Here is a 57671-nt window from a genome sequence, read left to right as displayed (position 1 = left end):
GGCGCCTTTGCGGCGGCAGGCCTGGTGGATGAATGGCTGGTCTACATCGCCCCGCTGTTCCTGGGCAGTGATGCACGGCCGTTGCTGGCGCTGGATGGCTTGACCGATCTGGGCCAGGCACAACCCTTGTCGATCATCGAGCAGTGTCTGGTGGGGGCGGACATCCGGGTGCGATTGCGCCCGGTCGCCGCCCCGGCGTGATTATTTGCGGCAGGTCAAACCGATCTGCAGGCTGTTGCGCTCGAACAGCTGCCAGTACCCCGCACCCATGGAGGTGCGGCTGTGTTCACTGATCAGCGGGGCGACCCAGGTGAGCTGGTTGAAACCGGCTACCCGTGCGGCTTCTTCGTACACGCCTTGCTCCCAGCGATAGTAGGTAAAGGGTGCGGGGGGCGATGACATGAACTGCGCGTTGCAGCGGAACCCGCCGGCGACCGGGGTTTCATCGAACACCTCAATCCCATAGCGAGTGAAATTGCCTTTTCGCAGTTCGAACGACGGGTTGGCGGTGTAGGCCACCAATTGACCGCCGGGCTTCAGGTTGTCGGCCGCCGACTGAAACATCTTGCTCAGTTCGTCGACACTGCTGGCATAGTTGAACAGCCAGGCCGCCGTCACCATGTCGTAGGCGCCGATACGGCCCATCTTCGCCACGTCCCGTACTTCGTAGGCGATACCGTCGTTGGCTTGCCGTGCCTGGTAGATCATGTTTTCGGAAATATCCACGCCATGCACCTTGGCCGCCCCCCAGTCCTTCAACTGGCGACTGAAGAAGCCATGCCCACAGGCCAGGTCCAGGATATGCAGGCCCTCGACATTGCCGACCATGCTACGGAAGGTGTCGACCTCGACCTTGCGTTGAGAGGCCCTGGCGGTGAAATCCTCGAACTGTTCACTGATGCGTTCGTACACTTCTTTGGATTCTTTCATCTGCATGCCACTCCTTCGAATATGCGGGCTGGGTGATGAGCAAGCCTTGGTAATTTTTTTATGCAAGATGTTGCTTGCGATATTAGGCGCAACGCCTCGATTTAACAAACGGCTTAGTGGGCGGTGCTGCTCGATCGGGTCAGTCTGCTGATGGGAGAGCGTGGGGTTGATTATGCGCTTAGGGAATGTCCGGCATTGTTTTGATCATTATTTTTAATGATTAGCATAGATCCACAAAGCATTTCACAAGCCTGTCGATGGGCCTTATGGTCCTCCTCCACAGGTCAGCGTCGCTGCCATCCACGGAGGAATATCGTGATGTCCCACTTACCCCGGCAACTCAGGCTCGGTGCCATCCTCACCGGCGTCGGCACCGCGCAGAACGAATGGCTGCACCCGCAAATCCCCGGCGACGCCAGTGTGGACATCAATTGGTACCGCACCCAGGCGCAACAGGCGGAAGCAGCGAAGTTTGATCTGGTGTTCATCGTCGACAGCCCCTACATCACCCCGGATTCGGCGCCGCATTTTCTCAACCGCCTGGAGCCGCTGACCCTGCTCTCGGCCGTGGCCGGTGCCACTTCGAAGATCGGCCTGGTGGCCACCCTGACCACGTCCTATACCGAACCCTTCAACGTCGCCCGCCAGTTTGCCTCCCTGGACCTGATCAGCGGCGGCCGCGCCGGCTGGAACGTGGTCACCACCGGCCTCGAAGGCGCGGCCGGCAACTTCGGCCGTGAGCAGCATATCGACCACACCGAGCGCTATCGCCGCGCCGCCGAGCACCTGGAGGTGGTGCAAGGGCTATGGGATTCCTACGAAGACGACGCCTTCGTGCGCGACAAGGCCAGCGGCGTGTTCCTCGACCCGCAACGCCAGCATCGCCTGGACCACCATGGCGAGTTCTTCTCGGTGACCGGGCCGTTGAATATCGCACGCTCAGCCCAAGGCCAGCCGGTGATTTTCCAGGCGGGTATTTCCGAATCCGGACGCAGCCTGGCGGCCAACTATGCCGAGGGCATTTTTGCCGGCGTGGGCAATTTCGAGGACGCCCAGGCCTGCTACCGCGACATCAAACAACGCACCGCCGCCGCCGGACGCAACCCCGATCACGTGACCATCCTGCCGGGCATTTCGCCGATCATTGCCGACACCGACGAACAGGCCCAGGCCATCGACCGCGAACGCAATGGCGAGCTGGATTTGAACAAGGCCCTGGTGCAGTTGGGGCGACCGTTCAACTACCACGACTTCAGCCAGTACCCGCTGGACGAGCCCTTCCCGGACCTGGGCGACCTGGGCAGCAACGGCTATCGCGGGCATGCCGAAAACATCAAGCAAGTCGCCCGCGACCAGCGCCTGACCCTGCGCGAGGCGGCGTTGCGTTTTGCCAAGCCGTTTTCCAGCTTTGTCGGCTCGCCCAAGACCGTGGCCGACGAGATCGAACGCTGGTTTGTGGAAGGTGCGGTGGATGGGTTCAATATCCACGTGGGTGCGCCGGATGACTTTGCGCGGTTTACGAACGAGGTGCTGCCGTTGTTGCGTGAGCGTGGATTGTTTCGCAGTGAGTACAGCCACAGCACGTTGCGTGGGCATCTGGGCTTGCCGGTGCCGGTGAATCGGCATACGGCGGCAAGGAGCGAGGCGGCCTGAGAGTCACCACCATTTCCAGCGGCCCTGTTGTTTCAGGGTCGCGATAACGCTGTTGCGTTTATGCCTGATTTCCAACATCTCTCGGCGCATTTGTCGTTGGCGTTTGCTGTTCAGGCAGAGAAGTCCGATCAGCGGGCTTAGTAAGGCAAGGGTAAATAGGAGGTGATCGGGGCTGTAAAGGATTGTCGGTAATACGAGCAGTAAGTAGATGATGAACACCCCAACCTGAAGCCACACCCATCGTGGGTAACCGTGAAGGACCAAGCTCTGCGCGACGCCGAATACCGCACACGCAATCCCGCCTGCGATGAAGAACGCATTACTGGTCAGTTCATCGGATGCGTGGGCGAAGTAGGTGAGATTCATCAGGGTGCCGGTGGTGGCAATCGAAAGGCACAAGGCTATAAGGCCGCCAAACAACGCCAGTCTGTGACGCGCCCAAAGAGGGCGAGGATCTATAAGGTAAAGGGGCTCCTGGCGGTTTTTCATTCGCTGAACTCTTCGTAGATACCGATGGCCAGCGTCTTGGTGTTTCCGGACATACCGCTGCTGACGAGGCCCAGTGCTGCTGCAATAGCATCATTGCGATGGGTCGCGATGATGGGTTTTATCTTTGTTGCTGGAATGCGTTTTGGTGCGTTACGTGCGGCTTGCTTGAGCTTGAGGAGCTTGGGTGTCAGGCGCGGGTCTTGGACTCCGCTACCCATTCCGACTCCCGAGGCTCATGCTCCAACATCCGCTTGAACTCCACCGGCCCCACATACCTCGGCGCTTCCCGCAGCACCACCTTGATCGGCCGCACACTGCAAATCGCCTGGAACTCACGCAGTACCACCACGTTGAAATCCCCATCGATATACACCACCCCCGCGCCGATCAACGTCGGGTCGGCGTCTATGGCGAAAAACAACCGCCGCAGGTCGAGGCTGCTTTCAATGCGTTGGCGTGTAGTGCGGTGGGTTGATGGGAAGCCATCCTTGAACAGGGCGACGGTCATTCCTGAACTCCTTTTTTGGGAGTTGAGAGAGTAAAGACGCCGCGACTGGGATGAGTGTCGGAAGCTTCGCCATTTGCAGTCGGGCACTTCCTGACGCGACGTTGACGTCTTGTAGGCCCGCTCCCGATTGAGGAAAAGGGCTGATGGCGCCAAGGATGGTGGGCCGGTGAAGTTTGGCTGGAATATCCGGCAGAACGTCAAGGTGTGATGCGCTGAGAGGGCATAGGTATCCACACAACCTTTCAAACCCTGACACATCTCCCTGTGGTGAGCGGGTCTGTTGTGGTGAGCGGGCTTGCCCCGCGCTGGGCTGCGGAGCAGCCCCAGTCAAGAGGAACGCGGTGTATCAGACACTCTGGAGAGGCTGGTTTTGGGGCTGCTTCGCAGCCCAGCGTGGGACAAGCCCGCTCACCACAAGAATGCGGTCGCCTGAAATTGTTTATGCAAGACTCAAGATTTTAGAGTGAAAATTTAACCCTTTAAAATCAATAGGTTATTTTGAGCTTGATAAAGGCCCATCACTCATTCGCCAAACCCGACAATCGCCTTGGTTTCCAGATACTCCTCAAACCCCTGCACCCCATACTCCCGCCCATTCCCCGAGCGCTTGTAGCCCCCAAACGGCGCCATCGGATTCCACGCCGGATGGTTCAGGTGCACCTGGCCGGCGCGTATACGCGAAGCCACCGCCCGCGCAAGATCAAGGTCCTGCCCCTGAACGTGGGCGCCCAGCCCATAGACCGTATCGTTGGCGATGGCGACGGCTTCATCCACCGTCTCATAGGCAATGATGCACAGCACCGGCCCGAATATTTCCTCCTGGGCAATGCGCATGGCGTTGTCCACGTCGGAGAAAACCGTCGGCCGTGTATAGAAGCCCTTGTCAAAACCCGCCGCCCGTCCCGGCCCACCGCACACCAGTTTGGCGCCCTCGTCGAGGCCGGCCTGGATCATGGTCTGGACGCGATGGAACTGGGCTTCGTTGGCAATCGGACCCAACTGCGTCTGTTCCGATTGCGGGTCGCCGACGATCAGTGCATTCGCGGTAGCCGCCGCCAGGGCTTCGACTTCGGCCAGGCGGCTTCTTGGCACGATCATGCGGGTCGGCGCGCTGCACGACTGGCCGACGTTGCGAAACGCCGACATCACCCCCAGCGGCACAGCCTTGGCGAAGTCGGCGTCGGGCAGCAGCACATTCGGCGACTTGCCCCCCAGTTCCTGGGTGACCCGCTTGACCGTCGGCGCGGCCGCCTGGGCGACCAACGCGCCTGCGCGGTTGGAGCCGGTGATGGAAATCATGTCGATATCCCCATGGGCGGCCATGGCCGCGCCGACTTCGGCACCGCTGCCGTTCACCAGGTTGAATACCCCAGGCGGCAGGCCGGCGTCATGCACCAGTTGCGCAAACAGTAGGGCGCTCAATGGCGACAGTTCGCTGGGTTTCAACACCACGGTGCAGCCGGCGGCGATGGCCGGGGCGACTTTTGCGGTGATTTGATACAGCGGCCAGTTCCACGGCGTGATCAGGCCGCACACGCCGATAGGCTCGCGCTCGATTGCGGTGCCGCCTTCCACGGTCTGGAAGCGATAGCTGGACAGCAGGTCACGGGCGACCCGCACGTGTTCGGCCGCCAGCGGCACTTGCATGCCCCGCGCAAAACCGATGGCCGCGCCCATTTCCAGGGACAGCGCCTGTGCCAGCTGCTCTTTGCGTTCAAGGATCAGTGCGTGGATTTTCCCCAGCACCTGGGCTCTCGCAGCCGCCGGGGTTGCAGACCAACCTGCGAACGCCCCGCGTGCCGCCGCAACGGCCCGATCGACATCCTCGGCAGACCCGCGTGCCACCTCGGCAACCACGGCTTCAGTGGCCGGGTTGACCACCGGCAGCGTCGCCGGGATCGCGGGGGACGTCCAACGCCCGTTGATGTAAAACTGGTGAGCCGTTTGCGCATCAACGCTGTAGCTGTTTGAAGATTGAGTTGTCATCCAACTGGCTCCCTGGAGCGGTAATAGGCGCTGCAAACAGCACGGCCCGGTGTCCGGATAAGCTAGCAAAAGGCTCCCGCGCAAAGATGCCGTTATTCAATGCTGCAAGGGATAATCTGCTGAATCCGGCAGGCGGGTGAGGCTCATATGAGTTTTCCTGTGGTGGGGGCGTTTGCCGGCACCGTCGAAGGTTGGGTAAAGCGCCGGATATCGAACGGGCTGATCAAGGTGCTGGTACTGCCGGTGCTGATCAGTTCGGCCATCACATCCCCCACGCCCGGGCCGAGCTGGAAGCCGTGGCCGCAGAAGCCGAAGGCATAAAACAGCCCGTCCACGCTGCCGCTGGGGCCCATCACCGGCAGGGAGTCGGGTGTATAGCTTTCGATGCCGCTCCACACGCGGATGATGTTCAGTTTCTCGGCGCCCGGTAACAGCCGTTTCATCTGGTGCATCTGGTTGAGCAGGCTCTCGGGCTTGAAAAACGCGCGGCGGTTGAGCATGTCCGGCGTGCAGCGGGCGCCGCCACCGACGATGATGTTGCCGCGCGGGATCTGGCGGAAGTAGATCACCTCTTCCTTGAGCTTGGTGAACACACCGATCACGGTTTTCAGCGCATAGGGCACCGGTTCCGTCACCGACATCTGCGGGCCGTTGGGCTCCAGCGGCACCGGCTCGCCGAAGCGCTCGGACAGGCGCGCGGCCCAGGCGCCGGCGGTAATCAACAATTGCTCGGCAACAAACAACTGACCGTCGGTGGTGGTGACGTGGAACAGGCCGTTGACCTTTTCCACGTCGGCGACTTCGGTTTTTTCCTCGATGCGTGCACCGAGGCGCCGTGCGGCGCGGGCAAACGCCGGCGCGGCCAGGCGTGGGTTGGCGTGGCCGTCGTGGGGCGCGTAGGAGCCGCCTTTCACCTCGGGGCCGAGGAAACCGAAACGCTGGTGCAACTCGGCGCCGCGATAGATTTTCAGGTCCAGTTGCGCGGCTTCCGGCGCGGCGGCGTAGGCCTCCAGTTCGGCGATTTCATCTTCGCGATAGCACACGCGCATGTGGCCGCTGGGGATGAATTCCAGGTCGTCGTCGATCAGCTCCGGCAGGCGCTTCCACAGTGCCCACGAACGATTGGCCAGCTCCAGTTGCCCCAGGTAGCGGCCCTGGCGGCGCACATTGCCGAAGTTCACACCGCTGGCGTACTGACCGATCTGGTCGCGTTCCAGCAGCGTGACCGAGCAGCCGCGGCGGCGCAGGAAAAACGCCGACGAGGCGCCCATGATGCCGCCACCGATGATCAGCACAGCGCTTTTTTGCGGGTTCATGCAGGCTGCTCCTGTGTAGCACGGGCCACCGCTTCGATTTCGATCAGGTAGCCATGGTGCAACACCGACACGGGCACCACGGCGCGGGCCGGTTTATGTTCACCCAGGTAGCACGCGTAGATCCGGTCGAAGGCGGGCCAGTGTTCGATGCCGACCACGTAGACCGTCACTTTGAGCAGGTCACCGAGGCTCAGGCCCGCTTCACCGAGGATCGCCACCAGGTTATCCAGGGCAAGCGAGGCTTGCACCGCGAACGGTTGCCCGGCGCTGTGCTCGCCATTGGCGCGTACCGGCAGTTGCCCCGACACATACAGCACGCCGCCGTGTGCCACCGCCTGGGAATAGTGCCCGCCCGGCGGTGCCGCGTGGGGGCTATGAATCGAGTGGATGCGATTACCAGCCATGCAGGCGACTCCAGGTGTGCACGCTGCCATCGGCCTCCACCGCGTGATAATCCGGGAACTGCGCGCCGGTGGCACAGGCATGGTTGGGCAGGATGCGCAGCCGACTGCCGATGGGAAAGCGCGTGACAAGCGCGTCACTGTGGGCAGCGCCCAGGCTGACGATGCCGTGTTCCTGGTTGGCAGCGGTGACCCGCGCGCCGTCGATCCAGTCGCCCGCTTCGCTGCACACTTGGCCGTAACCGAAGTCCTGGTGCTGGCGCTGGGTGCCACGGTCACGACTCATGGCCATCCAACCGGCGTCGGTGATAATCCAGCCTTTGTCCGGCTGATGGCCGATCACGGTGGTCAGTACGCTCAACGCCAACTCATCGGCCTGGCACACGCCGATGTTGCGCATGACCAGATCGAAGAACACATACACCCCCGCGCGCACTTCGGTGACGCCGTCCAGGTTCAGCGCCGAGAGGGCCGTGGGGGTGGAGCCGATACTGACCTCGGGGCACGCCAGCCCGGCTGCGCGGAGAGTGTCTGCGGCGTGTACGCAAAGTGCGCGTTCCTGTTCGGCCAGCGCTTGCAGGGGTTCAAGGCTGTCCAGCTCGTAACTCGAGCCGGCGTGGGTCATCACGCCACGCAGGTGCAGGCCGCCCTCGCTGAGGGTGCGGGCGACGTCGATCAGTACCGGGTCCTGCGCGGCCAGGCCGGAGCGATGGCCGTCGCAATCGATTTCGATCCACACGTCGAAGCGTGCGTCATGCTGCTGTGCGAAAGCGACGATGGCCTCGGCGCCCGGGACGCTGTCGGTGAGCAGGCTGAGGTTGCAGCCTTTGCGCCACAGGGCCAGGGCCTGGGGCAGTTTGCCCGGGGCGATGGCCACGGCGTAGAACACATCGCGGATGCCGGCGGCGAAACAATGCTCGGCTTCCTTGAGGGTGGACACTGTGACACCGCTGGCCCCGGCGGCGATCTGGGCGTGGATCACCGGCAGGCACTTGCTGGTCTTGATATGCGGGCGCAAACGCACGCCCAGGCTGTTCATGCGCTCTTGCATGCGCTGGATATTGCGCTGCATCTGCGGGATGTCGACGAGCGCGGCGGGCGTGTCGAGGGAAGCAATCGGCGTGGACATGGCGGACCTCGTGTGGCGGGGGACAGGCTGCACTCTACTCAGCTGTTGTTAACCTGTGGTTCAATCGGTACTCATCAATCATTAAGTAAAATTGAATGATTTCCATCGAAGACCTGCGCCTTGCCGTGACCCTGGCCCGCTCGGAGTCGCTGAGCGCCGCCGCCCGCACCCTGAATGTGTCGCCGCCGGCGTTGTCCATGCGCCTGCGCAAGTTGGAGACGCTGCTCGGGCTGAGCCTGGCCAATCGCGATGCGCGGCGCCTCAGCCTGACGGCGGATGGCGAGCGTTTTTCGCGGGAGAGCGCGCTGTTGCTGGAACAGCTTGAGGCGCTGCCGGAGTCGTTCCGGCACAAGGATGAAACCCTGGTGGGCACCTTGAGGGTGGCGGCGCCGTTTGGCTATGGCCGCCAGCGCATCGCACCGCTGTTGGCGCGGTTTGCCAAACTGCACCCGCAGCTGTGTTTGCATCTGGATTTGCGCGAGACGCCCTGGCCCGATCGCCATGACAGCGATGCGGTGGTTCATATCGGCCATCTCAATGACAGCCTGTGGACCGCGCGGCCACTGACACCAAACGAGCGCTGGTTGTGCGCCAGCCCGGCCTACCTGCACGCCCACGGCGTGCCGTCTGCGCCGGACGAGCTGGCGTCCCATCGCTGCATCTGCATTCGGGAAAATGATGAGGACGTGACCCTGTGGCACCTGCGCAAAGGCCAGGGCCGCAAGACCCTGCGCGTGGAACCTGCGTTGTTGAGCAACGATGGCAGCGTTGCCCGGCGTTGGGCCGAGCAAGGCTTGGGGCTGGTGCTGCGTTCGCAGTGGGACGTGAGTGACGCCGTGGCCAGCGGCAGCCTGGTACGTGTGTTGGCGGACTGGAGCTTTGACAGCGCACCGGTGCTGCTGCTGGTGCCGTCGCGCAAACTGCGCAGCCCGCGCGTACAGACGTTGGTGACGTTTCTGGAAGAGGCGTTGAAGGCCTGAGTCACTTCACCGCGTAGACCTTGCGCACGTACACCGTGCTGGTCCAGGCGCAGGGCGCGCCCTTGGCCACGAACACGGTGTCGCCGGTATGCACCGTGACTTCGCCACCTTCGTTGCCCTGCAGGGTGACGCGGCCTTCGAGCAGGTGCATCAGTTCGTGCAGTTTGTGCGGGCGGCCGTGGCGGGCGTAGGGCGTCGAGTCCCAGATGCCGACGCGCAGCTCGGTCACGGCATCGTCGAACAGGTTGAGGGCGCGGCACTGCGGGGTAGGGCCGATCAGTATCTGGGGTTCCGGCGCGGCGGAGGAGTTGAGCAGGGTGTGCGGCGCGAGCAGGGTCAGGCCGGGGCACACCGGGGCATCGGCCTGCTCGACCGCGCAGAACGCCCATTCGCTGCCTGCACTGGCCTGCACCGTGAGGCGTGTGCCGAAGCCGATGACGGCGCTGGCGCCGACGTCCAATTCCAAGGTCTGTTCCGCGTCACTGAGCACGACATGGCCTGCATGTACCACCAGCGTTTCGCTGTGGGGGAACTCTTCGATCACCGCTTCGCCGCTGAAGGACACCACGCCGGCTGACACGCCATCGTCGCCCATCCAGGCGAGTTGGCGGCTGTCGCCGAACGGGTCCAGCGCGCTCAAGGCGGCTTTGTTGAAAGACGTGGCAACGCGGCTGCCGTCGGCGCGTGCCAACAGCAGGATACGGGGAGATGACATGGGGAGTGCTCCGGGAGAAAAGTCAGCCGATCGCCTGGGTGATCAGGGCAAAGGGGTGGACGCCTTGGCTGGCCTGGGGTGGCGTACCCAGGGCCATTTGCGCGACGGTGTCGATGTTCTTCAGGCCGGCCTGTTCGAGCCAGTCGCTGAGGCCGCAGGCAACGGGAATGTCGATGCGCACAAAGGTGTCCGGCACCTGGGCCAGCAAGGTGGCGATCAGGTACTTGGCCTGCTCGATATTTTCCGCCACCACCGGGCCGATGCAACGCCCACGCCCAAACGGCCGCAGCAGGGCGAAGCCGCGTAGCCGGCCGTCGCGTTCGATACCCACGGCGTGCTCCACCTGCAGGTCACGCAGCACTTCACGGCGGTCCATACCGCTGGCGGCCTTGGCCAGCGCGAGCAGGCTGGCGTGATCATCGGCGTTAAGCGCCCGGCAGGTTTCGCCGTCGGCCAGCGTCGGCAGCGCGGGCACCACCGCCTGGCCCTGATGCTGCTGCACCCGGCCGAACTCGACGAACCCCTGGCTGGCATACAACGGCGCGCCGGCGAGGGTGGCGTTGAGGACCGGCGTGCGCGTATCGCAAGCGGCAATGGCCTTCTCCATCAAGCGCCGGCCGATGCCCTGGCCCTGGTAGTCATTGCTGACGATCACCAGGCCGATGGTGGCGTAGTCGCCCTGGGGGCAGGTGAACGCGCTGCCGATCAGCCGCTCGCCATCCATTGCCACGAAGCCGTCGCTGACCCGTTGCAACATTGCCCAGTCTTCCAGGCGGTGAGGCCATTTGAGTTGCACCGACAAATCGTGGGCGGCCGGCAGATCGGCTGCGGTCATTGGGCGGTAGAGATAAGTGGGGTGTGGCAGGGCGGACATGGCGAGCCTCCGTGGAGCGTTGTTTTGGCGGTGTCAGGTTGCTTGTATCCCACCTGGGTTGGAGGCTGGCAAGGGGGCCGGGAATATTCGGTAGATTCCTCGCGGTGTGCAGGGCGAGACCACAGTTACTACTTAATTGGGGTTGGGGGGCAGCAGCAAATGCCATGGGGTTGGCGTTGGAGCCAACTGGAGTAGGAAGGGTGTACACGGTACAAATGTGGGAGGGGGCTTGCTCCCGATGAGGCCGTGTCAGTGGATACATCTGTAGCTGACCCACTGCCATCGGGGCATAAGTATCTACACATTTTTTTCAGCGGTCTGTGGCGAGGGCACTTGCTTCCGTGGCGGCCTTCGGGCCGACCGCTTTTTTTTGGGGTGAGTACATATCCGTTCCTGCGGTAACGGCTGCCTATGGTTCCGCTCTTACAGCGGGTCACTTTTGGAAAGACCCAAAAGTAAGCAAAAGGTCTTCGCCCCAACACTCGGCACCTCGCCTAGGCTCGGCATGCCCTCACTCCGGCTTTGGAGCGTGGGCCGCCGCGATGGGCCATCCCTGGCCCAGCGCGGCTAACCCGGCGTCCTGCCGGGTTACCCACGCTCCAAAGCCTGCGTTCGGCCAGCGTGTTTGACGGGGCGATGCCAAATCAAAAACAAAAGCGAGGCGGCCTTAAAGCCGACCTGATTATTGAAGCGTGCGCGGTGTGGCTTCTACTTCCTTAATCGCTGACGAAGTCAGCAATCTTTTGATCTGGCTCTGGCTCTGGCTTTTGATCTTGATCTCAGGCGCCCCGTTAACCACGCTGGCCGAACGCAGGCTTGAATCCGTGGGTAACCCGGCAGGACGCCGGGTTAGCCGTCCTGGGCCAGGGATGGCCCATGACGGCGGCCCACGGATTCAAGCCGGAGTGAGGGCATACCGAGCCTAGGCGAGGTACCGAGTGGTGGGGCGAGGACCTTTTGCTTACTTTTGGGTCCTTCCAAAAGTGAGCCGCTGTAAGAGCGGAACCCTAGGTGGCCGTGACCGCAGCAACGGATATGTACTCAGTCAAACCCAACGACATGGTCGGCCCGAAGGCCGCCACGGAACCCAGCTCCCTCCCACCGTTCAACCCGCCACACTTTCTGCCGCCCCCACCCCCGTGCTTAAGCCTCTGCACCCCGAAAAGCCCCCTAAAAGCGCACAAACACTGGCCCTGCCCAAGCCTGGCGCGCACCGCAAAGTCTGCTGAGCCCGGCCACCAAAACGGTGGTTTGTATTGAGCGCAGGTCTTTTTAGACGGCATATGCTGATTTCACAGTGGTGTAATGAACCTGTGCTGCAACGAGGCCGACGCGCCGCCAGGGCAGCGAACGCTTGTCACACTCAACGAACTCCAGGACCGCACTCAATGAGCTTTCTTCGTCCCAAATTCATTACGTTCGACTGCTACGGTACGCTGACCAACTTCCATATGGGCACCATGACCCGCGAGCTGTTCGCCGATCGCATCACGCCCGAGCAGATGGACCAGTTCGTCAAGGATTTCTCGGCCTACCGCCTCGACCAGGTCATGGGCGACTGGCGCCCGTACGATGAAATCCTCAAGACCGCCCTGGCTCGTACCTGCAAGCGCTGGGGTATCGACTCTCGCGAGGAAGGCCAGCTGTATTACGACGCCGTGCCGACCTGGGGCCCCCATGCGGACGTGCCGGCCGGGCTGTCGAAAATTGCCGACAAGATTCCCCTGGTGATCTTCTCCAATGCCAGCGACAGCCAGATCATGTCCAACGTCGACAAGCTCGGCGCGCCGTTCCACAAGGTGTTCACCGCCGAGCAGGCCCAGGCCTACAAGCCGCGCCTGGCCGCGTTTGAATTCATGCTCGACAACCTCGGGTGCGGCCCGGAAGACATCTTGCATGTGTCGTCCAGCTTCCGTTACGACCTGATGCCGGCCCATGACATGAAGATCAAAAACAAAGCCTTCGTTGCCCGTGGCCACGAAGTGCCGGGTAACGCGTTCTACGGTTACCAGCAGATCACCGATATCGGTGGGCTGCCGGCGCTGGTCGGTCTGTAATCGCACACCTCTGAGGGCAAGACATGGGCAGTGAATCCTATTGGCTCGACACCGCACCGGCGTTTACCGGTGCCCGGCAGGGTGATTTGCCCAGCCAGGTCGATGTGGCTGTGGTCGGCGGTGGGTTCACCGGCCTGGCGGCAGCGCGGGCGTTGGCGCTCAAGGGCGCCAGTGTGGTGGTGCTCGACGCCGGGCGGGTGATCGGCGAGGCCTCGGGGCGCAACGGTGGGCAGTGCAATACCGGGGTGGCCCAGGATTACGCCGGGCTGCACGCCAGCCTCGGTGCCGTCAAGGCACGCGCCTATTACCAGGCCTATGAAAGTGCCGTGCAGACGGTGGTGTCGCTGGTCGAGCAGGAAGGGATCCCCTGCGACCTGGTGCGCAACGGCAAGCTCAAGCTGGCGGCCAAGCCGATGCACTACGAAGGCCTGGCGCGTACCTGCGAGCTGATCCGCCAGGAGGTGGATGCCGAGGTCGAGCTGCTCAGTGCCGAACAGACCCGTGCTGAGGTCAATTCGGCGCAGTTTCATGGCGGCCTGCTGCAGCGCAACGGCGTGCAGATGCACGTCGGCCGCTTCGGCGTCGGCCTGGCCGAAGCGGCGGCGCGGCGCGGCGCGATGATCTACGAGCACACCCAGGTCAAGGATTGGCAGGCCCAGGCCGGCGGCTACCAGGTCAACACCGCCAAGGGTTCACTGCACGCCGGGCAAGTGCTGCTGGCCACCGGTGCCTGCCAGCATGGCGACCTCGGCTGGTACCGCCGGCGCATTGTGCCGGTGGGCAGTTTTGTCATCGCCACCGAAGTCTTGCCCCAGGCGCTGATCGACCAGTTGCTGCCCCGGCACCGGGCCTATGTGACCAGCCGCATGATCGGCAACTACTTTCGCCTGACCCCGGACAACCGCCTGCTGTTTGGCGGGCGTGCGCGGTTTGCCATGTCCGACAGCGTCTCCGACGCCAAGAGCGGCAAGGTCCTGCAAGCGGCGATGCTGAACATGTTCCCGCAGTTGGCGCACGTGAAGATCGACTACTGCTGGGGTGGCCTGGTGGACATGACGTCCGACCGCCTGCCCCGCGCCGGCCAGCATGGCGGCGTGTTCCACTCCATGGGCTACAGCGGCCATGGCGTGCAGATGTCGGTGCACATGGGCCAGGTAATGGCCGAGGTCATGGCCGGCAATACCGCGGCCAACCCCTGGCGCGAACTGGAATGGCCGGCGATTCCCGGGCATTTCGGCAAGCCGTGGTTCCTGCCGTTCGTGGGGGCTTACTACCGCTTCCAGGACTATTTGCACTGAGTTGCCGTTGTTGCGTCACCGTCGTTTGTGTTTCCAGGACGCTCCGGACATCCGTGAGCACTCGATTCTTCCGATTATCGACAGGTAGCCTTGCTATGACTGACAACAAAAACACCCCCGAACTCATCTCCGGCCAGGACAGCCTGCGGGTGTTCGAACGTCTCAACCGTGGCATGTCGCGCCGCAACGCCCTGCAGATGCTGGGCGTGGCTGGGGTGGCCGCCGCCGGTGCCGGCAGCCTGTTCGGCGCCGCCGGCAAGCTGTTCGCCGACGAGGCCGCCGTGGCCGGCAAAGGCAAGCCAGGCGGCAAGATCCGCGTGGCCGGCATGTCCAGCTCCACCGCCGACACCCTCGACCCGGCCAAGGGCGCGCTGTCCACCGACTATGTGCGCCACTACATGTTCTACAACGGCCTGACCCGCTTCGATAAGCACCTGGTGCCGCAACTGGAACTGGCCGAGCGCATCGACAACACCGACGCCACCGTCTGGACCATTACCCTGCGCAAGGACGTGACCTTCCATAACGGCAAGGCCCTGACCGCCGCCGACGTGGTGTTCTCCCTCAACCGCCACAAAGACCCGCTGACCGGTTCCAAGGTCATGCCGCTGATGGAGCAGTTCGCCGAGATCAAGGCCAGCGGGCCGAACGAAGTGCAGATCCGCCTCAGCGCGGCCAACGCCGAGTTACCGTCGATCCTAGCGGTGTCACACCTGTTGATCGTCCCCGAGGGCACCAGCGACTTCAGTAAAGGCATCGGCACCGGACCGTTCACCGTGGGCGAGTTCAAGCCCGGCGTGCGTTCGATTGCGGTGCGCAACAAGAACTACTGGAAACCGGGCCTGCCGTACCTCGACGAGATCGAGTTCATCGCGATTGCCGACGAGCCATCGCGGGTCAATGCACTGCTGTCGGGCGATGTGCACATGATCAACGAGGTCAACCCGCGCTCCACCACGCGCATCAAGGCCAGCGCCAAGCATCGCGTCGTCGACGCGCCGTCGGGCAACTACACTGACCTGATCATTCGCCAGGACCAACTGCCCGGCAAAAGCCCGGAATTCACCCAGGCCATGAAGCTGCTGCTCGACCGTGAACAGGTCAAGTCCGCGGTGTTCCGTGGCTTTGCGGTGGTGGGCAACGACCACCCGATTGCGCCGGGTTCGCGCTACTTCAACACCGACTTGCCGCAGACGGTCTACGACCCGGAAAAAGCCAGGTTCCTGCTGAAGAAAGCCGGCATGGAAAGCATCACCATGCCCGTGATGGCCTCGCCTGCCGCCACCGGCTCGGTGGATATCGCCGTGCTGTTGCAGCAATCGGCCAAACAGGCCGGGCTCAAGCTCGACGTGAACCGCCTGCCGAGCGACGGCTACTGGTCCAACCACTGGATGAAGCATCCGCTGAGCTTCGGCAACATCAACCCCCGGCCAAATGCCGACGTGATGTTCTCGCAGTTCTTCCAGTCCAAGGCGCCGTGGAACGAGTCCGGCTGGCAGAACGATCAGTTCGACCAGTTGCTGATGCTGGCCCGTGGCGAAACCGACGACGCCAAGCGCGCCAAGATGTATGGCGACATGCAGGTCCTGGTGCACGACCACTGCGGCATCGGCGTGCCGGTGTTCATCAGCAATATCGACGGCGTCGACCAGCGCATCAAAGGCTACGACAGCAACCCACTGGGCGGTTTCATGGGCTACATGTTTGCCGAGCAGGTGTGGTTGGACGCTTGAGGAGGGTGGTGGGATGAATAGCAATACACTGTGGTTGATCGGCCGGCGCTTCGGCGCCGGGGCCTTGACCTTGTTGATCGTGTCCATGGTCGTGTTCGCGATCACGGCGGTACTGCCGGGGGACGCGGCGCAACAATCCCTGGGCCAGTTCGCGACCCCTGAACAGGTGGCGGCCCTGCGCCTGAAACTGGGGTTGGACCAGCCCGGTGTGTTGCGGTACCTGCACTGGTTGATGAGCCTGCTCAGCGGCGACATGGGCGTATCGGTCTCCAACGCCATGCCGGTCGGTGAGCTGATGGCGGGCCGGGTGCCTAACACCCTGATGCTGGCGGGCGCCACGGCGCTGGTCTCGGTGCCGGTGGCACTGGTGCTCGGCATCGGCTCGGCGATGGGCCGGGGCGGGCGCATCGACAGTTGCCTGAGCTTTATCACCCTGGCGATGGTCGCGGTGCCGGAATTCCTGGTGGCGACCCTGGCGGTGCTGATCTTTGCGGTCAACCTCGGTTGGTTGTCGGCACTCTCCTATGCCAGCGACATCAGTTCACCGCTGCAATTCATGCGCACCTATGCCTTGCCGGTGATGACGCTGTGCTGCGTGATCGTCGCGCAAATGGCGCGCATGACCCGCGCCGCCGTGATCGACCAGCTCGACAGCCCCTACGTGGAAATGGCGCGCCTCAAGGGCGTCAGCCCGATCCGCATCGTGCTGCGCCATGCCTTGCCCAATGCCATCGGGCCGATTGCCAACGCCATCGCCCTGAGCCTGTCGTACCTGTTGGGCGGGGTGGTGATCGTCGAAACCATTTTCAACTACCCCGGCATTGCCAGCTTGATGGTCGATGCCGTGACCAACCGCGACATGGCGCTGGTGCAGGCGTGCACCATGTTGTTCTGCGCGGCGTACCTGGGCCTGGTGCTGCTCGCCGACCTGTGCGCGATCCTGTCCAATCCGAGGCTGAGAAACCAATGAACAACCTCATTGCGAAATCCAAGCCTGTCTCCTCCGCCCTGGCACTCGCCAAGGTGTCCAGCGGCCCGTCGTGGCTGGGGCTGCTGGGCGGCGTGGTGTGTGTCGCCTGGCTGCTGGTGGCGCTGCTCGGTCCGTGGCTGGCGCCCCATCCGGTGGGGGAGGTGGTGTCCGATAACATCTTCGAAGGCTTCAGCCTCGCGCATCCATTCGGCACCGATTACCTTGGCCGCGACATGCTCAGCCGGGTGCTGGTGGGCGCGCGCTTTACCGTCGGGCTGGCGCTGGTGGCGGCGTTACTGGCCAGCACCTTCGGCACCGGCTGTGCGCTGTTGTCGGTGGTCTCGCCCAAGTGGCTGGACGAGATCATCAGCCGCATCATGGACGCCTTTATTTCGATCCCGAGCAAAATGCTCGCGTTGATCATGGTCTCGGCGTTTGGCTCATCGGTGACGCTGCTGATCTGTACGGCCGTGATCAGCTATATCCCCGGCTCCTTCCGCGTCGCCCGCAGCATGGCGGTCAACATCGAAGCCCTGGAGTACGTGCAGGTCGCGCGTACCCGTGGCGAGCGTCGGCTGTACGTGGCGTGTGTGGAGATCCTGCCGAACATGCTCAACCCGGTCCTGACCGACCTGGGCCTGCGTTTCGGCTACATCGTGCTGTTGCTCAGCGGCATGAGTTTTCTTGGCCTGGGCGTGCAACCGCCGGATGCCGACCTCGGCTCGCTGGTGCGGGAAAACATCGGCGGCCTCAACCAGGGCGCGCTGGCCATCATCCTTCCGGCGCTGGCCATCGGCACGCTGACCATCGGCGTGAATCTACTGATCGACTATCTGTCCTCGCGACGCAGTCGACGCACGGGAGGCCATTGAAATGACTGAATTGATTCGCGTCGAAGACCTGCGCGTGGTCGCCTGTGGCGAGCGTGGCGAGGTGGAAATCGTCAAGGGCGTGAGCTTTGCCCTGAAACAAGGTGAAGTGCTGGCGTTGATCGGCGAGTCCGGCTCCGGCAAGACCACCATCGCCCTGGCCTTGCTGGGGTATGCACGGCGCGGGTGTCGCTTGTCCGGCGGCGTGGTGCAGGTCGGCGAGCACGACATGCTCGCCCTGGGCGAACACCAACTGCAGGGCCTGCGCGGCAACCGTGTGTCCTATATCGCGCAAAGTGCCGCCGCCGCGTTCAACCCGGCGAAAAGACTCATCGACCAGGTCATCGAAGGCGCACTGATCCACGGCCTGGGCACGCGCGCCGAGCTGTACGCCAAGGCTATCGGCCTGTTCCGCGACCTGGCGCTGCCAGGCCCGGAACGCATCGGCCAGCGCTACCCGCACCAGGTCTCCGGCGGGCAGCTGCAACGGGTGATGGCGGCGATGGCGTTGATCAGCGATCCGCTGCTGGTGGTGCTCGACGAGCCGACCACCGCCCTGGACGTGACCACCCAGATCGACGTGCTGCGTGCCTTCAAACGCGTGGTGCGCGAGCGCGGTGCCACGGCGGTGTACGTGTCCCACGACCTCGCGGTGGTGGCGCAAATGGCCGACCAGATCGTGGTGCTCAACGGCGGGCAGATCCTCGAACAGAGCGCCACCGCACCGTTGCTTAACGCCCCGACCCACGCCTACACCCGCAGCCTGCTGGCCGCCGCACGGCCCGACACCACTATTCGCCCGCCCTGCGGCGTCGTCGGGGAGGTACCGCTGCTGACCATCACCGGCCTCACCGCCGGCTACGGCAACAAGAACCTGCACGGCATGCCGTCGATTCGGGTATTGGAAGACATCGACCTCACCGTGCGCCGTGGCCAGGCCATCGGCGTGATCGGCGAGTCGGGCTCGGGCAAGTCCACCCTGGCCCGGGTGGTGGCGGGGTTGCTGACCCCGGCCCTCGGCGGCCTGGCCTTCGACGGGCAACCCTTGGGCGGCAGCCTCGCCGAGCGCACCCCGGAACAGTTCCGGCGGATCCAGATGGTGTTCCAGAACGCCGACACCGCGCTCAACCCCATGCACAGTGTGGCGGCCATCATCGGTCGGCCGTTGAAAATGTATTTCGGCCTCAAGGGCGCGGCGCTGCAAACCCGCATCGGCGAACTGCTCGACCTGGTGCGCCTGCCCCGGGACCTCGCCGAACGGCGCCCGAATGAGCTGTCCGGCGGGCAAAAGCAGCGGGTCAACCTGGCCCGCGCGCTGGCGGCCAAGCCCGACCTGATCCTCTGCGATGAAGTGACCTCGGCTCTCGACACCGTGGTGGGTGCGGCGATTCTCGAACTGTTGCGCGACCTGCGCCAGCAACTGGGGGTGTCGTACCTGTTTATCAGCCACGATATTTCCACCGTGCGCGCGCTGTGCGATGACATTGTGGTGATGTACAGCGGCCGCAAGGTCCAGGCCGGCAGTCGCCAGGCGTTTGCCGAGCCGCCGTTCCATCCTTACACCGACCTGTTGATTCACTCGGTGCCCGAGTTGCGCCAGGGCTGGCTGGAAACCTGCGGTACTGCAGGCGACACGCTGCCGGCGCTCGGCGAGCGGGCCAATGGGCCGCAGCTGTGCACCTTCCTCAATCGCTGCCCGGTGCGCGTCGACGGTCTGTGCAACCGCACCGCGCCGCCGCGCCGCCGCCTTGACGACGGTGGTGAAATCCTTTGCCACCACGACAGCGCCCATTTGCTGGATACCCAGCAGGGCGTCAACACCCTCACTGTGGGAGCCTATGCATGAGCGCGCGTTTTGTGAGGCTGGCCGAACAGGGCCGGCCGACGGTCAGCCTGACCGTGGATGGCGCTGCCGTCCAAGCCCTGCAGGGCGACACCCTGATGGTCGCGCTGCTGACCCAGGGCAACGCGCTGCGCCAGTCGGAATTCGACAGCGGCCGCCGCGCCGGTTTCTGCCTGATGGGCGCGTGCCAGGATTGCTGGGTGTGGACCCGCAGCGGTGAACGCCTGCGCGCCTGCTCCAATGAAGTCCGTGACGGGCTGGATATCGTTACCACACAACCGGAGGCGACATGGCCACTGCACGGGTAGTTATTGTGGGCGCCGGACCGGCCGGGGTGCGCTGCGCCGAAACCCTGCTGGCGGCCGGGATCAAACCGATCCTGATCGATGAAAACCGCCGCGACGGTGGCCAGATCTATCGGCGTCAGCCAGAAGGCTTCACCCGCGACTACGCGACCCTGTACGGCAGCGAGGCCGCCAAGGCCCAGGCCCTGCACCAGAGTTTCGACCGCCTGCGCGACGCCATCGACTACCGCCCCGACACCCTGGTGTGGAACCTCACGCCGGGGCAACTGTGCTGTGTGAGCCAGGGCCGCCACACCACGGTGGATTACGACGCACTGATCCTCTGCACCGGCGCCACCGACCGCCTGATGCCCATCGAGGGCTGGCAACTGGCGGGCACCTACAGCCTGGGCGGGGCGCAGATCGCGTTGAAAAACCAGGCCGTGTCCATCGGCCGTCGCGTGGTGTTCATGGGCAGCGGGCCGTTGCTGTACCTGGTCGCCAGCCAGTACGTGAAGGCCGGCGCCGAGGTGGCGGCGGTGCTCGACACCTCAGCCTTGAGCCTGCGCCTGAAAGCCTTGCCCAAACTGCTGGCGCGGCCTGGCGTGCTGTTCACCGGGATCACCCTATTGGCGCAACTGTACCGCGCCAAGGTGGCGGTGCACCTCGGGGTCAAGCCGCTGCAAGTGATGGGCGACGCGGCCAACGGCGTGAGCGGTGTGCGCTTCGCCACCGGCAACGGGCAGACCGTCACGGTGCAGGCCGATGCCGTTGCGCTGGGTTACCACCTGCGCCCGGAAACCCAGCTGGGTGACCTGGCCGGCTGTCGCATGGCGTTCGATGAGGCATCGAGCCAATGGTGGCTGGCCACGGATGACGCTGGACGCACCTCGGTCAAGGGCGTGTACGCGGCCGGTGACGGCGCGAAAATTCGCGGCGCCGATGCCGCCGAGCACGCCGGGCGCCTGGTGGCGCTGGCGCTGCTGGAAGACCTGCAACAACCGGTGGACACCGGCCTGCGGGATGAACAACAGCAGGCCCTGGCGGTGATGGATCAATTCCGCCTGGGCCTGGCCCGGGCGTTCCCGTGGCCGAGCGAACAGGCCAAGGCGTTGCCGGACAGCGCCATCGTGTGCCGCTGCGAGATGATCAGCGCCGGCGAGCTGCGCCGCACGGTGAAGGAGAAGGGCGCCTGCGAAGTCAATCGCGCCAAGGCGTTCAGCCGTGTGGGCATGGGCCGTTGCCAGGGGCGTTATTGCTCCCAGGCCGGGGCCGAAGTGATCGCCGCCGCTGCCGGCGTGCCGGTGCAGGCGGTCGGACGCCAGCGCGGCCAGGCGCCGGTCAAACCGTTGTCGATGCTGATCACCGAGGAGGTCTCGTCATGAGCGTGCAAAAAACCGATGTGGTGATTGTCGGCGGGGGGCTGATGGGCTCGGCGACCGCGTTTTTTCTGCGCCGTCGCGGGCAGTCGGTGATCCTGCTGGAGCGCGACCAGATCGGCCAGTACGCCAGTGGCGTCAACTTCGGCAATGTACGCCGGCAAGGGCGTTTCCTCGGCCAGTTGGCCTTGGCTAATCGCTCCTGGGCGCTGTGGAAACGCCTGCCGGAACTGATCGACGACGACCTGGAATTCATCCCCAGCGGGCATATGCGCGTGTGTTACCGCGAGGATGAAATTGCCGAGCTGGAGGCCTACGCCGCCGCACCGGAAGCGCAACAACTGGACCTGAAGATTTATCGTGGCGCCGAACTGCATCAACGCTTCGGCTTCCTCGGCCCGGACGTCAAGGGTGGCTCCTACGCGCCCCACGATGGCCATGCCAACCCGCGCCTGGCCGCGCCGGCGTTTGCCCGCGCCGCCCGGCGCCTGGGTGCGCAGATCGAAGAGCGCACCGAAGTGGCCGAGGTGCAGAAAGTCGGCGCCGACTTCCAGGTCACCACCACCGACGGCCGCCAGTTCCACGCCGCGCAACTGTTGATCACCGCCGGCGCCTGGGGCCAGAAGCTCTCGGCGCAGTTCGGCGAACCGGTGCCGCTGGACGCCCACGGCCCGCAAATGGCCGTGACCGAGCCGGTGCCTTATGCCTTGCCCACGGTGATCGGCGTGTACACCAAGGTGCCCGAAGAGGTGATCTACTTCCGCCAGATTCCCCGGGGCAATATCGTCATCGGCGGTGGCTACCGCAGCAAGCCGGATATGCTCAACCGCCGCGCCTATGTGGAACCGCGCAGCATCCTCAACCAGGTCAGCCAGATGCGCCGCCTGCTGCCGGGCGTCGGCAACCTGAACATCATCCGCGTGTGGAGCGGCATCGAAGGCTACCTGCCGGACTCGCTGCCGGTGATGGGCCCCAGCGGTACTGTCGACGGGCTGTTCTATGCCTTCGGGTTCTGCGGCCACGGTTTCCAGCTGGGCCCGGGCGTCGGCGATGTGATGGCCGAGCTGCTCGCCACCGGCAGCACCAGCACCCCGATCGAGCCATTCTCCATCACCCGGTTCGCCCCACCTGCCGAGCAACGGAGCCAGGCCTCATGAAACCCCGCGTATTGGAAATTCTGAAACAGCTGATGGCCTTCGACACCGTGTCATCGGCCTCGAACATGGCCTTGATCGAGTATGTGCGCGACCTGCTGCTGAGCAAGGGCATCGACTCGCTGATCGTCAAGGACCCCAGCGGCAAGAAAGCCAACCTGTTCGCCAGCACCGGGCCCAAGGAACAGCCCGGCGTGCTGCTGTCCGGGCACACCGACGTGGTGCCGGCGGCGGGGCAGGCCTGGACATTTCCCGCCTTCGCCGCCACCGTTCAGGACGGGCGCATTTATGGGCGCGGCAGCTGCGACATGAAGGGCTTTATCGCCCTGGCCATCGACGCCATGCTGGATGCCGCCGACCACACGTTGAACCGCCCGCTGCAACTGGCCCTGTCCCATGACGAAGAGATCGGCTGCGTCGGCGTGCGGCGCTTGCTCGACGTGCTGCACCTGGCGCCGATGCGGCCGTTTCTGTGTGTGATCGGCGAGCCGACCAACATGCAGTTTGTCCTCGGCCACAAGGGCAAGGGCTCCTACCGCACGTACTGCCGAGGCCAGGAGGCGCATTCATCCCTGGCGCCGCGCTCGGTCAACGCCATCCACGTGGCCTGCGACTTTATCGCCGCCCTGCGTGACAGCCAGCAGCAGTTGCAACGCCACGGCGCCCAGGACAACGACTATGACGTGCCCTACAGCACCGTGCATGTCGGCCAGATTATCGGCGGCAAGGCGCTGAATATCGTGCCCAACCTGTGCACCCTGGACTTCGAAGTGCGCAACCTGCCGGCGGACGACCTGGACGCGTTCCTGGAGCAGATGCGCGAGCGCGCCGAGGTGATCGTGCGTGAGGCGCAGAAGCTGTCCAGCGTGGCGGCCATCGAGATCGAAACGATCAACGTCTATCCTGGCCTCGACACCCATCCCAGTGTCGAGGCGGTGCGCTTTCTCAAGCAATTCGCCGCGCCGGGCACCGGCACCTCCAAGGTTTCGTTCGGCACCGAAGGCGGCCTGTTCAAGCAGCGCCTGGACGTACCGGTGGTGGTGTGCGGGCCGGGTTGCATCGAGCAGGCGCACAAGCCCGACGAGTTTATCGAGATCAGCCAGATGGACGCCGGCGAGCGCTTTTTGCAAGGCTTGCTCGGTTCGCTGACGGCCTAGCAGAGCCTGCCGTCCTGGGCGCAATTTCAGCACGGCACGCTGCTTTAACCGCGCTTTCGGCATCCTCGTTTGCGGCGCCTCCCTAGACTGGAGCGTGTCTCGGATCAGGACTCGACCATGCTCAAGAATCGCTTGCAAGACCCCAGCCTGCTGGCTGAACTCGCCTACGTAGATGGCCAGTGGATCGCTGCAGACAGCGGCGCCACCCTGGCCATCCGCGACCCGGCCACCGGCCACGTGATTGCCCAGGTGCCGGCCATGGACGCGGTGGACACCCGCCGCGCCATCGAAGCCGCCGAGCGTGCCTGGCCTGCCTGGCGCGCACGCCCGGCTGCCGAACGTGCGGCGCTGCTGGAGCGCTGGTACCAGGCGATGATCGACAACCTCGATGACCTGGCGCTGATCATGACCTGCGAGCAGGGCAAACCCCTGAACGAAGCCCGTGGCGAAGTGCGCTACGGTGCCGGTTTCGTCAAATGGTTCGCCGAGGAAGCGCGCCGGGTCTACGGCGAAACCATGCCCGCGCCCAGTGGTGATCGGCGTTTGCTGACCCTCAAGCAACCGGTGGGCGTATGCGCCGCCATCACCCCGTGGAATTTCCCCAACGCGATGATCACGCGCAAATGCGCGCCGGCCCTGGCCGCCGGTTGCCCGATCATCGTCAAACCCTCGGACCTCACGCCGCTGTCGGCCCTGGCCCTGGCGGTGCTGGCCGAGCGCGTCGGTATTCCGGTCGGGGTGTTCAATGTGATCACCGGCTTGCCCGCCGGCATTGGCGAAGAGCTGACCGGCAACCCGGCGGTGCGCAAGATTTCCTTTACCGGCTCCACCGCCGTCGGCCGCCTGTTGATGCGCCAGAGCGCCGAGCACATCAAGCGCTTGAGCCTGGAACTGGGCGGCAATGCACCGTTTATCGTGTTCGACGACGCCGACCTCGAACAGGCGGTGGCCGGGGTGATGCTCAGCAAGTTCCGCAACGCCGGGCAAACCTGCGTGTGCGCCAACCGCATCCTGGTGCAGGACGGTATCTACGCGCGTTTCGCGGCGCGGCTGGTGGAAGAGGTGGGCAAGCTCAAGGTCGGCAACGGCCTGGACGACGGCGTGACTATCGGCCCGCTGATCAACCCCGCAGCGGTGAACAAAGTCGCGCGGCATATCGACGACGCCCTGAGCCAGGGCGCCCGGCTGCTGTGCGGCGCCGTCCCCAGCGGCGACAGCCAGTTCGTGCAGCCCACGGTACTCGGCGATACCCACGCCGGGATGTTGCTGGCCAATGAAGAAACCTTCGGCCCGGTGGCACCGCTGATGCGCTTTACCGACGAAGCCCAGGCCCTCGCCCTGGCCAACGCCACCCCGTATGGCCTGGGCGCCTACTATTTCACCCAGGACCTGCAGCGTTCGTGGCGTTTTGGTGAGGCCCTGGAGTTCGGCATGGTCGGCCTCAACACCGGGATCATCTCGATGGAGGTCGCGCCGTTCGGCGGCATCAAGCAATCGGGCCTGGGGCGCGAGGGCAGCAAGTACGGCCTGGACGAATACCTTGAAGTCAAAGCCTTCCATATCGGCGGCTTGAACTGAATTTTTGCGAGGCATGCACCATGAGCAAGGCATTCAGAATCGCCGCGATTGCCGGCGATGGCATCGGCAAGGAAGTCCTGCCCGAAGGGCTGCGGGTACTGGAACAGGCCGCCAGGATCTGGGACCTGGACCTGAGCATCGAAGTGCTCGACTGGGCCCACTGCGATTACTACCTGGAACACGGGCAGATGATGCCCGAGGACTGGTTCGAGCAGCTCAAGGGCTTTGACGCGATCTACTTCGGCGCCGTGGGCTGGCCCGACAAAGTCCCGGACCACATCTCGCTGTGGGGCTCGCTGCTCAAGTTCCGCCGCGACTTCGACCAGTACGTGAACATCCGCCCGGTGCGCCTGTTCCCCGGCGTGCCATGCCCCTTGGCCGGGCGCGCGCCGGGGGACATCGACTTTGTGGTGATCCGCGAAAACACCGAGGGCGAATACTCCTCGGTGGGCGGCAAGATGTTCGAAGGCACCGAGCATGAATTCGTGCTGCAGGAGTCGGTGTTCACTCGACGCGGGGTTGACCGCATCCTCAAGTTTGCCTTCGACCTGGCCCAGACCCGTCCGCGCAAGAAGCTGACGGCGGCGACCAAGTCCAATGGGATTTCCATCAGCATGCCTTACTGGGATGAGCGCACGGCGTTGATGGCGGCGAACTATCCCGAGGTGACGTGGGACAAGCAGCACATCGATATTTTGTGTGCGCGGTTTGTGTTGCAGCCGGACCGGTTTGATGTGGTGGTGGCCTCGAATCTGTTTGGCGACATCCTGTCGGACCTGGGGCCGGCGTGTGCGGGGACCATCGGGATAGCGCCGTCGGCGAACCTGGATCCGGAGCGGCGGTTTCCGTCATTGTTCGAGCCGGTGCATGGGTCGGCGCCGGATATTTACGGGCAGAACATTGCCAATCCGATTGCAATGATCTGGTCGGGGGCATTGATGTTGGACTTCTTGGGCAATGGGGATGGGCGGTATCGGGCGGCCCATGATGGGATATTGCGGGCGATTGAGGCGGTGATTGCAGAAGGGGTGGTTACGCCGGATTTGGGGGGCCGGGGATCGACTCAGGATGTGGGGATTGCGATAGCTGGGCGGCTTTTTGATTGAGTACATATCCGTTGCTGCGGTAACGGCCACTTATGGTTCCGCCCTTACGGCGGCTCACTTTTGGAAAGGCCCAAAAGTAAGCAAAAGGCCTTCGCCCCAACACTCGGCACCTCGCCTAGGCTCGGTGTGCCCTCACTCCGGCTTTGGAGCGTGGGCCGCCGCGATGGGCCATCCATGGCCCAGCGCGGCTAACCCGGCGTCCTGCCGGGTTACCCACGCTCCAAAGCCTGCGTTCGGCCAGCGTGTTTGATGGGGCGATTTGAGATCAAAAGCCAAAGCGAGGCGGCCTTAAAGCCGACCTGACCATTGAAGCGTACGCGTTGTGGCTTCTACTTCCTTAACCGCTGACGAAGTCAGCAATCTTTTGATCTGGCTCTGGCTCTTGATCTGCTTTTGATCTTGATCCTGATCTCAGGCGCCCCGTTAACCACGCTGGCCGAACGCAGGGTTGAATTCGTGGGTAACCCGGCAGGACGCCGGGTTAGCCGTCCTGGGCCAAGGATGGCCCATGACGGCGGCCCACGGATTCAAGCCGGAGTGAGGGCATACCGAGCCTAGGCGAGGTACCGAGTGGTGGGGCGAGAGCCTTTTGGTTACTTTTGGGCTCTTTCCAAAAGTGACCCGCCGTAAGGGCGGAACCAATAGCCGCCGTTACCGCAGCAACGGATATGTACTCAGTACCCCCGCAACCGATCCACCTCACCCACCATCTCCTCCCCCCGCTCAAACCGCCGAATATTCTCCAACAACACCCCAAACGCACTCTCCGGTTGGGTCATCGCCGCAATATGCGGCGTCAACAACACCTGCGGATGCCCCCAGAACGGATGCTCCGGCGCCGCCGGCTCTTCCCGCAGCACATCCAGCACCGCCCCACTCAACTGCCCACTCTCCAACGCCTCGAGCAAATCCTCTTCCACCAGGTGCCCCCCACGGCCCATATTCACCAACCCCGCCCCCCGTGGCAGTTGCGCAAACAAGCGCCGGTCCAGGATCCCCTGGGTCTGCTCCGTCAACGGCAACACGCACAGCAAAATATCGCACTGGCTGAGAAACGCCGGCAGTTGCGCTTCCCCCGCATAACACTCCACCCCCGACACCTGGTGCGCACTGCGCGCCCAGCCGGACAGGGCAAAGCCCAGGGGGGCCAAGGTCGCCAGGATCTGCTGGGCCTGGGCACCCAACCCCATCACCCCCACGCGCCGGTTCGCAGCCGGTTGCAACAGGTGCGCCTGCCAACAGCGCGCAACCTGCTGCTGGCGGTAGCGCAACATATCCCGGTGCAGGCTGAGCACCGCCCAACTGGCGTATTCGCACATGCCGCGGGTGATGCCCGGATCCAACAGGCGCACCACCGGCAGGCCCGCAGGCAGGCGATCAAGGTCCAACTGATCGACACCGGCCGACAAGGCGAACAACACCTTCAGGTTGGGCAGCACGCGGGCCAGATCTTCCGGTGCCTGCCAGGCGGCCAGGTAGTCGACCTCGTCGGGGTTGCCGAGGTCGGGCCAGGTGCGCCACTCGATTTCCGGCGCGTGTTGGGCGAACAGTGCCTGCCAGTGTCGGCCGCGCACCGGGTCAGCTTTGTAGAGCAAGGCCATGGGCATTTCCTGCTGGATAAACGGAAGCATCATCATCGCCCAAAGCCCGGCGCAGGATCTGTTGAAACGCGGGGCGAAAACAGTTGATCCGAATTTCTCACGGGGCAAGTTCGGCGTAGTTGGTTGCCCGCAGGCCGTACTCTGGACTGCATCGCAACCACCTTCCGGTTGCCGGACTCACGATGGGAAATGCCATGAATAGCAAAGTCGACGAAACCCCTCATTTGCTCCGTCAGCGCGAGCAGTTCGTGCCCCGTGGCCTGGTGACCGCGCACCCGCTGGTGATCGACCGCGCCCAGGGCGCCGAATTGTGGGACGTGGATGGCAAGCGTTACCTGGACTTCGTCGGCGGTATCGGTGTGCTCAACATCGGCCATAACCACCCCAAGGTGGTCGCCGCCGTGCAGGCCCAGTTGCAGAAGGTTTCCCATGCCTGCTTCCAGGTGGTGGCCTACCAGCCTTACCTCGCCCTGGCCCAGCGCCTGTGTGAAATGATCGGCGGCCAGGAAGCCTATAAAGCGGCGTTTTTCACCTCCGGCGCCGAGGCGGTGGAAAATGCGGTGAAGATCGCCCGCGCCCATACCAATCGCTCGGCGGTCATCGCCTTCCGTGGCGGTTTCCACGGGCGCACATTGCTGGGCACCACGCTCACCGGCATGAGCCAGCCCTACAAGCAGAACTTCGGGCCGTTTGCGCCGGAGGTGTTCCACACCCCGTACCCGAATGCTTATCGCGGCGTGACCAGCGACATCGCGCTCAAGGCCCTGGATGAGTTGCTGGCGACCCAGGTAGCGCCGGAACGGGTGGCCGCGATCATCATCGAACCGGTGCAGGGCGATGGCGGTTTCCTCACTGCGCCCCCTGAGTTTCTCCAGGCGTTGCGGGCGTTGGCCGACAAGCATGGCATCGTGTTGATCCTCGACGAGATCCAGACCGGCTTCGGTCGCACCGGCACCTGGTTCGGTTTCCAGCACGCGGGTATCCAGCCCGACCTGGTCACCGTGGCCAAGAGCCTGGCCGGCGGCTTGCCGTTGTCCGGCGTGGTCGGCAAGGCGCACATCATGGATGCACCGCTGCCCGGCGGGCTGGGCGGCACCTACGGTGGTAATGCGCTGGCCTGTGCGGCGGCGCTGGCGGTGATCGATGCGTTCGAGCAGGAGCAGTTGCTGGCGCGCAGCCAAGTACTGGGCGAGCGCCTGCGCCAGGGGTTGCTCGGTTTGCAGGCGCGCTGCTCGCGCATCGGCGATGTGCGCGGCACCGGCTTTATGCTGGCGATGGAGTTGATCAAGGATGACCCGGCCCGCACCCCGGATGCCGATCTCAATCAACGCTTGATCGATGCAGCCCGGGCCGGTGGTTTGCTGGTGATCAAGTGCGGGGTACATCGCAATGTGCTGCGCTTCCTCGCGCCGTTGGTGACCAGCGAAGCCCAGGTCGACGAAGCGCTGGAAATCCTCGACGGCGCCTTGGCACGGGTCTTGAACTGAGGCTGTGCCCGCTACGGGCCAACTGCGGCATTGGAGGCTTGACCCCACATGGGACTGACAGATTATCGAGCGTTGCTGATCGATTGCGATGAAGTGCTGGTGGATCGCGATTCAGGGGTGTGGGCGGCGTTGCAGCCGCTGCTCGACAGCCGTGGCGGGCAGCCGGCCAAGGATCAGGTGCTGGCCGAATTCAACACGCAGGTTGCCAGGCTCTACCCGCGTTTCGCCGAGCTGGGCTTCAGTGGCGTGTTGTGTTTTGCCCATCGCCAACTGGCCGAAAGTTGGGGGCTGCACGCCAGTTGGGAGGAGGGCATGAGCTTTGCTCGTTCGGCGGGCAATTGGTCGTTGTTCGAGGATGCGCCGGGGGCGATGCTGTACCTGCGCAAGTTCTACCGCTTGCTGGTGCGTGGCGACCGTGATGCCGAGGACCGCGGGGTGTTGTGCGAGCGATTGGGGATTGCACCGGAAGATTTCATTTCCCTCGCCGAAGACCCGCAATGGCTCACGGACCGAGGCGCGCAGCTGCAACCGGTGCTGCATGTGACGCGATCGTCGGTCGGCACACACGGGGCGCTGGACCGCTGTTTGATCGGCCGCCACCGGGCGCGGCAGCCTTCGCCTTGTGCGGCGGAGTACTGCATCAACAGCATGGCGGATCTGGTGGCGCAGCATCAGCTGTCTTTACGGCGCTGATTTTGCTAGAAGATTGTCTTACAAACGGCAGTCAAGAGGTACGTGATGGAAGGGCAAGTCAAGCTGGACCGGATCGACATCAGTATTCTGGTTGAACTGCAAAAAGACGGGCGGATGACCAATGTCAGCCTCGCCGATGCCGTGGGCCTGTCCGCCAGCCCCTGCCTGCAACGGGTCAAGCGGCTGGAATCGGCCGGGTATATTTCCAGCTACAAGGCGCACTTGAACCTGGCCAAGATCACCGACTCGGTGACGGTGTTTACCGAGATCACCCTCAGCGACCATAAACGTGAAGACTTCGCCAAGTTCGAATCGAATATCCGCCTGGTGGACGAGGTACTCGAGTGCCACCTGATCAGCGGTGGCTACGACTATCTGGTGCGTTTCATGACCCGCAGCATCCAGCACTACCAGGAAGTGGTCGAGAGCCTGTTGGATAAGAACATTGGCATCTCCAAGTACTTCAGCTACATCGTGATCAAGTCGCCGGTGCTCAAGGATGGCGTGCCGTTGCGCAAGTTGCTGCGGCACTGAAATCCGCGCGCTTTCCTGTGGGAGGGGGCTTGAACCTGATGGCGGCCTGACAGCCGACCAGGATGTTGGCGTGGAATGAGTACATATCCGTTGCTGCGGTAACGGCCACTTAGGGTTTCGCTCTTACAGCGACTCACTTTTGGAGAGGCCCAAAAGTAAGCAAAAGGCCTTCGCCCCACCACTCGGCACCTCGCCCAGGCTCGGTGTGCCCGTAATCCGACAGTGATTTGGGGGGCCGCCGCCACGCGCCATCCATGGCGCGGGGCGGCTAAACCGGCATCCCTGCCGGTTTACCCCCCAAATCACTGTCGAATTCCGGCCAGCGTGGTTTAACGGGGCGCCTGAGATCAAGATCAAGATCAAGATCAAAAGCAAGATCAAGGGCGGCTCGCTTCGCATCGTGGTTACTGTTGGTGGCTACAACGTTGTAGATAGCTATGCCCCTGATTGCGGTCTTTCAGCTGACCCCGCTTTAGGGGGTGAACCGGTTCAAATGTGGGAGCTGGCTTGCCTGCGATGCAGGCACCTCGGTACATCAGGTACACAGCTTTGCGCAGGGCGTGGGAACGATCAAAGCTCACTGCTTTTGCACCTCAATTGGACACGCCCCCCCGTAGTCTCGGCTAAACGCCTCATCTCGACGCAACCCGCATAAAACACTTTTTCGGGCCCTTAAACAGTGGTCTGCGCCGATCCGTGGGTGCAATTCGGCGAAAAACGCAAAAGGGCCTGCGCTGTAATGCTCGCAGAGTGAGGGAGCGCAGGGTTGTGCGGTGTTTTCCAGCCGCGACAGCCTTGGGTTGAACACCACCAATCGGAGCGAAAAAATGCGAATGAGCAACGCAAAAGCACTGTTGGGTTATGGCGCGTTCATGTTGGCAACCGCCAGCGAGGCGCATCAGATTTGGTACGAACAACTTCCCGGCCAGCCCTTGGCCTTGTACTACGGGGAATATGACAAGAACGTGCTGGAGGTCACGCCGGGGGGAATGGACCGGTTCAGACAGCTCCAGGCCTGGTCGATGGCCGACCGATCGGCACCGCTGCAACTGAGCCTGCAGCGCCAGGCGTTCCTGCTGGCGGAGCAGCCCGGGCAAGAGGATTCGCTGCTGGCGCAAGACCTGCACTATCCGATGTTCGATGTGCAGGAAGGCGGCAAGACCTTGAAAGCCGCCTGGACCCCGGCCACGCGTTGGGTCGGTGACCTGCGGGCCCGTAGCCCGGAGCTGACCCTGGATATCGTCCCCACCGGCGTTGCCGATGCGGGCCGTGCGCAGTTCCGGGTGTTCTACGCGGGCAAGCCGCTGACGGGCCAGGAAGTGATGCTGGAAACCGCCTCCGGTGAAGTCTTCAAGCAGCGCAGCGATGCCGCCGGCAACGTCAGCTTCACGCTGCCCTGGCAGGGCACTTACGTGGTGGCCGTCGAGTACCAGGACAACAGCCCTGGGGAGCGTCTTGATCCGGCGGGTAAACCCGAGCGGTTTGACGTCAAACGCTTCAGTTCGACGTTGTCGTTCCACCGCCGGCAAGGCCAGGCGCCGTTACCTCGCGCGCCGTCGCAACTGCCGGCATCGGAAGTCGCCAGGCTGAAAAAGTCAGCCTGATTCATTGCCTCCTTCATGAGTGATTGATATGACCCTTTCTTCAGGATTGGCCGGTCAGGCGGGCACTGTTGCGCCGACGCTTGCCCGCACGAACGTCACGACGGCCACACGCATGCTGGCTATCGATGCGCTGCGTGGTTTTGTGATGCTGTTGATGCTCATCGACCATGTGCGCGAAACCTTCTTGCTGCACCGGCAGGTCACCGACCCGATCGACGCCTTGAGTGTCACCCCGGACCTGTATTTCACCCGTATGCTCAGCGAGATCTGCGCCCCGGCGTTTATCTTCCTGACGGGCTTGTCGGCCTGGCTCTACAGCCAGAAACACAGCGCCCGCGAAACCTCGGTGTTTTTGCTCAAGCGCGGGCTGTTCCTGGTGTTCCTGGAAATCACCTTCGTGTGCTTTGCCTGGAATGCCGAATTCCCACCCAAGACGTTGTGGCTGCAAGTGATCTGGTGTATCGGCCTGTGCATGATCGTGCTCGCCGGTTTGCTGCACTTCAAGCGCGCCTGGCTGATCGTGCTGGGGGTGGCGATTGTCGCAGGGCATAACCTGCTCGACGGCGTGACCGTCGGGCCGGAGTCGCCGTTCTTCGTGCCCTGGTCGATCCTGCATCAGCGGGTGTTTATCGACATTACCGAATTCACCCGCGCCCGCACGACGTACCCGATATTGCCCTGGATCGGTGTGATCCTGCTGGGCTGGGGCATCGGCCCGTGGTTTGGCAAGGCAATGCCGTCGGCCGAGCGTATCTCGCGCCTGGTCAAGCTGGGTGCAGGCCTGCTGGTCGCGTTCGTGTTTATCCGCTACCTCAATGTGTATGGCGAGAAACCCTGGGTGCAGACCGGTGATGCGCTGCGCACCTTCATGAGCTTCATGAGCGCGAAGAAATACCCGCCGTCGCTGATGTTCCTGATGCCCACCCTGGGCCTGTCGCTGCTGCTGTTGGCGCTGTTCGAGAAGTGGCAGGCCCGCTGGGCCACTGCGACCCTGGCGATCTACGGTGGGGCGCCGATGTTTTTCTACTTGCTGCACCTCTACGTGCTCAAGGCCATGTACCTGGTCGCGCTGGCGATCTGGGGCGCTAACCAGGGCACCTACTACGGGTTTGACGACCTGCCCATGGTGTGGTTGTGGAGCGTGATACTCGGGGTGTTGCTGTTCTTCCCGACACGCTGGTTCGCCGACCTCAAGCAGCGTCGTCGCGACATCGCGATGCTCAAATACCTCTGACGGAACCAACGGTGTTCTGCGCCCTGCGGAACACCTTTGCCTGACACGTTCTGGAGTCAAATCGTGAAGATGCTATCGACCCGCACCCTGCTATTGGCATTGGGAGGGCAGAGCCTGCTCGCCTTCGCCGCCGAACAAGACACCGCCAACGGCTTTATCGAGGACAGTCAGTGGAACCTGCTCAACCGCAGTGTCTACGATCGCCGCGACTACCGGCATGGCGCCCTCAGCAACGGCGCACGCAACGCCTACAAACCTCGATCCCAGCGCAGCGACCTGGCGGAAGAATGGGCCTATGGCCTGATGGCTGACTACGCCTCGGGTTTCACCACCGGCACCCTGGGTTTTGGCCTGGATGCGCACGTTTACTCCGCCTGGCAACTGGACAGTGGCGGTGGGCGCGCCGGGAAGGCACGGCTATTGGCGGTGGACAATGACGGCCACCCCAAGGAGCAGTTCAGCCGCGGTGGTGCGGTTGCCAAACTGCGTTTTTCCTCCACCGAATTGCGCTACGGCGAGCAGCGGGTGAAAACCCCGGTGTTTGCCTCGTCCGACAGCCGCTTGCTGCCCGAAACCGCGACGGGATGGTGGCTGACCAGCCGCGAATTGCCGGCCACCACCCTGTTCGCCGGGCACTTCAATGAGAGCACCGACCGCAACGCCAGCAGCCATGACCGAGGATTTGTCGTCAACTATTCCAACGGCAGGCAAGGCGATCGCTTTGACCTGGTGGGCGTGCGCAATACCGCAATCAAGGGGCTGAGCGCCAGCGTGTTCAGTGCTGTCTATGAAGACACCTGGCGCCAGCATTACCTGGGGGCGGTCTACACCCGGCCGCTGTTTCCCGGCCAGGCACTGACCGTTGACCTGAACCTGTATCGCACCCAGGACACCGGCAAGGCGTTGTCCGGGCGCATCGATAACACCACATGGAGCCTGCTCTCGACCTATCGGTTCGGTGCCCACAGTGTGGGCGTGGGCTATCAGAAAGTCAGTGGCGACACGCCGTTCGACTACGTGACGCGCGGGGCGATTTACCTGAGCAACGCCGTGGCGTTGTCCGACTTCAACGCCCCACGGGAGGCCTCGTGGCAGGCCCGTTATGACCTGGACCTGGCGGCCCATGGCATGCCCGGCCTGAGCCTGGCGGCGTTGTATGTACGCGGCAGTGGCATCGACGGCCGCCACATGGATCCTCGCGGCGGCTACCAATGGCTTGGCTATGGTGATGGGGGCAAGCATTGGGAACGCGACCTGCAGGCACGCTACGTGGTGCAGTCCGGTGTCGCGAAAAACCTCGCCTTTACCCTGCGCCACGCCGTGCACCGGGGCAATGCGGCCCAGGCGGAACTGGATGCCAACCAGATCCGCCTGGCGGTCGAGTACCCGTTGGGCGGGCGCTTGCACTAGGCCGGCGTTATTCCTGCAACTGCAACGCCTGCTGCTTGAGCTGGCGTTTCTGCGCGAACGGCAGCTTTTCATCGTCCCCATAGGGCGCGCTGTACCAGTTGCCGTAAGTCGGGTTGGGCAGCAAAAACCAGCGCTGCCCGAGCCAGTTCACATAGGGTTCGACGGCCTTGCGCTGGGCCGCGAGGGTGTTGCGTTCGGCCTGGACGAAATCCCCCAGGGAATCACCGGCCATCAACAGCACGCGAGCATGGCTGGCGACCCATTGGCGGCGGCAGTTCTTGCCGTAGCCGGCGCTTTCGCAGTGCCCGGTAGGCGTGCTGGCGGCGAGCACCTGTTGATTGCTCTCGACCGGAAAACCGCGCAGGCGCAGGTTGGCCACCGTGGCCGCGACCTGGCTGTGTTCGCGGTTGGTCAGGTAGTAAACCTGGATGCCTTTTTGCTTCGCCGCTTGCAGGAACGCCACGGCACCGGGAAGGGCCTGGGCCTTGGCCTGGTCGACCCAGGTGTTCCAGCGGTCGTAGCCATACACCTGGTTATGGATGACGTCGCGGGCATTGAGCGGCACGTTGTCCAGCAGGGTTTCGTCAATATCCACCACCACTGCCGGTGGCAGGCCGCTCAGGTTGCGGGGCGGGAAGGGCAACGCGTCCCAGCTGGGATCGGCCAGGGCCACGTCGAGCTGGCGGGTGGCGTTGGCGAACACCTGGCGATAGATCAACTCGTGTTCGATGGAGGTCTGGGTCCAGAGTACGGCGTCGAGCTGGTCGTTGGCCGGCGGCGTTTGTTGGCAGCCTGCCAGCAGGCACAGGCTGGCGAAGATCAGGGGTCGCATGCAGAGGTCTCGCAGGGAAAGGGCGCGTGGGCGGCACCTTAGCCTAATCCCGCGTGGATTCACCACATTGCGAAATGTTTCGCCGGATGCGAAACTGACGTAATTGTGAATACTTATCATCTAGCGCCAACCTTATCGCCGGCCCCGCGCATCCTGATCATCGAGGATGACGTGGAGCTGTGCACGCACCTGAGCAACCATTTGAGCCGTCGCGGCTTTGCCTTGAACAGCACCCATTGCGGCGACCAGGGTTTGGACCTGGCGCTGCATTCGCCGGTGGAGCTGATCCTGCTGGACATCATGCTGCCCAATGAAAGCGGCCTGAATATCCTTGCACGCCTGCGGCATGCGCGCGGCACCCCGGTGATCCTGATGTCGGCGCTGGGCGCCGAGCAGGATCGCATCACCGGCTTCAGCCAGGGCGCCGATGACTACTTGCCCAAGCCGTTCAGCCTGGCGGAACTCGATGTGCGCATCGACGCCTTGCTGCGTCGCGTGGCGATTGATTGCGGGGTCGCGAAACCGCTCGCCCGGCATTCCACATCGGGACTGGACAGCGACGCACGCGATTTCACCTGTAACGGCCGCGCCGCCGGGCTGACGGCTTCGGAATTCCGTCTGTTGTGCACGCTGCACGCGCACCGGGGCGAGACGCTGAGCAAGGCTTTCCTCTACCAACAGGTGCTGCATCGCCCCTACACCCGCCTGGACCGTGGCCTCGATGTGCATGTGTGCAACCTGCGCCGCAAGCTGGCGGCCATCGATGTGCAGGGTATTCGCATCGACGCGGTGCGCCATCAGGGCTACGTGCTGCTGTGCGACAGCGCCTGATGCCGCGCCGTCATCCGCTGCTGTGGAAAATGGCGGCGCTGCAAGTGTGCTTCTGCCTGCTGCTGGTGTGGCTGGTCTGGAGCTGGGGCTTGCAGGTGGAGCGCAACACCTACTTTCTGGAACAGCCGGATCGCATCGCGCTGGCTGCGTATGCCGCCGAGGCGGAACAGCTGGCGGCCCGCGGCGATGCCCAGGCGCTGGAGCGCTGGCGACTGGCGTTGCAGCAGCGCGAGCACACCTGGGTCGCGGTGCTGGATGACTACTTGCACAGTCTGGGCACCACGCCGCTGACGGCCGAACAGGTCGGCCACCTGACTTTCATGCGCAAGCTCAGTTGGCCGATGAGCAAGCGCCTGGACGATGAATTGCCCTACGTCAGCATCGCCTTCCCCCAGCACCCCGAGCGCGGGCGGCTGGTGATGCAATTGCCGGAGCGCCTGTTGCCACCGGGCCTGACGCCCTGGACCCATGTATTGAGCCACGGCGTGGTACCGGTGCTGTTGGCGCTGGGCCTGGGGTTGCTGCTGTATCGCCATTTGGTACAGCCGTTGAACGAACTGCGTGAGCGCGCCAACGCCTTGAGTGCCGGCGACCTCGAGCCCCTGGCCAGCAGCCGCGTGACCCAGCGCCCGGACGAATTGGGCGAGCTGGCACGCGCCTATGAACACATGGCGGGGCGCCTGCGCCAGAGCCTGCACCAGCAACGGCAATTGCTGCGCACCCTGTCCCATGAAATCCGCACACCGTTGGCACGCTTGAAGATCGCCAGTGAAAGCGGCCTGTCGCCGGCCCAGCTGGAGCAGCGCCTGGGACGGGAAGTGGAGGAGATGCGCCGGCTGGTGGACGACTCCCTCAACCTGGCCTGGCTCGACACCGAAAAACCGCGCCTGGAAGCTGAAACGGTGGTGGTGGCCTCGGTGTGGGAAGCGCTGGTGCAGGACGCGCATTTCGAAACCGGCTGGCCCCTGGATGCGCTGGTCTGCGAGCTGGACAGCGCCTGCCAGGTGCACGTGCACCTCAACAGCTTTGCCCAGGCCCTGGAAAATATCCTGCGCAATGCCATCCGCCACTCACCGCAACACGCCGTGGTGCGCTTGAGCGGCGAGCGTGACGGCGACAGCTGGTGGCTGGTGATCGAAGACCAGGGGCCGGGCGTGGCCGAAGGCGATCTTGAGCGCATCTTCGAAGCCTACCTGCGCCTGGATGGCACGGTGGGCAGCGGTTTCGGCCTGGGCCTGAGCATCGCCCGGCGCGCCATCGAACTGCAGCACGGCCGGCTGTGGGCCAGCCAGGGCACTCAAGGTCTGCGCATGAACCTGCGCCTGCCCGCGGCGAATGTTTAGAAAGTTAATGTTCTTTACTCGCAATTGCATCTGATTATCATCGGCGATCTTTGATGGCCCACCGCTATCGGTCGGGCTGACGTTTGGAGATCCGCGCATGTTCCGCTTGTCCCTGCTTGCCGTGAGTATTTGCAGCCTGTTGCCCGCCAGCAGTTTCGCGGTTGAAACCGAAGCCCCCGCGCAGATGGAGCTGCCGACCCAGACGGTACTGGGCACCGCACAGGAAGAGATCAAGCAGATGCCCGGCGTGTCGATCATCACCGCCGAAGACATCAAGAAACGCCCCCCGGCCAATGACCTCTCGGAGATCATCCGCACCATGCCTGGCGTCAACCTCACCGGTAACTCCAGCAGCGGCCAGCGCGGCAACAACCGCCAGATCGACATCCGCGGCATGGGCCCGGAAAACGCCCTGATCCTGGTGGACGGCAAGCCGGTCAGCAGCCGTAACTCGGTGCGTTACGGCTGGCGTGGCGAGCGCGACAGCCGTGGTGACAGCAACTGGGTGCCGGCTGACCAGATCGAGCGCATCGAAGTCATCCGTGGTCCGGCGGCGGCGCGTTACGGCAACGGCGCGGCAGGCGGCGTGGTGAATATCATCACCCGGCAACCGGGCAGCGAAACCCACGGCTCGGCGACGATCTACCACAACTTCGCCCAGCACACGGCCGAGGGTGAGACCGAGCGCATGAACTTCGGCCTCAACGGCCCGCTGACCGACACCCTCAGCTACCGCGTGTATGGCAACATCGCCAAGACCAATGCCGACGATGCCGATATCAACAGCGGCCATGAGTCCGTGCGCACCGGTAACCAGGTCGGCACCTTGCCGGCGGGGCGCGAAGGTGTACGCAACAAGGACGTCAACGGGCTGCTGAGCTGGCAGTTCACCCCCGAGCAGACGCTCGATCTGGAAGCAGGGTTCAGCCGCCAGGGCAATATCTATACCGGCGATACCCAGAACACCAACAGCAATGCGAATGTGAAGAGCATGCTGGGCCATGAGACCAACATCCTCTACCGTGAAACCTATTCGGCCACCCATCGTGGCGAGTGGGATTTCGGCAGCAGCCTGGCCTACCTGCAATACGAAAAGACCCGCAACAGCCGCATCAACGAAGGCCTGGCGGGCGGCACCGAAGGCATCTTCGCCAACACCGATTTCTACACCACTGTGCTGCGCGACCTGACCGCCCACGGCGAGGTCAACCTGCCGCTGCACGCCGGTTTCGAACAGGTGCTGACCCTGGGCACCGAGTGGGTCGAGTCGCGGCTCGACGACCCGAGCGCCAACACCCAGACCACCACTGCCGGCGGCAGTGTCGCAGGGCTGACCAGCACCAACCGCAGCAGTACCTCGTCGTCACGCATCTTCTCGGTGTTCGCCGAAGACAATATCGAGCTGCGCCCCGGTACGCGCCTGACGCCGGGCCTGCGCCTGGACCACCACGACATTGTCGGCGACAACTGGAGCCCCTCGCTGAACCTGTCCCAGGTGCTCACCGACACGCTGACCTTGAAGGCCGGCATTGCCCGTTCGTACAAGGCGCCGAACCTCTACCAGCTCAACCCCAACTACCTGCTGTACAGCAATGGCCAGGGTTGCTATGGCTCGACCAAGAGCTGCTACCTGCAAGGCAATGCCGATCTCGAGGCCGAAACCAGCGTCAACAAGGAGCTGGGGATCGAGTACCGCAATACTGCCGGGGTGGTCGCCGGCCTGACGTATTTTCGCAACGACTACAAGAACAAGATCGAGTCCGGCCTGACGCCGGTGGGCACCGCTTCGGGCGGTTCGGGCACCACGGCCAACGCCAATATCTTCCAATGGGAAAACGTGCCCAAGGCACTGGTTGAAGGGCTCGAAGGCAACCTTACGTTGCCGTTGGCCGAGTCGCTCACCTGGACCAACAACTTCACCTACATGCTGCAATCGAAAAACAAACAGACCGGCGATGTGCTCTCGGTCACGCCCAAGTACACCCTCAACTCCATGCTCGACTGGCAAGCCACCGAGGCCCTGTCCCTGCAGGCCAGCGTGGCCTGGTACGGCAAGCAGACCCCGAAAAAGTACGATTACCACGGCAACCGTGTCACCGGCACCGGCAACAATCAACTGTCGCCCTATGCCATTGCCGGTGTGAGCGGCACCTACGCCCTCAGCCAGCATCTGAGCGTTACCGCTGGCGTCGATAACGTTTTCGACAAACGCCTGTGGCGCGAGGGCAACGCCCAGGGGGTGAACAACATCGAAGGCGCGGGGGCGGCGACCTATAACCAGTCCGGCCGCACCCTGTACACCAGCCTGACGGCGTCGTTCTGATGGGGCGCGCGATCTTCCTTGCCTTGCTTGTCACCCAGGGCGCCCATGCCAGGCCGGCACCGGACCAGTTGATGGACGCGCCGGTATTGCGCGAAGCCAGCGCCTACCGTTTCAGCACCCTGGAACTGGACTCCGCCGATGGTGCGCGGCACTACCGCATCTGGCTGGGGCAACCGCCCAAGGTCAGTGCCGCCAACCCTGTGGCGTACCTGCTGGATGGCAACGCGGCGATGGCGGCACTGGATACCGAGCTGTTGAATCGCCTGTCCCACCACCCGACGCCACCGGTGCTGGTGGCGGTGGGGTACGCCACGCCACTGCGCATCGAACGCAATGCCCGCACCTTCGATTACACACCGCAGGTGGGCGAAGGCATGCAACGCGACCCACTGACGAATGTGCCCAGCGGTGGGGCCGATCAGTTCCTCGACCTGCTCACCCGGCAGATCCGGCCCTTGATCAACCAGCGCCTCGCCGTGCAGCCTGCGCGCCAAGTGCTGTGGGGGCATTCCTATGGTGGGCTGCTGGTGCTGCACACCCTGCTGACACGCCCGCAGGCCTTTGATGAGTATGCCGCCGCCAGCCCCTCGCTGTGGTGGAACAGTGGGGTGATCGAGGCCGAAGGGCTGGGCTTGCAACAACGGCTGCAGGGCCGGCGGCCGAGGCTGTTGCTGATGCGTGGCGACGCAGAACCCGCCGGCCCGACGAGGTCGGCCACGCCGCAGGATGATGCCGCGGCCAAGCGCTTGCTGGTCAGGCTGCAAAGTGTCGAGGGGCTGACTACCCGCTACCAGACCTTTCCCGGCCTTGGCCATGGCCCGATGTTACCCGCGTCGTTGCGCTATACCCTCGAACACCTGTAGGCGTCATCAATCGGGTTGGCACACCAACGGCTGTCGCTCGTAGTTCAACGCCTTGTTCTGTGGCGCCAGCACATAGCTCGCACGGCAACGCTGTTCGCCCCACTTGATGGTCAGGGTGCCCCGGTCCTGCTCAACCAGCGCCAGGGCATTGCCGTTCGGGTCGGCAATTGCCAGTTGCTTGCCGTTGGCATCTTCCAATGAGGTACCAAACGACAGCGGCTTTCGTTGCGCATCAAACAACTCGAACAACACTCGCCGTCCGGTGGTGCCACTGTAATGCGCGACGACCACGGCCCCCCGGCGCGGTACCAGTTGCTGGGTGGCGTTGGTGATCTCCACGTTGCCCCCCAGGTCGCGGGTGTCGAGGCTGATCCAGTTCACCCGATAAGGTTGCGCCGTCGGGATCACCGCATAGCCGTTGGATCCGGTTTCCACACCGCTGTAACTGCTGATCTTCGCCCCGGAGATGCCCGGCACTTGAGCCAGCGCGAAGGTCTCGCTGACCGTTTGCCCCAGGTTGATACCGCCGGCATGGGCCACCACCGAACCTGCGAGGTTGACGTTCTGCGAGGTGTAGCCCTGGCCCTGGCTGTAGCCGAGGCTGACGTCGGCCACGGCGGTACGGCTGTTGATATTCACCGAGCCGGAATCGCCGCTGGTATCGCTGTGGCCCGCCTGCACCGAATAGAACGTGTCGCTGGTGTCGGCGACATAGCCGTTGATCCCCGCCTGGGTGGTGGTGTCGCCGTGTTGCCGGCTGGTGGTGACAAAGGCGCGTGGCGCGCGCGCCTGGCTGCCCAGCGGGAATGAGACGGACAGGTTCAACTGCGTGTCGCTGCTGGGTTCGCCCCAGGTGACGATCTGCTTGGTGCGTGTCACGCCCAGGTTGTAGCTCAGGTCGCCCCAGTGGCTGGTGTAGCCGGCGGAAAAACTCTGCGAGCCGCCGCGATTCCAGTAGCGCTGGTCGCTGGCATTCACGTACAGGCTGCCGAACGCACTGTTGCGTCCCAGGCTCTGGTTGATGGTCAGGTCGGTGCGGTTTTTTGAATGCCCGGTGCGAACGCGCACGTCTTCGCTGAGGTCCTCCACGTGGTCGGTGAGGGTGCGGTAGCCCTCGGTGGAGTAGCGGTAGGCGGCCAGGGTGAAGTTGGTGTCGGTGCCGGCGAAGGTCTTGGCATATAGCGCACGCACGCTGCTGCCCTGGGTGGTTTGCCCGCGTGCCTTGCTGGACGAGTGGGTGGCGTCCAGGGAGAACGCGCCCAGCGAGGTGTTCTTGCCGGCGCCGACCGACACGGCGTTGTAGTCCTCGCTGGCCTGCAAACCGACGATGCCGCTGAGGTTGCTGGTCAAGCCGTACGCCAGCGTGCCACTGAGAAAACGCGGGGTCGCCAGGCCGTCGGCATTGCTCTTGAAGGTGCCCGCCGAAACGCTGTATTTGACCTGGCCTTCACGCACCATGATCGGCAGGCTGGAGAACGCCTGCATCGTCACGCGGCGGCTGCCGTCGGCTTCGGTCACGGTGATTTGCAGGTCGCCGTTGGAGCCGCTGGGGTAGATGTCGTTGATCTCGAACGGCCCTGGCGCGACGTTGGCGGTGTAGAGGATGTAGTCGTTCTGGCGAATTTCCACGGTCGCGTTGGTTTGCGCCACACCCCGGATCACGGGCGCATAGCCGCGTTCGCTGTCGGCGCGCATGCCTTCATCGGAGGCCAGTTTCAGGCCGCGATAGCGCACGCTGTCAAACAGGTCGGTGTCGGAGAAAATTTCACCGGCGCTGAACTGACCCTTGATCGCCGTCACATCATGCTGCAGGTAGGTGCGGTTGCTGGTGTAGGTGTTCGAGCGCCCGGTACCGCCACTCAGGTTCGATTCGTTGCGCAGACGCCAGGCGCCGAGGTTGATGCCGTTGCGCAGGCCGAGGTTATTGGCGATGCGGGTGTCGTAGTCGCCCGCAGTACGACTGCTGTTGAGCTGGTAGTTGATGAAGGCGGCGGTGACGCCTTCGTCCCACAGCTGCGGGTCGACATAGCCGCGCAAGCCACGTTGCATGGCCACTTGCGGAATGCTCGCCAGCAGGCGCAGGCGGCTGCTGTCATAGCGCACGTTGGCCTCTTCGATTATCTCGGCCAGGGCGTAGCAGTCCTGCGGGTGCTGCGGGTCGAGTTTGCCCTCGGCCTGCAAGCGGGCCAGGTCGATGCCCAATTGCTTGAGCAGGTCGAGGTTCAGGCAGGCTTCGACGCGACCGTTGTGGGGGTTGCGCTTGAAGTCGATATCGCGCCGGCCCACCAGCACCTCGTTGCTGTACAGGTCGACGCGGTAATTGCCCGGCAACACGCTGTTCGCGGAGAGCAACTGCTGCAGGTCTACGGTGGACTGTGCACCTTGCAGGAACGTGGTGTTGAAGCGCTCCGCAGGCTCATCGGCCATTGCCCAGGCCGGCAGGCTGGCGGCCATCGCGAGCGACAGTGTCTTCAACGTCAGTGCGCCGTGCGCGGGCCTGTTGCTGGAAAAAAAAGACATGCGAAGACCTGTGACATCCCGGGTTGGCGAACAGGCGGGCACGCAAACACGCACGCGAGGTGAGCCTGTGGATTAGAAAAGGGGCTTAGGGTTTGCGGCGTGATTCCGTGGCGTGCGCGGGGGCGGCAGCACCGACGGCCAGGGGCGCGGTGTACGCGTTCTGTGCACCGTAGTCATTGATGCTGGAAAACGACAACTGCACCGGCCCGCTGGCAGGCGTGGCGCCGAGCGGGAACTGTTTCTCCTCGCCGGGCGCGATCATGGTGGAGTCGCTGGCCAGTTGCGCCTGCACTTTGATGTCGGCCATGGACACGTGGTAGAGCGTCGGGTTTTTCACCCGCAGCAGGGTCTGTGCGCCATGTCTGACCAGGCGCCACTCGAGCTGCGCTGGGGCCTGCAACGCACTGCCTGCGAGGCCGGCAGGGCGGTAGAAAATCTTGATGCGTTGGCGGATCGCCAGTTGCAGGGTGTTCTCGGCCTCGCTGGCCTTGGGGATCTCCTGCACGTTGAGCCACACCACCGACTCGCGGTCCGTGGGCATGCCGGCGCCCTCATACAGGATGCGCAGCAGTTGCTGTTCCTTGGCGAACACCCGCGCCAATGGTGGGGTGACGGCAAACGGTGCGCGGCTGCCACTGGCATCGTTCATGTCGACCCAGGATTGCACCAACACATCCTGGTTACCGTTGCGCACGGTGATATTGGCTTCCCTGTGGTCGCCATCGAATACGATACGGGTGGCATTCAGTGAAATGCTGGCGGCGGCCTGGGTAGCCATAAGCATGCCCAGCAGCACCAGGCTCATGGCGATAGAACGAGGCGGCATGAGGGGTATCCGGTGTCATCAAAAAGGGAATGGCGAGGCCGCATGGCCTCGCGCGTTTGGTGCACGGGGCGCCGGGGTTATTCGTATTGCAGGATGAACGGCAGGGTTGCATCACCGCGACCGGCGGTGGACGCACCGGCGGCACCGGTGGTGACGTAGGCTGCCGCGAAGCTCAGGGTGGCGTCGCCGCCTTCAGTGCCTTGACCGTGCATGGTGCTTTCGATGCGTGCGGTGGCTGGCGAGCTCAGATCGATCAGCGTGCCTTTGCTGTCCAGGAGGGCGATACCGACGTTTTGCGCGGTGGCCGAACCCGGGTTCAGGGCCAGTACGTTCTTGCCGGTCACCAGGCCCGAACCGCCGTTGTTGGCGTCAAAGATCATCGCCACCTTGGTGCCCTGGTTGCAGTTGACGTTCAGGTTGAAGTCTTTGGCGGTAACGCGACCTGCGGTTGGGTTTTCCGCGGTGCCCATGTCCTTGATCGAGACGTTGCCCATGTCGACCGAGATGGTGCGGTCGGAGTTGGCGCCGTCCACCGAGCAGGCGTCGTTGTTGATCACGCCGGTGAAGGTGATTTTGCCGCTGCCGCCCAGGGTAGGAGTAGGCGCTACCGTATCGTCGGCGAACGCACTGCCGGATGCGGCGATAATGGCCGAGGCGATAACAGCCAGGGAAAACTTCTTCATGATGATGTCCGTTAGTGTTAGTTGGAGAATGTAACTACTGAACTGCCAGGAAAGAGTAAAAGGCGAGGTCGTTGACCAGAATAAGACGATTCTTATAAGTCGAAACTCAGGCGCACTGGCTACGCGTCAAGAACAGGCGGGGAGTCTGAAAATAAAGGGCGAAGCCATTGTCAGCGAATGGCTTGCGAGTGGTTCTTTAGTTGAAAATGTTACGCGCCAGGCAATAAGCGAGCAGGTCTTGGTCGCTGTTGACTTCAAGTTTGCGCATGGCCGATATCTTTTGTGCGCTGATGGTTTTTGAACTTCGGTTCTGGCTGCGTGCAATATCACTGACACTCATGCCGGAGATAAACAAGCGCAGGATCTCGAACTCTTTGGGCGACAAGCTGGTAAAGCGCTCGTCGAAGTCGGTGAGGGTTTCGATCACTGATGTCTTGGGCGGTTCCAGGCTGCGATAGGCGCTCTGCTGGGCAATGGCCTGGAGTGCCAGTTGAATCTCGGTGTGCAACTGGCTTTTCTGGATGATGCCGACCACACCCAGCTCTTGCAGGCGGGTGAGAATCAGGTGGTTGGAAATCATCGTGAGGATCAGGACCTGCACTTGTGGAAAATGCCGTTTCAGGTATTCCACCAACTTCAGGCCATCGCCGTAGGGCGAGTCGCCCGGCATGTTGTAGTCGGTGATCACGATGTCGGCGCCCTGGCGCTGCAGCAAATCGATCAGCCCGGCCGAACACACGGCCTCGCCGACCACTCGAAAGCGCGTGTCGCGTTCCACCAGCTCGCGAACGCCCAGCAACACGATCGGGTGATCGTCGGCGATTACCACGTTGAATTTTTTCATAAGGGGCCGTCCGTAGTGCCGGTTCAAGTGAGTGAAGAGTGCCCGGGCTGGAGAGTCTCCAGGACGGCCGACAGTCGCTGCATGACCGCTTTCACCTTGAGCGTAAGGTCAGTGTCGAGGCTGCCACGGTTAAGTGCGCTTTCCAGTTCGATGCAGGCGTGGGCCAGGTCGAGCGCCTGGACGGCACCCAGGGCGCCGGCCAGCGAATGCAGGCGTTGGCCAAGACCGTGGGCGTCGCGCTGTGCCAGGGCGGCGTCGATACCTTGCAAGTCCTGCTCCACGCTGCTGATGAACAGCGGGCGCATTTTCTCCGATAACTGCACGCTGTCGTTGAATGACGCGGTGGCTGGCGCAACCGGCGGCTTGACCTTGCACAGCTTGATCAACTGGCCACGCAAGGTTTGCAGGCTCAAGGGCTTGACGATCCAGGCGTTCATGCCCACCGCCAGGCAGCGCACGCCTTCCTCGCGCATCGCATTGGCGGTCACGCCGATGATCGGCAACTGCGGGTCGTGCTCGCGCAGGGCCCTGGCCAGGTCATAGCCATTCATCAACGGCATATTCACGTCGGTCAGCACCAGGTCAAAGGCGTGCGGTTGCCACAAGTGCAGGGCCTGCTCGCCATTGGCGGCCAAGGACACCGAGCAACCGAGTGCTTCCAGCTGTTCCTTGATAATCGCCTGGTTGACCGGGTTGTCCTCGGCCACCAGGATATGCAACCCCAACTGCCCGGCACTTTGCAGGCGCGTCGCAGGCGGTTGCTCATGCTTGCCGTGTTGTGCCAGCGAGACCGTGGCGGCGATGGCACGTACATCGTACATATCCACCCTCCAACCCTGGGCCGTGTGCAGCGGCGGGCTGTGCGCACCTGGCAGGCACAGCACGCGCTGGCCGACCCAGGGCCGCGCGGGGTCGCCGGCGAACAGGTCCACCAGCACCGCGTGGCGATTGTCCTGTTCCTGGGTGGGCGCCGCCAGCGCCGCCGCAATGCCCAGGCGGTTGAGCCAGTCACTCATTGACTGTGCCAGCTCGCGCACCGGTGCCTGCACATACACCGGCGTCGGGCTGGGCTCGATCAGCGGCAGGTTGGTCAAGGCACCGCCACACAGCGGCAGGCGCATTTTCAATGTGAAGCTGCTGCCCAGGCCCGGCTCGCTGACCACCCTGATCTCGCCGTCCATCATCTGCGCCAGCCACCGGCAGATCGGTAATCCCAGCCCGGCGCCGCCTTCGCTGGCGGTGTCCGGTGCCTGGTAAAACAGATCGAACAGCTTGGCCTGCTGCGCCTCGGGGATGCCCACGCCGGAGTCGGTGACTTGCCATTCCAGGTCAACGTGGTTGGCGTCCTGTGCCGTGACCCGGGCGCGGATCACCACGCGGCCGATGTCGGTGAACTTGATGGCGTTGCTCACCAGGTTATTGAGAATCTGGCGAATCCGCATCGGATCGCCCATGACGCAGTCCGGCAGTTGCGGGTCTATGCAGCTGTAGAGCTGCAAACCCTTGCGCTGGGCGAAGGCGGCGTAGGTGTGCAGGGTGTCTTCGAGCATGTCCAGCGGGCAGAAATCCACGGCTTCTATCGCCATTTGCCCGGATTCGATTTTCGACACATCGAGCACATCGCTGATCAGTTGGAACAGCGTGCCGGATGAGCGCTGGATGGTCTGCAGGTAGGTTTTCTGGTGCGGGTCCAGATCTGTCAGCCCGAGCAGTTCAAGGGTACCGAGCACGCCATACAGCGGTGTGCGGATTTCATGGCTCATGGTTGCCAGGAACAGGGTCTTGGCCTCGTTGGCCGCATCGGCGGCGCGGCGGGCGTCTTCCAGGGCCTGGGCGTCATCGATATGACGGGTGATGTCGTTGAACGCATACAGGCGCACGTCTTCGGCCTGGTAGCGGGTCGACACGAAGCCGATCTGCAGGTGCCGGCCTTCGATCTCCAGGTGCGTCTCGCCGCTCTCGGCGCCCTCAGGTGTACCGGCCATGGCCGCTACCAGGCGTGCGGTGCCCGGCCATTGCTGGGCGCGCTGGTTTTCGATAAGCACCTTGCCGTCGCTGCGGCGCACCACGCATAGGCCGGTGGGTGCGGTGTCGATGATCACGCGGCTGAACGCCACGCTTTCGGCAATGCGCTCGTGGGCCAGGCGCGCCGGGTTGATTACCTGGCGCCGATACCAGCGGCTGCCGCCCCAGCCGAGGGTGATCAGGCCGCCGAGAAACAACGCCAGGCTGCTCAGCGGCCACAGCGCAGAGTGGAAGAAGTGCGCGTAGTTCAGGCCGTAGACCGCGCTCCAGGGCCGGTCACCGGCCTGGGTCATCTTGAATTCGAAGCCATCGGCGTTGAAGTGCACGCCATCGCTGAGCGATGCGTCGACGTCGGGCCCGGCCAGCCGCTGGCCGTCGGGGCCCATCAACGTGAGGCGATCGAATGCCGAGTGATCCAGGGCGCGCTGTACATCGTCGACCCGCGACAGGTCGAGCAAGGTGCCGACTACCGCCTGTTCCTGACCGCCAAGTGGCAGGCCGATATACGCCAGCAAATGTTCGGCGGCGGGACCGGCTTGCCAATACACACGGTTTTGTTCCAGGGGCTGGGGCGTCTGCTCCAGGCGTTGTTGCACTGCGTTGACCAGCGCCACCAGGTTGCCCGTGTCCTCTGTGCTTTCGCGACGTTGGTAGCCCACGGACGGCACGGTAATGGTGTAGTTCGCCTGACGATTGAACAGGAAGGTTTGTGGTGCCTCGTAGGGCGACGAGGACCAGAAGGCGCTGTAGTAGCTGGTCAGGTGGGCGCCCAGCGCGAAAATCTGCGGCCGGGCAGCGACATTGACCTGTTGCTCATCGAACTTGGCGCTGAAGGGCACCGAAAACGAATACTTCTGGCCTTCGTACAGCGTGCGGTGGTTGTCGACCATGCGGCTTTTCAGGCTGACCTGCACATGGGTGGCACGCAACAGTTCGGCCTGGATGCCCGGGTGGGTCAGGCTCTTGAGATAGGACTCCTGCTCCTGCAGGTTTTCCATCAGCCGCGCGAAGTGAAAGCGCGTGGCGCCGTAGCGGGTTTCGATCCCGCGTTGCAGTGACCAGTAGTTGGTCAGGACCAGCAGCAACGCGATGCCAATCAGCACCATCAGGCCTTTGTTCAGGCGCAATGAGCTGCGGGTGAAAGCTTCGAGGATCGCGTTGTTGTGCTTCATCAAGGGTTTCCGCGGGCGCAGGATAAATCGGCACTGGATGGAGCTTACTCCTTAATACGGGGTAAATAATCCGGGGCCGGCTGCTAGTGAGATGTCGCAGGGCCATCATTGTTCAGTAGTTGTTGAAATTGATCCGGCGACACCGCGTGGGAGATCAGAAAACCTTGCACCTGGTTGCAGTCGATCTTGCGCAGGAGCGCCAGTTGCTGGGGCGTCTCCACCCCTTCGGCGACCACGGTCAGGCCGAGTTTGCGGCCCAGCGCGATGATGCTCGCCAACGCCTGGGCAATGCCTTCGTTGTCATGGCTGCCCTGGACCAGCGCCTGGTCGATCTTGAGTTCGGTAAACGGCGTGGACACCAGGTTCAGGTACGAGCTGTAGCCCTTGCCGAAATCATCCTGGGACAGCCCGAACCCCTTGATGCGCAGGCGGCAGGCACCGGCATAGAAGTTACTGATGTCCTGCGGCACCGAGCACTCCATCAACTCGAAGCAGATCATCCCCGGGATGCCATCGTGGTGCAGCACGAACTCCAGCAAACGGTCCGCCAGGTCGTGGCTGTTGAGCAGGTGGGTGGGCAGGTTGATCGACACCGGGATTTCATAGCCACGCTGGCGCCAGTGTTCCTGGGCGTGGATCGCCTGCTTGAGCACCAGCCACAGTAGTCGTTCCTCCAGTTCGAAGGCCTTGATCGCCGGCAGGAAGGCACCCGGCAGCATCACGCCTTGCTCGGGGTGCATCCAGCGCACCAACGCTTCGGCGGCGACGATACGGCCGTTGGCCAGGGATTTTTTCGGTTGGAACCAGGCCTGGAACTGGCCGGCGCTCATGGCCTGGATCAGGCTGTGACGGTCGATGTCCACGTGCTCGGGCATTGCGGGGGAGGGCTTGCACACCCTGTTCCTGAGTTGTTCCACCAGGCTGCGCAACGCATCGGCGGCAACCGGTTTCGAGATCAGCCCGATCACCTCCACATCGAGGTTTTTTGCCACCAGGCTGGCCGCCATCAACATGCGTCGCGACGCAGCGCTCATGATCGCCAGCGCCGGCTTGCAGCGCAGGCTGGCCAGGCACTGGATAAACTGCACGCCGTCCATGCCGGGCATCAGCAGGTCGGTCAGTACCAGGTCGAAATCCCGCTGGCGCAGCTGCTCCAGCGCTTCTTTGCCATCCGCGGCGGTTTCGAGCATGAACTCCCCCAACTCACTGAGCAGGTGCTGCAGGTAGATGTGCTGCAGGGGATGATCCTCAACAATCAAAATACTAAGGGGCTTCATGGGTGATCCGTGCATAAGGCGCCAGGGAGTTGAATAGAGCCCGCAACGCAAAGGGTTTGACCAGGCAGTGGTTCATGCCGGCGGCCAGGCACAGGTCGGCCTCGCCGCGCATGGCGTTGGCGGTGGCCCCGATAATCGGCAACGGGCAGCCCTGGCGGCGCAGTTCGCGCGCCAATTCATAGCCGTTGATATGGGGCATGTTCACGTCCGTCAACACCACGTCGAAGTTGCCGGCGGTGTACAGCTGCAACGCTTCCCGGCCATCGGCCGCCAGCTCCACGGTACAGCCGAGCTCTTCGAGTTGGTCACGCAGTATCAGCTGGTTGATGATGTTGTCCTCGGCCACCAGCAGGTGCAGGTTGAGTTTATTCAGGTCACGCTGGCGCGTGTGCTCATCGGCGCGGGCCACCCACAGCCCTTGCGCCTGGCTGACGGCCTGATGAATAGCGCCCAGGTGGTTGAGGTTGACGTGCCAGGCACCGGCGTCGGCCTCCAGGGCCGTGCAGGCGTTGCTGCTGACGTGAATCACCGGGCCCGGCCACTCGGGCACCAGCAACGGGTCGATGCTGCCGGGGTGCACTTGCAGCAGTAGATGATTGTCCGCCAGGGTCGGCAGGCCGGTCTGGGCCCTGGCGCCCCAGCGACGCAGCCAGCCACTGACCGAGTTGGCCAACTCCGGAATCGGCGAGGCCACGTAGATAGTCTCGGCCAATAGGGGGGGCATGGGCGGGGTGGGGGCCTCTTCCAGCGGCAGGATCAGACTGAAACTGCTGCCCAGGCCGAGTTCGCTGACCATGCGGATATTGCCGTTCATCAACTCCGTCAGGCGTTGGCAGATCGGCAGGCCCAAGCCGGTGCCGGCGACCACATTGGTGTTGCCTTCACTCTGGTAGAACGGTTCGAAAATCATCGCCTGGTCTTCCTGAGCGATGCCTTTGCCGGTGTCCGAGACTTGCCACAACAGGCTGGAACGCTCGCCGTCGCGGCCCAGTACTTTGACCCGCAGCACCACGCGCCCGTAGTCGGTGAACTTCACCGCGTTGTTGAGCAGGTTGTTGAGTATCTGACGGATGCGCGTCACGTCGCCGATCAAGCGTTCCGGCAGCGTGGGATCAAAGCAGGCGTACAGTTGCAGGCCCTTGCCCTGGGCGGCTGCGGCGTAGCCCTGGATGATTTCGTGGACCAGGTCCAGGGGCGAGAATTCGCTCAACTCCAGGGCCAGTTGGCCGGCCTCGATCTTCGACACATCCAGCACGTCGCAGATCAACTGCAGCAGCGTCGAGGAGGAGCCTTCGATGGCATGCAGGTAGTCCTTCTGCTGGGCGTCCAGTTGCGTGCGCGCCAGCAATTCCAGGGTGCCGAGCACGCCATACAACGGTGTGCGGATTTCATGGCTCATGGTTGCCAGGAACAGGGTTTTGGCGGCGTTGGCGGCATCCGCCGATTGGCGTGCTTCTTCCAGCGCCGCCTCGACTTGCTTGCGTGCACTGATATCGCTGAACGCGCAAAACAGCACGTCCTCGCCGCGATAGCGGGTGGGGGCGCTGCTCAGGTACAGGTGGCGGCCGTCGATGGTTTCGAAGTAGTCACTGTGTTCGCTCGGCTCGCAGGCAAAGGCCTGCTCGATCCAGCCGGCGCGCAACGCCTCACGCTCCGGGCCGTGGCCCAGCCACTGTTGGGCCAGGGTGTTTTCCAGCACCACCTGGCCGTCGGTGCGGCGCAGCACGCAGAGGGCAACGGGCGCGGTCTGGATCACGTCGCGGCCGAACGCCTCGCTTTCGATCAAGGCCTGGATGCGATGGATCGAAGGGATGATGAAGCGCTGGTCGACGCGGCGCATCACCAGCCAGATCAACGTCAGGCTGAACAGGCAGAACAGCAGCGAGCCGAGCAACTGTTTCCACAGGCCGGTGACCACCGCGCGCAGGTCGATGGAGTACATCAGTTGCCAGTCCGAGGACTTCAGATGCTTGCGGATCACCAGGTGGTCGGGCAGGAAACCACTGCCGACAAACCCGAAAAAATTGTCTTCCCTGGGCTTGAGGCGTTGCTGGCTCAGCTGTGAGTCGTGACTGTTGGTGAAGACCAGCATGCCCTGGGAGTTGAGCATCATGAATTCGCCGGCGCTCTGGTCGCTGAGGGTCTGGGACACTTCGCGGCTTTCCATTTCCAGGCCCAGCCAGCCGGAGCGAGGGTCGCGCTCATCCAGGCGAATGAAGATGTAGAGGTGCGAGTGTTGCTCGGTCTTGTCGCTGAGCCACAGCTCCTTGAGTGTGCCCGGGTCGCTGTTTTGCAGGGCCTTGAGGCGGTTGAGCATGCATTTGGAAATCGGCAGCACCTGCGCAGTGGAGTCGTACAGCCGCGTCACCTGTGGGGTCGGGCCGGTGTTCACGTAGAGCAGGTTGACCTGCTTGGCCTTGAGGTAATCGCGCATGCGCGTGGTCAGCCAGATGCTCCACTGGTTGCCTGGCGTGTCACCCAGTTGCAGGTGTTGTTCCTCCTCCGAGGGTGGATAGATCCTTGCCTGCTTGCGCACTGCGGACAGGCTGAGGCTTTCGAGCAGGGCCTCGCGGTTGGTGAAAAAAGTGTGGGCTTCGGCGATGGCGCTGCTCATGTAGCCGCGGCGCTGGGAGATGTCGTTGTTGAACGTCGACAGTAGAAAGGTATAGACCCCGCTCAGGATGCCGATCAGCAGTACGGTCGCAAAAATACGAAGCAGCCTTCTGGCTGCTTCGGGTCGGGAGAGGACGGGGTTGATCTGGAGCAGATAACTTTTCAATCGCATCGGCGCACTTTAAACAGCACGGTGCACCGGGGGTATAAGACGATCCTTAAAACGGGCCTACTTGTAGTACATATCCACCACCACGGCGGCGTCGAAGGCACCCGGGATCGGCAAGGTGCGCCATTTCAGGTCGGCGCGGAATTCATCGTGGCTCTGGCCCAGCCCCATCAACTCTTGCAGCGTGAACCAGTTATTGAACGGCAATTGCTGTTGGCTCTCGGCGCGGGACAGCGCGATGCCCACCGAGCTGTTGTTATCCGGCACCAGCAAGCCATTGATCACACTGCCGCCCCCCGCCGTGCTGGCGAAGCGTGCGCTGATGGTGTAGGGCGTGTCGCAGCCCTTGCGCAGGTTCAGGCTGAAGTTGGCGCTGCTGGCCACTTCACCGATGGCAGCCTTGCGCGACGGTGTTGGGAAGTTGACCACGCTGGGGGTGATGGTCAACTCGGGGGTACAGGGCACGAAGCGGATATCGTTCATGCCGGTGACCACGTAGTTGAAATTGCTGTTGGGCCGCGAGTTGAGCCCGCGCACGCCGTCGAGCTGGAATACCCGGTAGGAGGTCAACGTACTGGCTTGCCCGCTGGGTGGCGTGGGGTCGTATTTCTCGATGAACACGCTGAAGTTGAGGGTAAAGCGCGCCTTGTCCCAGCCGACGCAATTGGCCAAGTTGCAGCCTCGATCGGAATAGAAGCCGGTACCGACCTTGCCGGTGCTTTGGGTAATCGGCTGGTTGTTGTAGCGAATGCCCACGCGAATACCCGTGCCGATACTCACGCCGGCCGGATTGACGTAGAAATACACTTCTTCGCGGCCATGGCCGTAGTCGTCCTTGCAGATCACATCGGTCGAGCGCGGGCCCGACTCCCAGATGATGGTGCCGTTGGGCGCATCGGCGGCCACCGCCAGCGCAGTACCCAGTGCCTCCTGGGTGATGATCGAGTTGGTGCCGTCCTCACGGCAGGCCAGGGCGTGGCTGGTAGCCGGCAGGACCGCACAGGCCCACAGCAGCATCGGTAAGCAGTGTTTGGTGAGTGACATGGGGGCAGATACTCCGCGATCTATCACTTGAGCGCCGCACTATGGCGGGCCTGCAAGCCGATATCGGTGATTTCGGTGAAGTGAAGGGGGGTGCCTTTGGCCAGACGTCTCGGTGCGGTGAGGGTTTTGCTCTCATGGGGTTTGAGCAGCAGGTAATCGCTGAGCGCCAGGCTGTCGGTCTGCACATTGACCAGCGACAGGTGAAACGCGCTGGGGTTACTGACGGTGATAGTCGGCCCGTCGTCGCTGCGCCATGATAATTGCCGCACCGCCTCGGCCGAGCCACCCTTGAGCGCGGGCGGCCGATAGAACAGCTTGAGCCGTTGGCGTATTGCGAACTGCACGCTGTTGGCGTCTTGCGCCTTGAGCGGAATTTCCATGACGTTGAGCCAGAACAACGACTCGCGATCGGCGGGCAAGCCTTCCCCGGCATACAGGATGCGCAGCCGGTGATGTTCTCCGGCGCCCAGTCGCACCAGCGGTTCGGGGGTGGCAAACGGCACGGGGCCTGCGGCTGAATCGTCCTCGCCGGTGACCCAGGTTTGCACCACGACGTCACGCGGTGCCTGATTGACCACGCTGATACTGGCGGCCTTGTCCTGGCCGAAGTAGATCAGGCGCGTGCCTTCGATCTTCAACGCAGCACGGGCGGGTGGCGGTGCGAGAGCCAGCAGCGCACAGGCCAGCATCGCCATTCTGAGTAGAAACATGAGCACAATTGAAATCCATGGGAGCGTGTGGGGACGCAGCCCATGGTAGGGAGAGGTGCGCGCGGGGGCTTTCAGGCGATTCTTAAAAGTGTGCCGGTGTACCGGCTTAGCGTTTCAGAATCGCCTTAAAGTCAGGTTTGCCGCCCGACGGTTAACGTAGCGGCGTTGAATGATCGACGCTGATGCCCAACTGTCAGGTTTACCTATGTCCAATAAAGCGTTACGCCTTCTGATTGCCGATGCAGACCTTCTGCAACGGATCAAGATCGAGAAAATGCTCAACCAGATGGGCTATCACCGTATCGCCCCGATTGGTTCGTTCGACGAACTGCTGGCGTTGACGCGTTCCCCCGGCGTGGCATTCGACCTGTTGATCATCAACATGGCGCTGGTGCATACACGGGAGGTGAACCTGTTGAAGTACTGCCATGACAACCCGCTGATCCGCCACACACTGGCGTATGACGGCCAATGTGCGCAGAGTTCAAGGGTGTCGGTGTCGGTAAGCCAGACCTTGCATTTGTCGCTGTCGCAATCGCCGGACTTCAACTCGCTGCGCCGTTGCATGGAGATGGTCGATCCCTTGCACACGCCACAGTCACTGGAGCGCCCGACGCTGCGCGCAGTAGACACGGAGCGCATGGCGCCCCGGGTCAGTAAGGGTTCAATAGGCACGCGTGCGTTTTGCCCCGGCGACCCGGCGGTGGTCGCGTGTGCGATCGGGTTGTCGCCCAAGCGCTAGGGGGCTGGCGTTACAAAATGCTCAACGGGTAACTGATGATCACCCGATGCTCATCGCTGTCACGCTGGGTGGTAACTTCGGTGCGCAATGAGGCATGGCGCAAGGCGATGCTCAGGTTCTTCAGCGGGCCTTGCTGGAACACATAGCTCACGGTCAGGTTGCGTTCCCACTCGCTCTTGTCACCCGTTGGCGTGCGGATGTTCGAGCCACTTTCGTACATGCCCATAAAGCTCAGGCCTGGCACGCCGACCGTGGCGAAGTCATAGCCGTAACGCACCTGCCAGGTGGTTTCCCCGGCGCGCTGGAATTTGCCGATCATCGACTCGGTCATGAAGTAGGCCGTGGAACCGTCACCCTGGTTCAGCCACACCGCATCGCTGTCGCCGCTGACCTGTTGCAGGCCGGCGGCAATCGTGTGGCCGTTGACCAGGTAGGTGAACAGGGCGCTGCTCAGGCGGCTGTCGACCTTGCCCTTGGTCACGCCGTCGCCGTAGTAGCCGAAGGTGTAGAACGCCGGGTCGTTGCCGTTGGCGCCGTCGGAGCGGTTGTCGAAGTGGCGCAGGTCGGTGCGCAGGGTGCCCGGGCCGATCTGCCAGTCGTACTTGAGGCCCAGGAAGTTCTGCTTGTAGAAGTCCTGCAGGTTGCCATAGTAGTACTGCAACGTCAGGTCTTTGGTGGGTTTGTAGTCGACGCCGCCGTAGTAGAACTTGTTGACGAACTCACCGCTGACCGCGTTGTTGGCGCCCGGGATCGACATGCCCATCTGGTTGCTCGAACCACGGCCTTTCACGTGTTCCAGCTGGCCGAGGGTGAAGGTGAAATGGTCCAGGTCCTTGGACTGCACCTGTCCGCCGTTGAAGGTCTGTTGCAGCATGCGGTCGGTGGACATCACCACCGGCAGCATGGGCACCAGGGTCCCGTATTTCAGCTCGGTCCGGGCAAAGCGCGCCTTGGCGGTCAGGCCCAGGCTGCCGAACTGGTCCACCGCGCGGCCATCGTGATCGGTGGGGAATACGTTGCCGTTGAACGCGGTGCTTTGCGGGTTGTAGTGACGGCCCTTGCCGGAGTCCAGGCGCACACCGAACATGCCGATGGCGTCGATGCCGAAGCCCACCGTGCCCTGGGTGAAACCCGACTCGAAGTTGGCGATAAAGCCCTGGCCCCATTCCTGGGTGTAGTTGGGGTCGGCCGCGCCGCTGCGGTTGTCGGCGTTACTGAAGAAGTTGCGGGCCAGCACGTTGAGCTTGCTATCTTCCACCAGGCCGGCGGCGTAGCCCTGTTGGGCGATCAGCAGGCCACAAAGGCCGGCGAGTACTGTTGGTGCGCGATTGAAAAGCTCCATCGGTGTCATCCCCATGTGTGTTTGGTTTTTTTGAGGGCAGTCAAAAGCGGCAGTGAAGGTTTTCTATTTGTTTTCAGGAGCAGGTGTTTCAGGAGCAACGGTGGCCGGCACGACATGCAGTCGCACCGGCGGCAAGCGGTACAGGATGAACAGCGCCAGCACGCCGATCCCGGCGCACAGCAACAGGCCTACGCCAACGGACTGCGCCAGGGCATCCCGGGCCAGGTTCAGCCACGGCGAGGCGTCGAGGTTGGCATGCAACAGCGTTTGCGGATCGGCGTACGCGGCAATGCCCTCGGCGTGATTCGCGGCGAGAAACACCCGCTGCACATTGGCGCTGTACAGCAGGTTGACCAGCACCCCCATGCCCGCAGTGCCGAGCAGCCCGCCGACCAGGCGCAGGGACTGGGTCAGCGCCGTGGCAATCCCCAGGAACTGCCGTTCGGCCAGGGTCTGGGTGAAGACCGTGAGGTTGAGCAGGATAAATCCCAGCCCCAGGCCGGCCAGCAGGATCAAACCGAGCAGCAGGTTGAACGCGGC

The 57671-nt window shown here is 63.3% G+C and carries 46 protein-coding genes and 2 pseudogenes (1 of these 48 running past the window's edge); 26 read left to right on the top strand and 22 right to left on the bottom strand.

Features of this window, described 5'->3' with window-relative positions; all coding sequences use genetic code 11:
• Positions 1-201, top strand: partial view of a bifunctional diaminohydroxyphosphoribosylaminopyrimidine deaminase/5-amino-6-(5-phosphoribosylamino)uracil reductase RibD gene (gene ribD / locus B9N88_RS25735; RefSeq protein WP_027607441.1) — the final stretch only. Its footprint begins 903 nt before the window's first position; only the last 201 of its 1104 coding nucleotides appear in the window; its start codon lies off the left edge, out of view; it ends in the stop codon at positions 199-201.
• On the opposite strand, the gene B9N88_RS25730 is transcribed toward ribD, so the two are convergent.
• Entirely contained in the window at positions 202-930 is a 729-nt protein-coding gene (locus tag B9N88_RS25730; protein WP_027607442.1) for a class I SAM-dependent methyltransferase, read from the bottom strand. It lies immediately after the preceding gene.
• 318 nt (positions 931-1248) lie between these two features.
• Here B9N88_RS25730 and B9N88_RS25725 point away from each other — a divergent pair, with 318 nt between their 5' ends.
• On the top strand, positions 1249-2583 hold the full coding sequence (locus B9N88_RS25725) for an LLM class flavin-dependent oxidoreductase (RefSeq protein WP_027607443.1): 1335 nt from the start codon (positions 1249-1251) through the stop codon (positions 2581-2583).
• A 3-nt stretch (positions 2584-2586) separates the two neighbouring features.
• Here B9N88_RS25725 and B9N88_RS25720 read toward each other — a convergent pair whose 3' ends face one another.
• From B9N88_RS25720 to B9N88_RS25695, 6 genes and pseudogenes are all read right to left on the bottom strand, one after another.
• Entirely contained in the window at positions 2587-3072 is a 486-nt protein-coding gene (locus tag B9N88_RS25720) for a hypothetical protein (RefSeq protein WP_051429394.1), read from the bottom strand.
• Positions 3069-3580 (bottom strand): annotated as a pseudogene (locus B9N88_RS25715) (hypothetical protein). The gene B9N88_RS25720 and the pseudogene B9N88_RS25715 overlap by 4 nt, the downstream one beginning before the upstream one ends.
• A gap of 522 nt (positions 3581-4102) precedes the next feature.
• On the bottom strand, positions 4103-5566 hold the full coding sequence (locus B9N88_RS25710) for an aldehyde dehydrogenase family protein (RefSeq protein WP_027607447.1): 1464 nt from the start codon (positions 5564-5566) through the stop codon (positions 4103-4105).
• Positions 5567-5709: 143 nt separating this feature from the next.
• The gene (locus B9N88_RS25705; protein ID WP_027607448.1) at positions 5710-6882 is read right to left on the bottom strand and encodes an NAD(P)/FAD-dependent oxidoreductase; all 1173 of its coding nucleotides are present in this window, start codon (positions 6880-6882) and stop codon (positions 5710-5712) included.
• Positions 6879-7286, bottom strand: a complete 408-nt coding sequence (locus tag B9N88_RS25700; protein ID WP_027607449.1) for a RidA family protein — start codon at positions 7284-7286, stop codon at positions 6879-6881. Before B9N88_RS25700 ends, B9N88_RS25705 begins: the two co-directional genes overlap by 4 nt.
• Positions 7276-8412, bottom strand: a complete 1137-nt coding sequence (locus tag B9N88_RS25695) for a DSD1 family PLP-dependent enzyme (RefSeq protein ID WP_027607450.1) — start codon at positions 8410-8412, stop codon at positions 7276-7278. Before B9N88_RS25695 ends, B9N88_RS25700 begins: the two co-directional genes overlap by 11 nt.
• 95 nt (positions 8413-8507) lie before the next feature.
• On the opposite strand from B9N88_RS25695, the gene B9N88_RS25690 reads away from it, so the two are divergent.
• On the top strand, positions 8508-9392 hold the full coding sequence (locus tag B9N88_RS25690) for a LysR family transcriptional regulator (protein WP_027607451.1): 885 nt from the start codon (positions 8508-8510) through the stop codon (positions 9390-9392).
• A gap of 1 nt (position 9393) precedes the next feature.
• On the opposite strand, the gene B9N88_RS25685 is transcribed toward B9N88_RS25690, so the two are convergent.
• Entirely contained in the window at positions 9394-10107 is a 714-nt protein-coding gene (locus tag B9N88_RS25685; RefSeq protein ID WP_027607452.1) for a cupin domain-containing protein, read from the bottom strand.
• Between the two features lie 22 nt (positions 10108-10129).
• On the bottom strand, positions 10130-10981 hold the full coding sequence (locus B9N88_RS25680; protein ID WP_027607453.1) for a GNAT family N-acetyltransferase: 852 nt from the start codon (positions 10979-10981) through the stop codon (positions 10130-10132).
• Positions 10982-12369: 1388 nt separating this feature from the next.
• Here B9N88_RS25680 and B9N88_RS25660 point away from each other — a divergent pair.
• From B9N88_RS25660 to B9N88_RS25605, 12 genes are all read left to right on the top strand, one after another.
• Positions 12370-13038 carry a haloacid dehalogenase type II gene (locus B9N88_RS25660; RefSeq protein ID WP_027607455.1) on the top strand — a complete coding sequence of 223 codons (669 nt, stop codon included), beginning with the start codon at positions 12370-12372 and terminating at the stop codon, positions 13036-13038.
• A 23-nt stretch (positions 13039-13061) separates the two neighbouring features.
• The gene (locus B9N88_RS25655; protein ID WP_027607456.1) at positions 13062-14336 is read left to right on the top strand and encodes an NAD(P)/FAD-dependent oxidoreductase; all 1275 of its coding nucleotides are present in this window, start codon (positions 13062-13064) and stop codon (positions 14334-14336) included.
• A 95-nt stretch (positions 14337-14431) separates the two neighbouring features.
• Complete coding sequence (locus B9N88_RS25650) at positions 14432-16069, top strand: ABC transporter substrate-binding protein (protein ID WP_027607457.1); 1638 nt, start codon at positions 14432-14434, stop codon at positions 16067-16069.
• Positions 16070-16082: 13 nt separating this feature from the next.
• The gene (locus tag B9N88_RS25645; protein ID WP_027607458.1) at positions 16083-17039 is read left to right on the top strand and encodes an ABC transporter permease; all 957 of its coding nucleotides are present in this window, start codon (positions 16083-16085) and stop codon (positions 17037-17039) included.
• On the top strand, positions 17036-17911 hold the full coding sequence (locus B9N88_RS25640; RefSeq protein WP_027607459.1) for an ABC transporter permease: 876 nt from the start codon (positions 17036-17038) through the stop codon (positions 17909-17911). The genes B9N88_RS25645 and B9N88_RS25640 overlap by 4 nt, the downstream gene beginning before the upstream one ends.
• Position 17912: 1 nt before the next feature.
• Positions 17913-19754 carry an ABC transporter ATP-binding protein gene (locus tag B9N88_RS25635; RefSeq protein ID WP_027607460.1) on the top strand — a complete coding sequence of 614 codons (1842 nt, stop codon included), beginning with the start codon at positions 17913-17915 and terminating at the stop codon, positions 19752-19754.
• Positions 19751-20059 (top strand): (2Fe-2S)-binding protein, encoded by a 309-nt coding sequence (locus B9N88_RS25630; RefSeq protein ID WP_027607461.1) that lies wholly within the window; start codon positions 19751-19753, stop codon positions 20057-20059. The genes B9N88_RS25635 and B9N88_RS25630 overlap by 4 nt, the downstream gene beginning before the upstream one ends.
• A complete protein-coding gene (locus B9N88_RS25625; protein WP_027607462.1) occupies positions 20041-21420 on the top strand; it encodes an FAD/NAD(P)-dependent oxidoreductase in 1380 nt (459 codons plus the stop codon). The genes B9N88_RS25630 and B9N88_RS25625 overlap by 19 nt, the downstream gene beginning before the upstream one ends.
• Entirely contained in the window at positions 21417-22571 is a 1155-nt protein-coding gene (locus B9N88_RS25620; RefSeq protein WP_027607463.1) for an NAD(P)/FAD-dependent oxidoreductase, read from the top strand. The genes B9N88_RS25625 and B9N88_RS25620 overlap by 4 nt, the downstream gene beginning before the upstream one ends.
• Positions 22568-23725 carry an acetylornithine deacetylase gene (gene argE, locus B9N88_RS25615; protein ID WP_027607464.1) on the top strand — a complete coding sequence of 386 codons (1158 nt, stop codon included), beginning with the start codon at positions 22568-22570 and terminating at the stop codon, positions 23723-23725. The genes B9N88_RS25620 and argE overlap by 4 nt, the downstream gene beginning before the upstream one ends.
• 117 nt (positions 23726-23842) lie before the next feature.
• Entirely contained in the window at positions 23843-25303 is a 1461-nt protein-coding gene (locus B9N88_RS25610) for an NAD-dependent succinate-semialdehyde dehydrogenase (RefSeq protein WP_027607465.1), read from the top strand.
• Positions 25304-25323: 20 nt separating this feature from the next.
• Positions 25324-26409, top strand: a complete 1086-nt coding sequence (locus B9N88_RS25605; RefSeq protein WP_027607466.1) for a tartrate dehydrogenase — start codon at positions 25324-25326, stop codon at positions 26407-26409.
• A gap of 674 nt (positions 26410-27083) precedes the next feature.
• Here the strand turns inward: B9N88_RS25605 and B9N88_RS25590 are convergent.
• A complete protein-coding gene (locus B9N88_RS25590) occupies positions 27084-28010 on the bottom strand; it encodes a 2-hydroxyacid dehydrogenase (RefSeq protein WP_027607467.1) in 927 nt (308 codons plus the stop codon).
• Positions 28011-28204: 194 nt separating this feature from the next.
• On the opposite strand from B9N88_RS25590, the gene gabT reads away from it, so the two are divergent.
• From gabT to B9N88_RS25560, 6 genes are all read left to right on the top strand, one after another.
• Positions 28205-29497 (top strand): 4-aminobutyrate--2-oxoglutarate transaminase, encoded by a 1293-nt coding sequence (gene gabT, locus B9N88_RS25585; protein WP_027607468.1) that lies wholly within the window; start codon positions 28205-28207, stop codon positions 29495-29497.
• Between the two features lie 48 nt (positions 29498-29545).
• Positions 29546-30190, top strand: a complete 645-nt coding sequence (locus B9N88_RS25580; protein ID WP_027607469.1) for a tautomerase family protein — start codon at positions 29546-29548, stop codon at positions 30188-30190.
• A 45-nt stretch (positions 30191-30235) separates the two neighbouring features.
• Positions 30236-30724 carry an Lrp/AsnC family transcriptional regulator gene (locus B9N88_RS25575; RefSeq protein ID WP_010449292.1) on the top strand — a complete coding sequence of 163 codons (489 nt, stop codon included), beginning with the start codon at positions 30236-30238 and terminating at the stop codon, positions 30722-30724.
• An 833-nt stretch (positions 30725-31557) separates the two neighbouring features.
• Positions 31558-32328 carry a DUF4198 domain-containing protein gene (locus tag B9N88_RS25570; RefSeq protein ID WP_256221320.1) on the top strand — a complete coding sequence of 257 codons (771 nt, stop codon included), beginning with the start codon at positions 31558-31560 and terminating at the stop codon, positions 32326-32328.
• Positions 32329-32356: 28 nt separating this feature from the next.
• The gene (locus B9N88_RS25565) at positions 32357-33562 is read left to right on the top strand and encodes an acetyltransferase domain-containing protein (protein WP_027607471.1); all 1206 of its coding nucleotides are present in this window, start codon (positions 32357-32359) and stop codon (positions 33560-33562) included.
• A 69-nt stretch (positions 33563-33631) separates the two neighbouring features.
• On the top strand, positions 33632-34972 hold the full coding sequence (locus B9N88_RS25560; protein ID WP_371263388.1) for an OprD family porin: 1341 nt from the start codon (positions 33632-33634) through the stop codon (positions 34970-34972).
• A 7-nt stretch (positions 34973-34979) separates the two neighbouring features.
• Here B9N88_RS25560 and B9N88_RS25555 read toward each other — a convergent pair whose 3' ends face one another.
• A complete protein-coding gene (locus B9N88_RS25555) occupies positions 34980-35804 on the bottom strand; it encodes a 5'-nucleotidase, lipoprotein e(P4) family (protein WP_027607473.1) in 825 nt (274 codons plus the stop codon).
• A gap of 105 nt (positions 35805-35909) precedes the next feature.
• On the opposite strand from B9N88_RS25555, the gene B9N88_RS25550 reads away from it, so the two are divergent.
• From B9N88_RS25550 to B9N88_RS25535, 4 genes are all read left to right on the top strand, one after another.
• The gene (locus tag B9N88_RS25550; RefSeq protein ID WP_081744477.1) at positions 35910-36635 is read left to right on the top strand and encodes a response regulator transcription factor; all 726 of its coding nucleotides are present in this window, start codon (positions 35910-35912) and stop codon (positions 36633-36635) included.
• Positions 36635-37978, top strand: a complete 1344-nt coding sequence (locus B9N88_RS25545; protein ID WP_027607475.1) for a HAMP domain-containing sensor histidine kinase — start codon at positions 36635-36637, stop codon at positions 37976-37978. Before B9N88_RS25550 ends, B9N88_RS25545 begins: the two co-directional genes overlap by 1 nt.
• A gap of 97 nt (positions 37979-38075) precedes the next feature.
• Entirely contained in the window at positions 38076-40301 is a 2226-nt protein-coding gene (locus B9N88_RS25540; RefSeq protein WP_027607476.1) for a TonB-dependent siderophore receptor, read from the top strand.
• The gene (locus B9N88_RS25535; protein WP_043293750.1) at positions 40301-41164 is read left to right on the top strand and encodes an alpha/beta hydrolase; all 864 of its coding nucleotides are present in this window, start codon (positions 40301-40303) and stop codon (positions 41162-41164) included. Before B9N88_RS25540 ends, B9N88_RS25535 begins: the two co-directional genes overlap by 1 nt.
• A 6-nt stretch (positions 41165-41170) precedes the next feature.
• Here B9N88_RS25535 and B9N88_RS25530 read toward each other — a convergent pair whose 3' ends face one another.
• The 9 genes from B9N88_RS25530 to B9N88_RS25490 form a co-directional block, all read right to left on the bottom strand.
• The gene (locus B9N88_RS25530) at positions 41171-43684 is read right to left on the bottom strand and encodes a fimbria/pilus outer membrane usher protein (RefSeq protein ID WP_027607478.1); all 2514 of its coding nucleotides are present in this window, start codon (positions 43682-43684) and stop codon (positions 41171-41173) included.
• An 85-nt stretch (positions 43685-43769) separates the two neighbouring features.
• Positions 43770-44510 carry a fimbrial biogenesis chaperone gene (locus B9N88_RS25525; RefSeq protein ID WP_027607479.1) on the bottom strand — a complete coding sequence of 247 codons (741 nt, stop codon included), beginning with the start codon at positions 44508-44510 and terminating at the stop codon, positions 43770-43772.
• A 77-nt stretch (positions 44511-44587) separates the two neighbouring features.
• The gene (locus tag B9N88_RS25520; protein ID WP_027607480.1) at positions 44588-45193 is read right to left on the bottom strand and encodes a fimbrial protein; all 606 of its coding nucleotides are present in this window, start codon (positions 45191-45193) and stop codon (positions 44588-44590) included.
• Positions 45194-45389: 196 nt separating this feature from the next.
• On the bottom strand, positions 45390-46037 hold the full coding sequence (locus tag B9N88_RS25515) for a response regulator (RefSeq protein ID WP_027607481.1): 648 nt from the start codon (positions 46035-46037) through the stop codon (positions 45390-45392).
• Positions 46038-46060: 23 nt separating this feature from the next.
• Positions 46061-49234, bottom strand: coding sequence for a hybrid sensor histidine kinase/response regulator (locus tag B9N88_RS25510; RefSeq protein ID WP_027607482.1), 3174 nt, complete (start codon positions 49232-49234; stop codon positions 46061-46063).
• Between the two features lie 83 nt (positions 49235-49317).
• A complete protein-coding gene (locus B9N88_RS25505) occupies positions 49318-50511 on the bottom strand; it encodes a response regulator cyclic di-GMP phosphodiesterase PvrR (protein ID WP_027607483.1) in 1194 nt (397 codons plus the stop codon).
• On the bottom strand, positions 50498-53296 hold the full coding sequence (locus B9N88_RS25500) for an ATP-binding protein (RefSeq protein WP_027607484.1): 2799 nt from the start codon (positions 53294-53296) through the stop codon (positions 50498-50500). The genes B9N88_RS25505 and B9N88_RS25500 overlap by 14 nt, the downstream gene beginning before the upstream one ends.
• Positions 53297-53353: 57 nt before the next feature.
• Positions 53354-54337, bottom strand: coding sequence for a fimbrial protein (locus B9N88_RS25495; protein WP_027607485.1), 984 nt, complete (start codon positions 54335-54337; stop codon positions 53354-53356).
• 23 nt (positions 54338-54360) lie between these two features.
• Positions 54361-55047, bottom strand: coding sequence for a fimbrial biogenesis chaperone (locus B9N88_RS25490; RefSeq protein WP_223841607.1), 687 nt, complete (start codon positions 55045-55047; stop codon positions 54361-54363).
• Positions 55048-55252: 205 nt separating this feature from the next.
• On the opposite strand from B9N88_RS25490, the gene B9N88_RS25485 reads away from it, so the two are divergent.
• On the top strand, positions 55253-55789 hold the full coding sequence (locus B9N88_RS25485; protein ID WP_027607487.1) for an ANTAR domain-containing protein: 537 nt from the start codon (positions 55253-55255) through the stop codon (positions 55787-55789).
• A gap of 10 nt (positions 55790-55799) precedes the next feature.
• Here the strand turns inward: B9N88_RS25485 and B9N88_RS25480 are convergent, their stop codons facing one another.
• Positions 55800-57131, bottom strand: coding sequence for an OprD family porin (locus B9N88_RS25480; RefSeq protein WP_085205427.1), 1332 nt, complete (start codon positions 57129-57131; stop codon positions 55800-55802).
• Between the two features lie 63 nt (positions 57132-57194).
• Positions 57195-57671: pseudogene (locus tag B9N88_RS25475) on the bottom strand (MFS transporter); the annotation flags it as partial.

It is taken from the genome of Pseudomonas sp. LAMO17WK12:I1 (genome assembly GCF_900177315.1).
GTDB lineage: Bacteria > Pseudomonadota > Gammaproteobacteria > Pseudomonadales > Pseudomonadaceae > Aquipseudomonas > Aquipseudomonas marginalis.
The sequence above is the reverse complement of the archived record's forward strand: the minus strand, read 5'-3'. Positions and strand labels throughout refer to the sequence as shown.

Coding starts and splice junctions, on each gene's coding strand:
- B9N88_RS25555 (WP_027607473.1), bottom strand. CDS start 35,804: ATGCGACCCCTGATCTTCGCCAGCCTGTGCCTGCTGGCAGGCTGCCAA.
- B9N88_RS25660 (WP_027607455.1), top strand. CDS start 12,370: ATGAGCTTTCTTCGTCCCAAATTCATTACGTTCGACTGCTACGGTACG.
- B9N88_RS25635 (WP_027607460.1), top strand. CDS start 17,913: ATGACTGAATTGATTCGCGTCGAAGACCTGCGCGTGGTCGCCTGTGGC.
- B9N88_RS25510 (WP_027607482.1), bottom strand. CDS start 49,234: ATGAAGCACAACAACGCGATCCTCGAAGCTTTCACCCGCAGCTCATTG.
- B9N88_RS25535 (WP_043293750.1), top strand. CDS start 40,301: ATGGGGCGCGCGATCTTCCTTGCCTTGCTTGTCACCCAGGGCGCCCAT.
- B9N88_RS25530 (WP_027607478.1), bottom strand. CDS start 43,684: ATGTCTTTTTTTTCCAGCAACAGGCCCGCGCACGGCGCACTGACGTTG.
- B9N88_RS25480 (WP_085205427.1), bottom strand. CDS start 57,131: ATGGAGCTTTTCAATCGCGCACCAACAGTACTCGCCGGCCTTTGTGGC.
- B9N88_RS25705 (WP_027607448.1), bottom strand. CDS start 6,882: ATGAACCCGCAAAAAAGCGCTGTGCTGATCATCGGTGGCGGCATCATG.
- B9N88_RS25500 (WP_027607484.1), bottom strand. CDS start 53,296: ATGCGATTGAAAAGTTATCTGCTCCAGATCAACCCCGTCCTCTCCCGA.
- B9N88_RS25720 (WP_051429394.1), bottom strand. CDS start 3,072: ATGAAAAACCGCCAGGAGCCCCTTTACCTTATAGATCCTCGCCCTCTT.
- B9N88_RS25545 (WP_027607475.1), top strand. CDS start 36,635: ATGCCGCGCCGTCATCCGCTGCTGTGGAAAATGGCGGCGCTGCAAGTG.
- B9N88_RS25610 (WP_027607465.1), top strand. CDS start 23,843: ATGCTCAAGAATCGCTTGCAAGACCCCAGCCTGCTGGCTGAACTCGCC.
- B9N88_RS25710 (WP_027607447.1), bottom strand. CDS start 5,566: ATGACAACTCAATCTTCAAACAGCTACAGCGTTGATGCGCAAACGGCT.
- B9N88_RS25575 (WP_010449292.1), top strand. CDS start 30,236: ATGGAAGGGCAAGTCAAGCTGGACCGGATCGACATCAGTATTCTGGTT.
- B9N88_RS25650 (WP_027607457.1), top strand. CDS start 14,432: ATGACTGACAACAAAAACACCCCCGAACTCATCTCCGGCCAGGACAGC.
- B9N88_RS25695 (WP_027607450.1), bottom strand. CDS start 8,412: ATGTCCACGCCGATTGCTTCCCTCGACACGCCCGCCGCGCTCGTCGAC.
- B9N88_RS25565 (WP_027607471.1), top strand. CDS start 32,357: ATGACCCTTTCTTCAGGATTGGCCGGTCAGGCGGGCACTGTTGCGCCG.
- B9N88_RS25605 (WP_027607466.1), top strand. CDS start 25,324: ATGAGCAAGGCATTCAGAATCGCCGCGATTGCCGGCGATGGCATCGGC.
- B9N88_RS25495 (WP_027607485.1), bottom strand. CDS start 54,337: ATGTCACTCACCAAACACTGCTTACCGATGCTGCTGTGGGCCTGTGCG.
- B9N88_RS25620 (WP_027607463.1), top strand. CDS start 21,417: ATGAGCGTGCAAAAAACCGATGTGGTGATTGTCGGCGGGGGGCTGATG.
- B9N88_RS25690 (WP_027607451.1), top strand. CDS start 8,508: ATGATTTCCATCGAAGACCTGCGCCTTGCCGTGACCCTGGCCCGCTCG.
- B9N88_RS25685 (WP_027607452.1), bottom strand. CDS start 10,107: ATGTCATCTCCCCGTATCCTGCTGTTGGCACGCGCCGACGGCAGCCGC.
- B9N88_RS25725 (WP_027607443.1), top strand. CDS start 1,249: ATGTCCCACTTACCCCGGCAACTCAGGCTCGGTGCCATCCTCACCGGC.
- B9N88_RS25490 (WP_223841607.1), bottom strand. CDS start 55,047: ATGTTTCTACTCAGAATGGCGATGCTGGCCTGTGCGCTGCTGGCTCTC.
- B9N88_RS25505 (WP_027607483.1), bottom strand. CDS start 50,511: ATGAAGCCCCTTAGTATTTTGATTGTTGAGGATCATCCCCTGCAGCAC.
- B9N88_RS25625 (WP_027607462.1), top strand. CDS start 20,041: ATGGCCACTGCACGGGTAGTTATTGTGGGCGCCGGACCGGCCGGGGTG.
- B9N88_RS25645 (WP_027607458.1), top strand. CDS start 16,083: ATGAATAGCAATACACTGTGGTTGATCGGCCGGCGCTTCGGCGCCGGG.
- B9N88_RS25655 (WP_027607456.1), top strand. CDS start 13,062: ATGGGCAGTGAATCCTATTGGCTCGACACCGCACCGGCGTTTACCGGT.
- B9N88_RS25540 (WP_027607476.1), top strand. CDS start 38,076: ATGTTCCGCTTGTCCCTGCTTGCCGTGAGTATTTGCAGCCTGTTGCCC.
- B9N88_RS25520 (WP_027607480.1), bottom strand. CDS start 45,193: ATGAAGAAGTTTTCCCTGGCTGTTATCGCCTCGGCCATTATCGCCGCA.
- B9N88_RS25485 (WP_027607487.1), top strand. CDS start 55,253: ATGTCCAATAAAGCGTTACGCCTTCTGATTGCCGATGCAGACCTTCTG.
- B9N88_RS25700 (WP_027607449.1), bottom strand. CDS start 7,286: ATGGCTGGTAATCGCATCCACTCGATTCATAGCCCCCACGCGGCACCG.
- B9N88_RS25640 (WP_027607459.1), top strand. CDS start 17,036: ATGAACAACCTCATTGCGAAATCCAAGCCTGTCTCCTCCGCCCTGGCA.
- B9N88_RS25515 (WP_027607481.1), bottom strand. CDS start 46,037: ATGAAAAAATTCAACGTGGTAATCGCCGACGATCACCCGATCGTGTTG.
- gabT (WP_027607468.1), top strand. CDS start 28,205: ATGAATAGCAAAGTCGACGAAACCCCTCATTTGCTCCGTCAGCGCGAG.
- B9N88_RS25570 (WP_256221320.1), top strand. CDS start 31,558: ATGAGCAACGCAAAAGCACTGTTGGGTTATGGCGCGTTCATGTTGGCA.
- argE (WP_027607464.1), top strand. CDS start 22,568: ATGAAACCCCGCGTATTGGAAATTCTGAAACAGCTGATGGCCTTCGAC.
- B9N88_RS25630 (WP_027607461.1), top strand. CDS start 19,751: ATGAGCGCGCGTTTTGTGAGGCTGGCCGAACAGGGCCGGCCGACGGTC.
- B9N88_RS25580 (WP_027607469.1), top strand. CDS start 29,546: ATGGGACTGACAGATTATCGAGCGTTGCTGATCGATTGCGATGAAGTG.
- B9N88_RS25525 (WP_027607479.1), bottom strand. CDS start 44,510: ATGCCGCCTCGTTCTATCGCCATGAGCCTGGTGCTGCTGGGCATGCTT.
- B9N88_RS25680 (WP_027607453.1), bottom strand. CDS start 10,981: ATGTCCGCCCTGCCACACCCCACTTATCTCTACCGCCCAATGACCGCA.
- B9N88_RS25560 (WP_371263388.1), top strand. CDS start 33,632: ATGCTATCGACCCGCACCCTGCTATTGGCATTGGGAGGGCAGAGCCTG.
- B9N88_RS25730 (WP_027607442.1), bottom strand. CDS start 930: ATGAAAGAATCCAAAGAAGTGTACGAACGCATCAGTGAACAGTTCGAG.
- B9N88_RS25590 (WP_027607467.1), bottom strand. CDS start 28,010: ATGGCCTTGCTCTACAAAGCTGACCCGGTGCGCGGCCGACACTGGCAG.